Source organism: Streptomyces sp. AM6-12, assembly GCF_044327085.1.
Taxonomy (GTDB): Bacteria; Actinomycetota; Actinomycetes; order Streptomycetales; family Streptomycetaceae; genus Streptomyces.
Genome location: NZ_JBIQWN010000001.1, coordinates 3276531 through 3332472 on the forward strand (window position 1 = coordinate 3276531; position 55942 = coordinate 3332472).

The 55942-nt window shown below is 71.3% G+C and carries 53 protein-coding genes and 1 pseudogene (2 of these 54 only partly in view); 27 read left to right on the plus strand and 27 right to left on the minus strand.

What is annotated here, in order from left to right; genetic code table 11:
- Together radA and disA are read left to right on the plus strand one after the other, a co-directional pair.
- A protein-coding gene (radA, locus tag ACE4Q9_RS14790; protein WP_397984698.1) for a DNA repair protein RadA crosses the window boundary here: on the plus strand, positions 1–637 show its final stretch. Its footprint begins 773 nt before the window's first position; only the last 637 of its 1410 coding nucleotides appear in the window; its start codon lies off the left edge, out of view; the stop codon is at positions 635–637.
- Between the two features lie 77 nt (positions 638–714).
- Complete coding sequence (gene disA / locus ACE4Q9_RS14795) at positions 715–1839, plus strand: DNA integrity scanning diadenylate cyclase DisA (protein ID WP_397984699.1); 1125 nt, start codon at positions 715–717, stop codon at positions 1837–1839.
- Between the two features lie 36 nt (positions 1840–1875).
- Here disA and ACE4Q9_RS14800 read toward each other — a convergent pair whose 3' ends face one another.
- Entirely contained in the window at positions 1876–2709 is an 834-nt protein-coding gene (locus ACE4Q9_RS14800; protein WP_397984700.1) for a hypothetical protein, read from the minus strand.
- Between the two features lie 179 nt (positions 2710–2888).
- Here ACE4Q9_RS14800 and ACE4Q9_RS14805 point away from each other — a divergent pair, with 179 nt between their 5' ends.
- From ACE4Q9_RS14805 to cseC, 5 genes are all read left to right on the plus strand, one after another.
- The gene (locus ACE4Q9_RS14805) at positions 2889–3764 is read left to right on the plus strand and encodes an A/G-specific adenine glycosylase (protein WP_397984701.1); all 876 of its coding nucleotides are present in this window, start codon (positions 2889–2891) and stop codon (positions 3762–3764) included.
- A gap of 281 nt (positions 3765–4045) precedes the next feature.
- Positions 4046–4585, plus strand: a complete 540-nt coding sequence (locus tag ACE4Q9_RS14810; protein WP_397984702.1) for a SigE family RNA polymerase sigma factor — start codon at positions 4046–4048, stop codon at positions 4583–4585.
- Complete coding sequence (locus ACE4Q9_RS14815; protein WP_397984703.1) at positions 4573–5232, plus strand: hypothetical protein; 660 nt, start codon at positions 4573–4575, stop codon at positions 5230–5232. Before ACE4Q9_RS14810 ends, ACE4Q9_RS14815 begins: the two co-directional genes overlap by 13 nt.
- 51 nt (positions 5233–5283) lie before the next feature.
- The gene (cseB, locus tag ACE4Q9_RS14820; RefSeq protein WP_397984704.1) at positions 5284–5988 is read left to right on the plus strand and encodes a two-component system response regulator CseB; all 705 of its coding nucleotides are present in this window, start codon (positions 5284–5286) and stop codon (positions 5986–5988) included.
- A 10-nt stretch (positions 5989–5998) separates the two neighbouring features.
- Positions 5999–7357, plus strand: a complete 1359-nt coding sequence (gene cseC / locus ACE4Q9_RS14825; protein ID WP_397984705.1) for a two-component system sensor histidine kinase CseC — start codon at positions 5999–6001, stop codon at positions 7355–7357.
- Positions 7358–7543: 186 nt separating this feature from the next.
- Here cseC and ACE4Q9_RS14830 read toward each other — a convergent pair whose 3' ends face one another.
- Positions 7544–9106, minus strand: coding sequence for an MDR family MFS transporter (locus ACE4Q9_RS14830; RefSeq protein WP_397984706.1), 1563 nt, complete (start codon positions 9104–9106; stop codon positions 7544–7546).
- 125 nt (positions 9107–9231) lie between these two features.
- On the opposite strand from ACE4Q9_RS14830, the gene ACE4Q9_RS14835 reads away from it, so the two are divergent.
- Positions 9232–9831, plus strand: a complete 600-nt coding sequence (locus tag ACE4Q9_RS14835; protein ID WP_397984707.1) for a TetR/AcrR family transcriptional regulator — start codon at positions 9232–9234, stop codon at positions 9829–9831.
- 64 nt (positions 9832–9895) lie between these two features.
- Here the strand turns inward: ACE4Q9_RS14835 and ACE4Q9_RS14840 are convergent, their stop codons facing one another.
- Positions 9896–10444, minus strand: coding sequence for a M23 family metallopeptidase (locus tag ACE4Q9_RS14840; protein WP_397984708.1), 549 nt, complete (start codon positions 10442–10444; stop codon positions 9896–9898).
- Between the two features lie 456 nt (positions 10445–10900).
- Here ACE4Q9_RS14840 and ACE4Q9_RS14845 point away from each other — a divergent pair, with 456 nt between their 5' ends.
- The 7 genes from ACE4Q9_RS14845 to ACE4Q9_RS14875 all read left to right on the plus strand — a co-directional run bounded on the left by ACE4Q9_RS14845 (position 10901) and on the right by ACE4Q9_RS14875 (position 16732).
- Positions 10901–11533, plus strand: a complete 633-nt coding sequence (locus ACE4Q9_RS14845; protein WP_397984709.1) for an HAD family acid phosphatase — start codon at positions 10901–10903, stop codon at positions 11531–11533.
- A 506-nt stretch (positions 11534–12039) separates the two neighbouring features.
- The gene (locus ACE4Q9_RS14850) at positions 12040–12585 is read left to right on the plus strand and encodes a hypothetical protein (protein WP_397984710.1); all 546 of its coding nucleotides are present in this window, start codon (positions 12040–12042) and stop codon (positions 12583–12585) included.
- Positions 12582–13520 carry a hypothetical protein gene (locus ACE4Q9_RS14855; protein WP_397984711.1) on the plus strand — a complete coding sequence of 313 codons (939 nt, stop codon included), beginning with the start codon at positions 12582–12584 and terminating at the stop codon, positions 13518–13520. The genes ACE4Q9_RS14850 and ACE4Q9_RS14855 overlap by 4 nt, the downstream gene beginning before the upstream one ends.
- Positions 13517–13777, plus strand: coding sequence for a hypothetical protein (locus tag ACE4Q9_RS14860; protein ID WP_397984712.1), 261 nt, complete (start codon positions 13517–13519; stop codon positions 13775–13777). The genes ACE4Q9_RS14855 and ACE4Q9_RS14860 overlap by 4 nt, the downstream gene beginning before the upstream one ends.
- Positions 13778–13886: 109 nt before the next feature.
- Positions 13887–15008 (plus strand): MFS transporter, encoded by a 1122-nt coding sequence (locus ACE4Q9_RS14865; protein WP_397984713.1) that lies wholly within the window; start codon positions 13887–13889, stop codon positions 15006–15008.
- A gap of 15 nt (positions 15009–15023) precedes the next feature.
- Positions 15024–16259 carry a hypothetical protein gene (locus tag ACE4Q9_RS14870; RefSeq protein ID WP_397984714.1) on the plus strand — a complete coding sequence of 412 codons (1236 nt, stop codon included), beginning with the start codon at positions 15024–15026 and terminating at the stop codon, positions 16257–16259.
- 53 nt (positions 16260–16312) lie between these two features.
- Positions 16313–16732, plus strand: coding sequence for a DUF2087 domain-containing protein (locus tag ACE4Q9_RS14875; RefSeq protein WP_397984715.1), 420 nt, complete (start codon positions 16313–16315; stop codon positions 16730–16732).
- A gap of 237 nt (positions 16733–16969) precedes the next feature.
- Here ACE4Q9_RS14875 and ACE4Q9_RS14880 read toward each other — a convergent pair whose 3' ends face one another.
- Positions 16970–19492 (minus strand): ATP-dependent Clp protease ATP-binding subunit, encoded by a 2523-nt coding sequence (locus ACE4Q9_RS14880; RefSeq protein ID WP_397984716.1) that lies wholly within the window; start codon positions 19490–19492, stop codon positions 16970–16972.
- Positions 19493–19922: 430 nt separating this feature from the next.
- On the opposite strand from ACE4Q9_RS14880, the gene ACE4Q9_RS14885 reads away from it, so the two are divergent.
- On the plus strand, positions 19923–20552 hold the full coding sequence (locus ACE4Q9_RS14885; RefSeq protein WP_397984717.1) for an SCO3374 family protein: 630 nt from the start codon (positions 19923–19925) through the stop codon (positions 20550–20552).
- A gap of 60 nt (positions 20553–20612) precedes the next feature.
- Here ACE4Q9_RS14885 and ACE4Q9_RS14890 read toward each other — a convergent pair whose 3' ends face one another.
- From ACE4Q9_RS14890 to ACE4Q9_RS14935, 10 genes are all read right to left on the minus strand, one after another.
- Positions 20613–20948 carry an Lsr2 family protein gene (locus tag ACE4Q9_RS14890; protein ID WP_146465087.1) on the minus strand — a complete coding sequence of 112 codons (336 nt, stop codon included), beginning with the start codon at positions 20946–20948 and terminating at the stop codon, positions 20613–20615.
- A 214-nt stretch (positions 20949–21162) separates the two neighbouring features.
- Positions 21163–21696 carry an amino-acid N-acetyltransferase gene (locus tag ACE4Q9_RS14895; protein WP_397984718.1) on the minus strand — a complete coding sequence of 178 codons (534 nt, stop codon included), beginning with the start codon at positions 21694–21696 and terminating at the stop codon, positions 21163–21165.
- A gap of 9 nt (positions 21697–21705) precedes the next feature.
- Positions 21706–22125: a BlaI/MecI/CopY family transcriptional regulator gene (locus tag ACE4Q9_RS14900; RefSeq protein ID WP_397987219.1), complete on the minus strand. Its 420-nt coding sequence runs from the start codon at positions 22123–22125 to the stop codon at positions 21706–21708.
- Between the two features lie 169 nt (positions 22126–22294).
- Entirely contained in the window at positions 22295–22474 is a 180-nt protein-coding gene (locus tag ACE4Q9_RS14905) for a hypothetical protein (RefSeq protein ID WP_397984719.1), read from the minus strand.
- 139 nt (positions 22475–22613) lie between these two features.
- Entirely contained in the window at positions 22614–23219 is a 606-nt protein-coding gene (locus ACE4Q9_RS14910; protein WP_397987220.1) for a hypothetical protein, read from the minus strand.
- 96 nt (positions 23220–23315) lie between these two features.
- Positions 23316–24113 (minus strand): type III pantothenate kinase, encoded by a 798-nt coding sequence (locus tag ACE4Q9_RS14915; protein ID WP_397984720.1) that lies wholly within the window; start codon positions 24111–24113, stop codon positions 23316–23318.
- Between the two features lie 5 nt (positions 24114–24118).
- Positions 24119–25096, minus strand: a complete 978-nt coding sequence (gene nadC / locus ACE4Q9_RS14920; RefSeq protein ID WP_397984721.1) for a carboxylating nicotinate-nucleotide diphosphorylase — start codon at positions 25094–25096, stop codon at positions 24119–24121.
- A 29-nt stretch (positions 25097–25125) separates the two neighbouring features.
- A complete protein-coding gene (locus tag ACE4Q9_RS14925; RefSeq protein WP_397984722.1) occupies positions 25126–26823 on the minus strand; it encodes an L-aspartate oxidase in 1698 nt (565 codons plus the stop codon).
- Positions 26820–27821, minus strand: coding sequence for a pantoate--beta-alanine ligase (panC, locus tag ACE4Q9_RS14930; protein WP_397984723.1), 1002 nt, complete (start codon positions 27819–27821; stop codon positions 26820–26822). Before panC ends, ACE4Q9_RS14925 begins: the two co-directional genes overlap by 4 nt.
- On the minus strand, positions 27818–28846 hold the full coding sequence (locus ACE4Q9_RS14935; protein ID WP_397984724.1) for a Rossmann-like and DUF2520 domain-containing protein: 1029 nt from the start codon (positions 28844–28846) through the stop codon (positions 27818–27820). The genes panC and ACE4Q9_RS14935 overlap by 4 nt, the downstream gene beginning before the upstream one ends.
- 173 nt (positions 28847–29019) lie before the next feature.
- Here ACE4Q9_RS14935 and ACE4Q9_RS14940 point away from each other — a divergent pair.
- Positions 29020–30298, plus strand: a pseudogene (locus ACE4Q9_RS14940) (threonine aldolase family protein).
- Positions 30299–30335: 37 nt separating this feature from the next.
- On the opposite strand, the gene ACE4Q9_RS14945 reads toward ACE4Q9_RS14940, so the two are convergent.
- Together ACE4Q9_RS14945 and ACE4Q9_RS14950 are read right to left on the minus strand one after the other, a co-directional pair.
- On the minus strand, positions 30336–31007 hold the full coding sequence (locus ACE4Q9_RS14945) for a response regulator (protein WP_397984725.1): 672 nt from the start codon (positions 31005–31007) through the stop codon (positions 30336–30338).
- A gap of 31 nt (positions 31008–31038) precedes the next feature.
- On the minus strand, positions 31039–32244 hold the full coding sequence (locus tag ACE4Q9_RS14950; RefSeq protein WP_397984726.1) for a sensor histidine kinase: 1206 nt from the start codon (positions 32242–32244) through the stop codon (positions 31039–31041).
- 118 nt (positions 32245–32362) lie between these two features.
- On the opposite strand from ACE4Q9_RS14950, the gene ACE4Q9_RS14955 reads away from it, so the two are divergent.
- Positions 32363–33385 carry an SAM-dependent methyltransferase gene (locus ACE4Q9_RS14955; RefSeq protein WP_397984727.1) on the plus strand — a complete coding sequence of 341 codons (1023 nt, stop codon included), beginning with the start codon at positions 32363–32365 and terminating at the stop codon, positions 33383–33385.
- Positions 33386–33433: 48 nt separating this feature from the next.
- Here ACE4Q9_RS14955 and ACE4Q9_RS14960 read toward each other — a convergent pair whose 3' ends face one another.
- The 3 genes from ACE4Q9_RS14960 to ACE4Q9_RS14970 form a co-directional block, all read right to left on the minus strand.
- The gene (locus ACE4Q9_RS14960) at positions 33434–34585 is read right to left on the minus strand and encodes an NADH-quinone oxidoreductase subunit D (protein WP_397984728.1); all 1152 of its coding nucleotides are present in this window, start codon (positions 34583–34585) and stop codon (positions 33434–33436) included.
- Positions 34586–34671: 86 nt separating this feature from the next.
- Positions 34672–36066 carry a hypothetical protein gene (locus ACE4Q9_RS14965; protein ID WP_397984729.1) on the minus strand — a complete coding sequence of 465 codons (1395 nt, stop codon included), beginning with the start codon at positions 36064–36066 and terminating at the stop codon, positions 34672–34674.
- A gap of 96 nt (positions 36067–36162) precedes the next feature.
- Positions 36163–37287: an alpha/beta hydrolase gene (locus tag ACE4Q9_RS14970; RefSeq protein ID WP_397984730.1), complete on the minus strand. Its 1125-nt coding sequence runs from the start codon at positions 37285–37287 to the stop codon at positions 36163–36165.
- A 228-nt stretch (positions 37288–37515) separates the two neighbouring features.
- Between ACE4Q9_RS14970 and ACE4Q9_RS14975 the strand changes: the two genes are divergently transcribed.
- The 6 genes from ACE4Q9_RS14975 to ACE4Q9_RS15000 all read left to right on the plus strand — a co-directional run bounded on the left by ACE4Q9_RS14975 (position 37516) and on the right by ACE4Q9_RS15000 (position 42647).
- On the plus strand, positions 37516–39330 hold the full coding sequence (locus ACE4Q9_RS14975; RefSeq protein WP_397984731.1) for a phosphatidylglycerol lysyltransferase domain-containing protein: 1815 nt from the start codon (positions 37516–37518) through the stop codon (positions 39328–39330).
- 68 nt (positions 39331–39398) lie between these two features.
- Complete coding sequence (folP, locus tag ACE4Q9_RS14980) at positions 39399–40301, plus strand: dihydropteroate synthase (protein WP_397984732.1); 903 nt, start codon at positions 39399–39401, stop codon at positions 40299–40301.
- The gene (locus ACE4Q9_RS14985) at positions 40298–40837 is read left to right on the plus strand and encodes a nuclear transport factor 2 family protein (protein WP_397984733.1); all 540 of its coding nucleotides are present in this window, start codon (positions 40298–40300) and stop codon (positions 40835–40837) included. Before folP ends, ACE4Q9_RS14985 begins: the two co-directional genes overlap by 4 nt.
- Before the next feature lie 270 nt (positions 40838–41107).
- On the plus strand, positions 41108–41467 hold the full coding sequence (gene folB, locus ACE4Q9_RS14990) for a dihydroneopterin aldolase (protein WP_397984734.1): 360 nt from the start codon (positions 41108–41110) through the stop codon (positions 41465–41467).
- Entirely contained in the window at positions 41464–42075 is a 612-nt protein-coding gene (gene folK, locus ACE4Q9_RS14995) for a 2-amino-4-hydroxy-6-hydroxymethyldihydropteridine diphosphokinase (protein ID WP_397984735.1), read from the plus strand. Before folB ends, folK begins: the two co-directional genes overlap by 4 nt.
- Before the next feature lie 80 nt (positions 42076–42155).
- Positions 42156–42647 carry a DUF3180 domain-containing protein gene (locus ACE4Q9_RS15000; protein WP_397984736.1) on the plus strand — a complete coding sequence of 164 codons (492 nt, stop codon included), beginning with the start codon at positions 42156–42158 and terminating at the stop codon, positions 42645–42647.
- Between the two features lie 37 nt (positions 42648–42684).
- On the opposite strand, the gene folE is transcribed toward ACE4Q9_RS15000, so the two are convergent.
- The 6 genes from folE to dacB form a co-directional block, all read right to left on the minus strand.
- Positions 42685–43290 (minus strand): GTP cyclohydrolase I FolE, encoded by a 606-nt coding sequence (gene folE, locus ACE4Q9_RS15005; protein ID WP_397984737.1) that lies wholly within the window; start codon positions 43288–43290, stop codon positions 42685–42687.
- 122 nt (positions 43291–43412) lie between these two features.
- Positions 43413–45452 (minus strand): ATP-dependent zinc metalloprotease FtsH, encoded by a 2040-nt coding sequence (gene ftsH, locus ACE4Q9_RS15010; protein ID WP_397987221.1) that lies wholly within the window; start codon positions 45450–45452, stop codon positions 43413–43415.
- A 220-nt stretch (positions 45453–45672) separates the two neighbouring features.
- Entirely contained in the window at positions 45673–46233 is a 561-nt protein-coding gene (gene hpt / locus ACE4Q9_RS15015; protein ID WP_397987222.1) for a hypoxanthine phosphoribosyltransferase, read from the minus strand.
- A gap of 90 nt (positions 46234–46323) precedes the next feature.
- Complete coding sequence (gene tilS, locus ACE4Q9_RS15020) at positions 46324–47391, minus strand: tRNA lysidine(34) synthetase TilS (RefSeq protein ID WP_397984738.1); 1068 nt, start codon at positions 47389–47391, stop codon at positions 46324–46326.
- Between the two features lie 192 nt (positions 47392–47583).
- Positions 47584–48717, minus strand: coding sequence for a zinc-dependent metalloprotease (locus ACE4Q9_RS15025; RefSeq protein ID WP_397984739.1), 1134 nt, complete (start codon positions 48715–48717; stop codon positions 47584–47586).
- Positions 48718–49107: 390 nt separating this feature from the next.
- Positions 49108–50664 (minus strand): D-alanyl-D-alanine carboxypeptidase/D-alanyl-D-alanine-endopeptidase, encoded by a 1557-nt coding sequence (gene dacB / locus ACE4Q9_RS15030; protein WP_397984740.1) that lies wholly within the window; start codon positions 50662–50664, stop codon positions 49108–49110.
- 124 nt (positions 50665–50788) lie between these two features.
- Here dacB and ACE4Q9_RS15035 point away from each other — a divergent pair, with 124 nt between their 5' ends.
- Together ACE4Q9_RS15035 and ACE4Q9_RS15040 are read left to right on the plus strand one after the other, a co-directional pair.
- The gene (locus tag ACE4Q9_RS15035) at positions 50789–51280 is read left to right on the plus strand and encodes an inorganic diphosphatase (RefSeq protein WP_397984741.1); all 492 of its coding nucleotides are present in this window, start codon (positions 50789–50791) and stop codon (positions 51278–51280) included.
- A gap of 114 nt (positions 51281–51394) precedes the next feature.
- Complete coding sequence (locus ACE4Q9_RS15040) at positions 51395–53050, plus strand: threonine/serine exporter ThrE family protein (RefSeq protein ID WP_397984742.1); 1656 nt, start codon at positions 51395–51397, stop codon at positions 53048–53050.
- Positions 53051–53064: 14 nt separating this feature from the next.
- On the opposite strand, the gene ACE4Q9_RS15045 is transcribed toward ACE4Q9_RS15040, so the two are convergent.
- Positions 53065–54075, minus strand: a complete 1011-nt coding sequence (locus tag ACE4Q9_RS15045; protein WP_397984743.1) for a VTT domain-containing protein — start codon at positions 54073–54075, stop codon at positions 53065–53067.
- 107 nt (positions 54076–54182) lie between these two features.
- Positions 54183–54944 (minus strand): MerR family transcriptional regulator, encoded by a 762-nt coding sequence (locus ACE4Q9_RS15050; RefSeq protein WP_397984744.1) that lies wholly within the window; start codon positions 54942–54944, stop codon positions 54183–54185.
- A 178-nt stretch (positions 54945–55122) separates the two neighbouring features.
- On the opposite strand from ACE4Q9_RS15050, the gene ACE4Q9_RS15055 reads away from it, so the two are divergent.
- Positions 55123–55942 carry the 5' portion of a glutamate decarboxylase gene (locus tag ACE4Q9_RS15055; protein WP_397984745.1) on the plus strand. 587 nt of this gene lie beyond the right edge of the window, so 820 of the gene's 1407 nt are visible here — the first part of the coding sequence; the start codon lies at positions 55123–55125; its stop codon lies beyond the right edge, outside the window.

Genomic DNA, 55942 nt, shown 5'->3' on the forward strand with positions numbered 1-55942 from the left:
CGGCGCGACGGACGAGGTCGGCTGCTTCGAGCTGCACGACGAGGGGATCACCGGTCTCGCCGACCCCAGCGGCCTCTTCCTGACCCGGCGCGACGAACCGGTGCCGGGCACCTGCCTGACCGTGACCCTGGAGGGCCGCCGCCCGCTGGTCGCGGAGGTGCAGGCGCTGACCGTGGACTCCCAGATCCCCTCCCCCAGGCGTACGACCTCGGGCCTGGAGACCTCCCGCGTGTCGATGATGCTGGCCGTGCTCGAACAGCGCGGGCGGATCAGCGCGCTCGGCAAGCGGGACATCTACTCGGCGACGGTCGGCGGCGTGAAGCTGTCCGAGCCCGCCGCCGACCTGGCCATCGCCCTCGCGCTGGCCTCCGCCGCGAGCGACACCCCGCTGCCGAAGAACCTGGTGGCCATCGGCGAGGTGGGTCTCGCGGGCGAGGTGCGGCGGGTCACCGGCGTGCAGCGCAGGCTCGCCGAGGCGCACCGGCTCGGCTTCACGCACGCGCTGGTGCCGGGCGATCCGGGGAAGGTCCCGGCGGGGATGAAGGTGCTGGAAGTCGCGGACATGGGGGACGCGCTGCGGGTGCTGCCCCGCTCCCGTCGCCGGGAGGCCCCGCGGGAGGCGGAGCAGCGCCGGTAGACTTTGCCCAGGTCTCGCCCGTCCGTACGAACCGAGTGCGGGCCGTGCGCGTGAGAACCCCCGACCGGAGGAGTGCAGTGGCAGCCAACGACCGGGCAGCAGCTCCCGGAAAGTCCGGTGGGAGTGCCGGTTCCGATGGCCTGATGCGCGCGGCGCTGAGCGCCGTGGCTCCCGGTACGGCCATGCGTGACGGCCTGGAGCGCGTGCTGCGCGGCAACACCGGCGGCCTGATCGTGCTCGGCTCCGACAAGACCGTCGAGGCGATGTGCACGGGCGGGTTCGTGCTGGACGTGGAGTTCGCCGCGACCCGGCTGCGGGAGCTGTGCAAGCTGGACGGCGGCATCGTGCTCTCCTCGGACCTGTCGAAGATCCTGCGCGCGGGCGTCCAACTGGTCCCGGACCCGACCATCCCGACGGAGGAGACCGGCACCCGGCACCGGACGGCGGACCGGGTGAGCAAGCAGGTCGGCTTCCCCGTCGTCTCCGTCTCCCAGTCCATGCGGCTGATCGCGTTGTACGTGGACGGTCAGCGCCGGGTCCTGGAGGACTCGGCGGCGATCCTGTCCCGCGCGAACCAGGCGCTGGCCACGCTGGAGCGGTACAAGCTCCGCCTGGACGAGGTGGCGGGCACGCTGTCGGCGCTGGAGATCGAGGACCTGGTGACGGTGCGGGACGTGTCCGCCGTCGCGCAGCGTCTGGAGATGGTGCGCCGGATCGCCACCGAGATCGCCGAGTACGTGGTGGAGCTGGGCACCGACGGCCGTCTTCTCTCGCTCCAGCTGGAGGAGTTGATCGCGGGGGTCGAGCCGGACCGCGAGCTGGTGGTGCGGGACTACGTGCCCGAGCCGACGGCGAAGCGCTCCCGCACCGTGGAGGAGGCCCTGGCGGAGCTGGACGCGCTGACCCAGGCGGAGCTGATCGAGGTCGGCACGGTGGCGCGGGCGCTGGGCTACACCGGGTCGCCCGAGACCCTGGACTCCGCGGTGTCCCCGCGGGGCTTCCGGCTGCTGGCCAAGGTGCCGCGGCTGCCGGGGGCGATCATCGACCGGCTGGTGGAGCACTTCGGCGGGTTGCAGAAGCTGCTCGCGGCGAGTGTGGACGACCTCCAGACGGTGGACGGTGTGGGCGAGGCGCGGGCGAGGAGCGTGCGGGAGGGGCTCTCGCGGCTCGCGGAGTCCTCGATCCTGGAGCGGTACGTCTGAATTCCCGTCAGCGGAGCCCCGGGGGTGTGGGGCGCTTCAGTCCGCCGACAGCACGAAGGACGCCTGAAGCTTTCCGTAGCCCGGTGTCTTCGCCTCCAGCAGGTACGTGCCCGGATTCGCCGTGCCGCTCGGCGGGGTCGCGCAGTGGGCGGCGCTCGGGTGGCGGTCCCACTTCACCGTGTACGTGATGGACTTGCCGGCCGGTACCCGGAACAGCAGGTGGCCCGCGCCCTTGGGGCAGTCGGCGGAGGACCAGAAGGGGTGGTCGCCGTCGGCCGGGGTGATGGTCAACACCGCGTTCCGGGGCCCGAGATCGACCTTGCAGTCGGCGGACGACGTGTTCCTCGCGGTCAGTTCGAACGCCGGCGTCTGGTCCGGCGAGTAGGAGTTGTGCAGGCTGCGCAGGCCCAACGACACCGCTGTGGAAGCGCAGTTGGCCAGTGCGGAGGAGCCGGGCAGCGCGTCGCCCGCGGCCACCGCCCCGCCGCCCGCTGCGGACGAGCCGCCCGAACCGGCGGATCCTGCCGAGCCCGAGCCGGAGTCCCCGGCACCGGAGGACCCGGCACCCTGATCCGGACCGGACCCGGAACCGGCGGACCCGGAACCCGAGTCCGCTCCCCCCGACTGGTCCCGCCCGCCCGGATGTTGGCTGTACGCGGGACCCGAGCCCGACGGCCCCGGCGTGATCGTGTTCGTGGGGTTCTTGCCGCCGGACGCGCTGCTGCCCTTCTTCCCGCCTCCGCCGCCCCCGGCGGTGACGATCCACGCGATCAGCAGCGCCGAGACGACGACCACCGACAGCAGTACGACCCTCCTGCGCCAGTAGATGGAGGAGGGAAGCGGCCCGACCGGATTGCGCAGAGATCCCACGCCCAAACTCTACGAGAGTTCGGCGCGCGGCCTTGCCCCACCCGCCGACCACGCGGCAACTTTTCCGGATCATCATTCCGGTAACTGCCCGTGCAGGCACGGTTCTTCAGCGTTCGGCACGCTGAGTGACGGCCTGGTCACCCGCGCCACCCCGCGTGGCGTGGCAGGATCGGAAGGCCATGACCGAGAAACTCCACGCCCCCGTGATCGCCTGGTTCGACGCCCATGCCCGCGACCTCCCCTGGCGCCGCCCTCAGGCGGGCGCGTGGGGCGTGATGGTCAGCGAGTTCATGCTTCAGCAGACCCCGGTGAACCGGGTGCTGCCCGTCTACGAGCAGTGGCTCGCCCGCTGGCCGCGCCCCGCCGACCTGGCGAAGGAGGCGCCCGGCGAGGCGGTGCGCGCCTGGGGCCGACTCGGCTATCCGCGCCGCGCGCTGCGGCTGCACGGCGCCGCGGTCGCCATAACGGAACGGCACGGCGGCGACGTACCGACGGAACACGCGCAGCTGCTCGCGCTGCCCGGCATCGGCGAGTACACGGCCGCCGCGGTGGCCTCGTTCGCCTACGGGCAGCGGCACCCGGTGCTGGACACGAATGTGCGAAGGGTGCTGGCGCGGGCGGTGACGGGCGTGCAGTACCCGCCGAACGCGACGACCGCGGCCGAGCGGCGGCTGGCCCGCGAGCTGCTGCCTGAGGACGAGCGGACGGCCGCGCGCTGGGCCGCCGCCTCCATGGAGCTGGGCGCGCTGGTGTGCACCGCGAAGAACGAGGGGTGCGCGCGCTGCCCGATCGCCGCGCAGTGCGCCTGGCGGCAGGCGGGCAAGCCCGAGCACCAGGGGCCACCGCGGCGCGGGCAGACGTACGCCGGTACGGACCGGCAGGTGCGCGGCAAGCTGCTCGCCGTGCTGCGGGAGGCGCACGCGCCGGTGCCGCAGGCACTGCTCGACCGGGTGTGGCACGAGCCGGTGCAGCGGGCCCGCGCGCTGGACGGACTGGTGGCCGACGGCTTGGTGGAACCGCTGCCGGGCGGTCTGTACCGGCTGCCGCTGACCTGACCCACAGCCAGATCACAGCGGCGCCCCCACTGTTACGGCGCCCTCCGCCCAACCTGACTACCGCAAAAGCCTTATAACTGGACACAAGGGCCGCACTCTTTACCCCGTTCCTACGGCCGTTACACAACCGACGGATAGCCGATTGCCAGCCGAAGGCTGGTTCGCACAGCCCCGTGACAACGACTGCCTACCTTCGTTTCCGTGCCCGCCAGACCACGGGCCGGCAGGACAGCGGGACTTCGGCGGGGGCCGGAGCACACGGGGAACGGAGGCGGTTGAACATGGCGCAGGGCGAGGTGCTCGCATTCGAGGAGTACGTCCGCACGCGACAGGACGCGCTGCTGCGCAGTGCGCGCCGGCTGGTGCCGGACCCCGTGGACGCGCAGGACCTGCTCCAGACCGCGCTGGTGCGGACGTACGGCCGCTGGGACGGCATCGCCGACAAGCGCCTCGCCGACGCCTATCTGCGCCGGGTCATGATCAACACGCGCACCGAGTGGTGGCGGGCCCGCAAGCTGGAGGAGGTCCCCACCGAGCAGCTGCCGGACGCCAGCGTGGACGACTCCACCGAGCAGCACGCCGACCGGGCCCTGCTGATGGACATCCTGAAAGTCCTCGCCCCCAAGCAGCGCAGCGTCGTGGTGCTGCGACACTGGGAGCAGATGTCCACCGAGGAGACGGCCGCGGCCCTGGGCATGTCGGCCGGTACGGTCAAGAGCACGCTGCACCGGGCGCTCGCCCGGCTCCGCGAGGAGCTGGAGGCCCGCGACCTGGACGCACGGGCGCTGGAGCGTGAGGAGCGGGAGCGTTGCGCGGCCTGACAGGGCCCGGGCCCGACCGGGCCCGTGGGAGTTGGCTGGCGGTGATCGCGGCGGTGGCCTCGGTCACCGCCCTCGCCCTTTTCGTCGCGGCGTGCGGCACGGGCGGCCTGGGCGCACGGGACGAGGGCCCGGCGCACGCCTCGGCGGCGGCCGGGGTCGTGGTCTCGCCGGCACCCTCGCCGAGCGATCCGGACAAGTACCGGAAGGTGGACGCCGTCCAGCTGATCAAGAACGATCCGGCGGTGTCCGCCACCGTCAAGCGGGAGCTCAAGCCGTGCAGCGGCAACGAGTACCCGGTGGACGTCAGTTACGGCGATCTGACCGACTCCCCGGTGGACGACGTCGTGATCAACGTGCTGACCTGTGCGGACGCGGTCGGGATCGGTTCGTACGTCTACCGGGACGACGCCGGGACCTTCACGAACGTCTTCCGCACCGAGGAATCGCCGGTCTACGCCGAGATCGATCAGGGCCGGCTCTCGGTGACCAGGCAGTATTACGAGAAGGGCGATCCCATCTCCAGCCCGTCCGGTGAGATCGTGACACCGTACAGCTGGAAGGCGGGACGGTTCACGCCGGGCAAGAGTGTGCGCAACGAGTACAGCAAGTCCGCCGGCCAGGCCCCGACGCCCGTGCCGGACAGCTGAACCGCGCTCCGACCGGACCACCAGCACTTCACGAGGACAGAGAGCACCGGGATGGCAGACCAGACCCACGTTCTGTTCGTCGAGGACGACGACGTCATCCGCGAGGCCACGCAGCTCGCCCTGGAGCGGGACGGCTTCGCGGTCACCGCCATGCCCGACGGCCTGTCGGGCCTGGAGGCGTTCCGCGCGAACCGCCCGGACATCGCCCTGCTCGACGTGATGGTGCCGGGCCTCGACGGGGTCAGCCTGTGCCGCCGGATCCGGGACGAGTCGACGGTCCCGGTGATCATGCTGTCGGCGCGCGCCGACTCCATCGACGTCGTCCTCGGCCTGGAGGCGGGCGCGGACGACTACGTGACCAAGCCGTTCGACGGTGCCGTACTGGTCGCCCGGATCCGTGCGGTGCTGCGCCGCTTCGGGCACGCCGGCGGCTCCGCGCACCCGGAGGATCCCGCCTCCGCGGTGCAGGGCGGCACGCTGACCTTCGGCGAGCTGCGGATCGACACCGACGGCATGGAGGTGAGCCGGGCCGGTCAGCCGGTGGCGCTCACCCCGACGGAGATGCGGCTGCTGCTGGAGTTCTCCTCCGCGCCCGGCACCGTGCTCTCCCGCGACAAGCTGCTGGAGCGGGTGTGGGACTACGGCTGGGGCGGGGACACCCGCGTGGTCGACGTCCATGTGCAGCGGCTGCGGCAGAAGATCGGCCAGGACCGCATCGAGACGGTCCGCGGCTTCGGCTACAAGCTGAAGGCCTGAACGGAGCGGCATGCGGGGGTTTCTGCGCCACCCGGTCCGGCGCATGGAGCGCGTGGGCCTGCACACCGGCATCCGGTGGAAGCTCAGTGCGGCGATCGCGCTGGTCGCCGGGCTCGTGGCGATCGCGCTGAGCCTGGTCGTGCACAACGCGGCCCGCGTCTCGATGCTGGACAACGCACGCGACCTGGCCAATGACCGGGTCCAACTGGCCCAGCGCAACTACGAGTTGTACGGGCGGACGAACTTCCCGAACATCAAGATCGACGATCCGGGGATACCGCCGGCGGTGCGCGAGAAGGTGATGGCCGGGCGCCGGGCGAGCGATGTCTCCGACCGCGGCTCGGGGCCGCCGGACATCTGGGCGGCGGTGCCGGCCAAGGACGGGCATGTGCTGTCGCTGCACAGCCACTTCCCGGACCGCTCCATGGACGTGATGAAGGACCTGGATCAGGCCCTGGTCATCGGGTCCATCGCGGTCGTCCTCGGCGGCAGCGCGCTCGGCGTGCTGATCGGCGGGCAGCTCTCCGGCCGGCTGCGCAAGGCCGCGACCGCCGCGAACCGGGTCGCGCGGGGCGAGACCGAGGTACGGGTGCGGGAGGCCATCGGCGGGGTCGTACGGGACGAGACCGACGACCTCGCACGGGCGGTGGACGCGATGGCGGACGCGCTGCGCCAGCGTCTGGAGGCCGAGCGGCGGGTCACCGCGGACATCGCGCACGAGCTGCGCACGCCGGTGACGGGGCTGCTGACGGCCGCCGAACTGCTGCCGCCGGGCCGGCCCACGGAGCTGGTCCTGGACCGGGCGAAGGCGATGCGCACGCTGGTCGAGGACGTGCTGGAGGTGGCCCGCCTGGACAGCGCCTCGGAACGGGCCGAGCTCCAGGACATCATGCTGGGCGAGTTCGTCACGCGGCGGGTGGCGGCGAAGGATCCGGACGTCGTCGTACGGGTGGTGCACGAGTCGGAGGTGACGACGGACCCGCGCCGCCTCGAACGCGTGCTGTTCAACCTGCTGGCCAACGCCGCGCGGCACGGACGGCCGCCGATCGAGGTGAGCGTCGAGGGCCGGGTGATCCGGGTCCGCGACCACGGCCCCGGCTTCCCAGAAGAACTCCTGGCGGAGGGCCCGAGCCGCTTCCGCACCGGCAGCATGGACCGCGCCGGTCAGGGCCACGGCCTGGGCCTGACCATCGCCGCGGGCCAGGCCCGCGTCCTCGGCGCGCGCCTCACCTTCCGCAACATCCGCCCCACGGGCGTCCCGGCGGACCTCCCGGCGGAGGGGGCGGTGGCGGTGCTGTGGCTGCCGGAGCATGCGCCGACGAATACGGGGAGCTATCCGATGCTGCCGTTGTCGGGGGGTGCCGGTTGAGTGAGGGCGCCGGTTGCATGGGGGGGGCGCCGGTTGAACGTGGGCGGTTCGGTTCGTCGTCGGCCGCGGGCCGGGGGGGCCGTGGCCGACGACGGACCCGCACCCCCTCGGACAGACGACCCCCGCACATGACGAAGGCCCCCGGGGCGGACACCGCCGGGGGCCTTCGTCGTACCGCGTCCCGCGTCAGACCGCCTCGACCAGCGGAACGACCTTCTCCTCCGGCTTCGCCGTCTGCGGGCCACCCCGCAGCGGGACCTCCTTGACGAAGAGGGCGCCGATGAGGACCAGGACGGCGATCGCGGCGCCCAGCAGGAACGCGGAGTGCGTGCCCGCGGAGACCGCGTGCTGGTAGGCCTCACGGGCCAGCGGCGGCAGCTTCGCCAGGCTCTTGGCGTCCAGCTGCGCGGACTGCTCGGTGACGCCCTTGCCCAGCGAGCCCGCCCGCTCGGCCATGACGTCCTTGACCTTGTTGTTGAACAGCGCGCCCATGATGGCGACGCCGAACGAGGAGCCGAGCGTACGGAACAGCGTCGTCGAGGAGGACGCCACGCCCATGTCCTTCATCTCCACGCTGTTCTGCGCCACCAGCATGGTGATCTGCATCAGGCAGCCCATGCCGAGGCCGAGGACCGCCATGTAGACGCCGGAGGTGAAGCGGCTCGTACCGGTGTCCATCAGCGACAGCAGGTACAGGCCCACGATCATCAGCACACCGCCGGCGACCGGGAACACCTTGTAGCGCCCGGTGTTGGTGGTGACCCGCCCCGCGACCATCGACGTCACCAGCATCGCGCCGAGCATCGGCAGCAGCAGCAGACCGGAGTTGGTCGCCGACGCGCCCTGCACCGCCTGCTGGTACAGCGGCAGGAACAGCGTCGCGCCGAACATCACGAAGCCGGTGATGAAGCCGATCACGGACATCAGGGTGAAGTTGCGGCTGCGGAAGATGTGCAGCGGCAGCACCGGGTCGGCGGCCTTCGTCTGCCAGAACACGAACCCGGCCAGCGCCACCACGCCGATGGCTATCAGTTCCATGATCCGCGCGGAGGTCCAGGCGTACTCGCTGCCGCCCCAGGTGGTGACCAGCACGATCGAGGTGATGCCGACGGTCAGCAGGACGACACCGAGGTAGTCGATGCCCGCCTCGGCGCGCTTCTTCGGCAGGTGCAGCACCACGCTGACCAGCACCAGCGCGACCGCGCCGAGCGGCAGGTTGATGTAGAAGGACCAGCGCCAGCCCCAGTTGTCGGTGATGGTGCCGCCGACCAGCGGACCGCCGATCATCGCCAGCGCCATCACGGCGGCCATCATGCCCTGGTACTTGCCCCGCTCCCGCGGCGGCACGAGGTCACCGATGATCGCCATGACGCCGACCATCAGACCGCCGGCGCCGAGGCCCTGCACGGCACGGAAGCCGATCAGCTCGCCCATGTTCTGGGCCATGCCGCTGAGCGCGGAGCCGATCAGGAAGATCACGATCGAGCCGAGGAAGGCGCCCTTGCGCCCGTACATGTCGCCGAGCTTGCCCCAGATCGGGGTGGAGGCCGCGGTGGCCAGGGTGTAGCCGGTGACCACCCAGGACAGGTGTTCCAGGCCGCCCAGCTCGCCGACGATGGTGGGCATCGCCGTGCCCACGATCATGTTGTCGAGCATCGCGAGCATCATCGCGATCATGAGCGCGAGCAGTACGACGCGCACGCTCCGCTGCTTCTTGCCCTCCGGGGGGCTCTCCACCGTGTCCGCCATCTCTTCCCTGCTTCCCCCTGGTCGGCTACTTACTTGCCGCCCGGCTAGTTAGTACACTGCCAAAAGTAGACGGCTAACTAGCCGGGCGTCAAGTAAGTTTCCGCGGAAGCGCGAGGAGTACGAGGATGGGCGTCACCATGGACGGCACCAAGCAGCAGCGCCGCGGCAACACCCGCCAGCGCATCCAGGACGTCGCGATCGAACTCTTCGCCGAGCAGGGGTACGAGAAGACCTCGCTGCGCGAGATCGCCGAACGCCTCGACGTCACCAAGGCGGCCCTGTACTACCACTTCAAGACCAAGGAAGAGATCATCGTCAGCCTCTTCGAGGACCTGACGCAGCCGATCACCGACCTGATCGAGTGGGGTCGCGGCCAGCCGCACAACCTGGAGACGAAGCAGGAGATCGTACGGCGCTACAGCGAGGCGCTCTCGCACGCGGAGCCGCTTTTCCGCTTCATGCAGGAGAACCAGGCGACGGTGCGGGAGCTGCGCATCGGCGAGACCTTCAAGGACCGCATGCACGGGCTGCGGGACATACTGATGGACCCGGACGCCGAACTGGTCGACCAGGTGCGCTCGCTCAGCGCGCTGTTCACTCTGCACGCCGGGATGTTCGTGATGCAGGACCTGGTGGACGACGTGGAGAAGCGCCGCCGGGCCGTGCTGGAGGTCGCCCTCGACCTGGTCACCCAGGCACACGAGCACGCCCACGCCGACGACTGAGCCGCCCGGTCGACTCACTCGACACGGACGGCTCGGAGGGCTCGGCCCAGGGGGCCCGCTCGGCTCAGACGCGGACGCCCTTGCCCTTCAGGAACGGCACCGGGTTGAGGGCGGAGCCGTAGTTCGGGGTCTTACGGATCTCGAAGTGCAGGTGGGGACCCGTGGAGTTGCCGGTGGAGCCGGACAGGGCGATGTGCTGGCCGGTCTTCACCTTCTGGCCGATCCTGACGTCGACGCGGGACAGGTGCGCGTACTGGGAGTAGACGCCGTTCTCGTGCTTGATCACGATGGCGTTGCCGTACGCGGGACCGTCACCGGCGCCGTTGGGACCGGCCTTGACCACGGTGCCGCCGTGCACGGCGACGACCTCGGTGCCGGTGGCCACGGCGAAGTCCTGGCCGCTGTGCTTGGCGACCCAGTGGGCGCCGGACTGGTTGAAGCCCGCGGAGAGCGAGTACTTCTTCACCGGGTCCACCCAGGAGGCCGCCGACGGAGCGGCGCTCGCGACTCCGGCGCCCAGCACGACCGGGACAGCGACACCGGCGGCCAGGAAGGCGGCGCGGGTACGGAGCGAGGACGTACGGGGGGCACGGGACGTGAAGCGCTGGAACATCGAGACCTCGTGAACTCGGGGACAGGTCGGCCGCCCGGCGGACAGGTGTTCGCCGCTGCGGCCATCCCTTGGTAACCGATCGCCCCATACGGGCGGAAGTGGGGCATCTACGGCACCCAGTAGTAGACGACCCCAAAACCACTCACCGCCTTGACGGCCCCGCGCCGACCCGGAAGCCCCCCGCACGACGTGCCCCTTTCCACCCGTAACCAGGGATCTACGAGTGCTTTGCCCGCCCTTTACCCGCCCGGCGGATCCCACTATCGGGGCTAGTAAGGGATGAATCGCCTGTGCGGCATGTCACCGGCTGCGCACTCCGGCGGGGCTGTGAATGTGATGCAGACCCCTATCCACCTACCGATCGGTAACCCTACGGTTCCCCTCACGCCATCCGCACCACAGATCATGCACCTGCCATCCGGCACCGCGTACGTGACGTGAGAGGAACCCCCACCGATGACCAGCCCCCTGGCGCGCCGCCTCACCGTGACCGCCGTCTCCGTGGCCGCCCTGGCCGCCGTGGCCGCCCCGGCCCGCGCAGCGGACGCCACCACGGCCCCGGCCCCCACCGCGGCGGCGAGCACCACGACCGGCAAGGTCGACTTCGCCACCTGGCAGAACGACTGCCAGACGGTCATGGACCAGGCCCTGCCCTACCTCAAGCAGCGCATCGCCGCCGCAAGGCCGGGCGACAAGCAGGCCATCGTCTTCGACATCGACAACACCACGCTGGACACCGATCTGGGCTTCACGGTCCCCCAGACGGCCAACAAGCCGGTCTTCGACGTCGCCCAGTACGCCCAGGAGCACGGCGTCGCCCTCTTCTTCGTGACCGCCCGACCGGGCATCATCGAGGCACCCACCAAGTGGAACCTCGAGTACGACGGCTACAAGGTCTCCGGCATCTACGTGCGCGGCCTGTTCGACCTCTTCAAGAACGTCGCGGACTACAAGACGGCCCAGCGTGTCGCCATCGAGAACAAGGGCTACGACATCATCGCCAACATCGGCAACAGCACGACCGACCTCTCCGGCGGCCACGCCGACCAGACCTTCAAACTGCCCGACTACAACGGCCAGCTCTCCTGAAGCAGTCGGCCGAGGTGCGCGCCTCCCGCACAAAGCCCGGCCGCCCACCCCACCGTTCGGACGGACGGGCAGGGACGTCCGCCGCGTCGCCTCGAAGTGGTTCTCCAAGGTTCTTCAAGGGCTCTCCGACTCGTGCTCGAGGGGCCGTTGGTTAGCTCTCCTTCAACAGCCGGCCCCGTGGGGGCATCGAGTGGCACACGGAAGGAGCAAGACCATGAACAACATCGAGTTCGACGAGCTGGCGGAACTGGCGGATGGGGACGACACCACCGAGGCTGCGGAGGTGTCCGAGCTCACGGACCGCAAGGTCGCTCAGTACCCGCTGTACGGCTGATGCGGCGCAGGTCCCGGGGATTCCCCGGGACCTGCCGACGTCTATCCGATCCGCCGAGAGGGGGCTGAGAATGACTCGTATTACCGATCCGGAGTTGACCGAGTGGTCTCTCCAGTTGAACACGTTGACACCGTCAGGTCGACTGCCACGGCGGGGTACTCCACGCGCAGCGATGGCAGACTTCGTCGCGGGTCAGCTCAAGGACCGGGTCAGGATCCGGCCGTCTGTCTATTCACAGTTCACCCTCTTCAGCGAGCAGCAGACAAACAACCTCCTCCAGATCGCCATGGATTCTCACGGGGACTCGCGGGACTACATGGGCCGTCATGTGCTGCCGGCCCCCGGCGCCGTGAAGTCCATCGTGGAAGAGAGTGACGTCATCAACCGCCTCGCCGCCGCGCACGGGCTTGTTTTCCGCCCCGACAATGAGGCTCTCCTGCTGTACTACCAGAAGTCCGACTGGGTACCGCTGCACATAGACGACCAGCTGGAGTACGAGTTCAATCTGCTCACGATGCTGCGGCGGGTCAAGACCTCCGAAAAATCCCGGACGGCCACCTACTTTTGGGGGGCGGACGGCGAATTCATGGCGACGGACCTCAACGTCGGTGAATCCGTGTTCTTCCACGCCAACTACACCCCGCACGGGCGTCCACCGTTGCCCGAAGGGGAAGAGGTGGTCCTGCTGGCCGTCGGCATGGGAAGGCCGCGGGAATGACGACCTCCAAGATCACTGTCCCTCAGGAGATACTCGGGCAGACACCCCCGTACTTCGACGGTGTGGCTCTGCTCAGGGATCGCGCGGCTCTGCTCGACGGCTGGTCGGACATCTATGAGCTGCCAGCAGCCCCGGTGGCACATGAGTCCCGGGCCACACGGGTGGCCCGCGCGGCGTGGTACGGCCGGCTGATAGCAGACCTTCCGGACAGGACAACGCTCGATGGGCTGCCCCGATCGACGTTCGAGACCGGTCCGGTGCACGGCGGACGCGATGGTGCCCGGTGGACCGATCTCGCACGTCTGGTGGGATTCGCGTTCGAGGACATGGGCCTCGGTCGGCCGCGCCCGCATCCACTGGACCGGACCGCGCGGCAGGCCCTGACGGCAGCCCTCGACTTGTTGGGCGAGGTGTTCCCCCGGGTCGCCGCCCAGGTTCTGCCGTTCGTCAGCGTCGGCATCGTCGTCGAGAACCCTGTGCCGAGCATGTATCTGTCACAGACCCCCGAAGTCATCTACGTGGGCCACCACATGCTGGAGCGCGACACCTGGGAACTCGCCGACGCCGTCCTGCACGAGTCTCTGCACGACGTGACGGAACTCGCCCGCCAAGTCCGGCAGGTGCTCGTCCCCTCCTACACGGAGGACACGTCGGCGACCACGCTGCTGCCGTGGTCGGTCAAGCAGCCGACCAAGCGGTACTTCAGCACCTGGCGGCTCCTTTCGGCATGCCATGTCTATGTGCATCTCGCCGGTTTCCGGCGCAGCGTCATCGGCCCGTCGGCAGAGCAGATCGAAGTCCCCACCGAGCGAGCGCAGTTCATGCTCGACCATCTCCTGGCCTCTCCGCACCGGGACAACCTGGGTGAGGACGGACGCGTCCTGGTGGAGTGGCTGGACCACAGTCTCAAGGCAATGCTGGAGGTGCGCGCATGAGGACGCGCTGTGTCCGCCTCGCCACCCTGTCCACGCGGCGACATGTCCTCGCCTTCCTGAAGGACCCCGCCGCCACCGTACTTCTTACCCCGACATCCGCATTCGCTCTGGGATGTGTTCAGCGCTCGGAGTCGGTCGACGAGGCCCGGGACCTCTTCGTGAGCAGGACGGGCGACAAGCTCACCGATGCCGCGGGTACGTTCGACAAGCACGTTCAGACCCTGGACTCCCTGGGTTTCGTCGGCCCACGGGCCTGACGCCCAGCGCTCCCTGTTCCCGGCTCGTCATCTCCGAAGTGTGAGGCATCCCGTGCTGTCAGGCCGTTCAGACAGTTACCCAGCAGGGCTGGTCAAGCTCCTCCTCGCCATGGCGGCTTCAGAGTTCGGCGACAAGCTGGTCCAAGTGGCGTACGCCCTCATCGCGGTGAAGGAAGGGTCCACGACCTTCCTCGCCGCGGTGCTGGCTGCTCAGACCATTCCGATCCTGGTGCTGACACCCGTGGTCAGCTCCCGGAACTGGATCCGCTCGCGGACGGCGTGGCGAGCCGGCTTGATCGGTCAGGTGGCGGCCTTCGTCGTTGCCGCCGTGCTGGCCCACAACCCGGTCGTCGTGCTGGCGTGCGTTCTGATCGCGGCCTCCTGCGAGGCCCTGACCATGCCGTTCTCCCGTTCGCTGCTGCACGCCCTGAGCGATGGGCGACAGGCCGAACTCGCCAAGGCGTGGGGTGTGACCAAGGCCGGCGCCGGCGCCGCGGGTATGGTGCTGGCCGGCGTGCTGGTGAGCCTGTCCGGTGCCGGACCGACCTTCGTGCTGAACGCCCTGACCTTCCTGCTCGTCCTGGCCGTGGCCTGGTCACCGCGGATTCCGGAGGCGGACCCCCAGAGCAACCCCAAGGCCATGGCGGGCTTCGGCTACTTGCTGGCCCCGGGCGCGTTCGGAGTCGCCGGTCTCCTCTGCCTGGTCGCCATGCTGCTCACAACCAGCCTGGAGGGAGTGTCGGGTCCCTTCATGCTGGCCCGTACCCCCGGCTACGACATCAGGGGCCTCGGCATCGTGATGGCCTGTTGGGCGGTCGCATCGATGATCACGGCGGCGGTGACCCCCAAGCGGAGCACTGCGGTGCGGGCCTTTCTACCGCTGTCCAATGTCCTGGTGGCCCTGGCACTCGGTCTGCCCAGCCTCGGGCTCCCTTTCTGGCTCGCCACTGCCACGTTCGTTCTCGGCGGTATCGGAAACGGTATCTTCAACCTTCTTCTCTCCCGCATCATTTGGTCGAGCGTGCCAGCCGATGGACAAGCCCACGCATGGGCCGCTTTCAACTGGATCCTGAACGCGTCACTTTTCCTGAGTTTCGCGGTGGGCTTCGTCCTGCGCCCAGGCCACGCTCCCACGCTGCTGGCGGCTGTCTCAGGAATCTGCCTTGTCGCCGGGGGGCTGTACCTCTCGACGCTGGCGCGGGCATCCAAGTCGATGAGAGTCATCGCCTGATGTGTTGCAACGGTCATGGCCGCGAGCGTGCCCAGGAAGGAAACAATCGTGCTGAACGTTACAAGCCCGGAATTCGTCACCAAGGTCTGGCGGCGTGAGGTGGCGGAGCTGGCCGCATGCTCTGTCACACCGCCTGTGGCCGCGCTGCCAGACTGCCTGAATGAGTTCTTGAAGGCTGCTCGTGCGGGGTCGAAGACGCCGGGCCAAGGTGAGGCTGTCACCGTGATCGACGGCCAGCGTGCGGACGCACTCGACACCTCGCAGATGTTCGACCCAGAACTCGACGCGGACATGGATGCCTACATCCAGCGGATCGACACCAAGATGGCCGGTAGATTCTGGAATACCGCCTATTTCGGTCTGCCGGCGGTGAGCGCGGAATTCTGGGACTTCGCCAAGGCCTTCGCCGATCTCATGGCGCAGGTCCTCGGACACCGGCCGGGCGGCAGGGTCGACGTCGACTGCTTCGTCGGACGCTACGAGTGGACCCATACGGGCGCCCACGTCGACTACGCCGACAACTTCGCCTTCACCGTCCGCCCTGGAAAGGTGATGCTCACCTGGCCCTCGTCGGTATCGGGTGTCGCCGGAGCCAAGTGGCCGGAATACAACGCCTTCCGCGGCCAGTCGACGCCGCTCAAGAACCTCCCGGATCGCATCGCCTACTTCCCCTACGACACGTACCACGTGGCGGAGTCGCCGGACGAGGTCAGCCTCAACTTGAACCTGGCTTTCTGGGACGACTGCCGGGACACTGGGAAAGTGGTCGACCGAGTGCGCCGCGCACTGAACTCGAAGGGGCCGAAGCGGGCGCCCATCGGTATCAACGGTGCGACGACGCTCGCCGTGGAGGACACCGACAACCTGAACACCCTGCGGCGGCTGGTCAGCCAGGGGGATGTCGAGCGGTGGATGGCCGGGTCGGCACTGCGACGCGAGACGAGCAGCCGGCTGGGCGTGCCGCGGCCCGTCAGCGGTCCGGTCCGTCTTGCCGCCGAGGTCTCTCTGCTCTCCACCGCCGGACTCCAGTGGTATGTGTCGGAGTCGCGGGAATGGCTGATGCTCGGAGGCAACGGGCATGTGGCCGAGTTGCCCTACGACCGTCAGCTCCTCGACGATCTCGCGTCCCTCGTGGACGGCGGCAGCGTCGAAGTCAACGGTCTGGCCCCGAACGCCCCGCTGGGCCGAGTCCTCCAGTCGCTGGCGAAGTGGGGAGTGGTGGGAGCCCATTCTCAGCCTGCCGGCCAGTGACTCGGAGCGGCGCCGGAACGAACGTACCGAACAAGGAAAGGCGGCAGGAAACAGTGACGGGAAGATACGAGGAGAGCCTTCACCTTCCGGATCCGGCGGTCCGCCGGGACGCGCCCGTCCCTTCCGGACCGCTGGAGCGTCAGGTCATCGCCGACCGGTTCTTCCGGGACGGACGGCTCCGCCAGTTTCCCACCAAGCGCAAGACGCGGGTGGCCGTGCTCCTGAAACTCGCGAGTCTCTTCGAGCCGGGTCGTGTCTACCAGGAGCCGGAGGTGAACGCACTCCTCCAGGCAGCGCACGACGACTTCGCGGCCCTGCGGCGGGCGCTGATCGATCACGGCTATGTCGTCCGTCATGACGGGCAGTACCGGCTGGCCACTGAACTCCCCGCACGGCTGCCCGGGGAACTCCCGGTGATTTTGGAGTGGGAGGCGGAATGGTTCGCCGCCCACGCCCGGCAAAGCACCGTCTGACAGCGTCCAGGCCTCGGCCGGCACGGCGTAGGCGAGTTCGACGGGCCGACTGGCGACGGGCGGCTCCGCCGTTCGGTCAGCTGCTGAAGCAGTCCGTCCCTCACCGGTCGGCCACACGCTCTCTGCCTGATCCCGGCTCTTTCACGGACCTCTTCCCGGACGCGGAAGTGACCGTGGAAGAGCGCCGAAGGGGCCGGTGCCAAAAGCACCGGCCCCTTCGGCTGAAGCGCCGCGGGTTTACGCGTCCTTGCTCAGGTTCGGGCCGCCGCCCGCCGCCTGCTCGATCGGCGGGGCGTCCGGCAGGGCCGACTTCTCCTCGCCGCGGAAGGTGAAGGTCGCGGAGTCACCCTCGCCCTCCGTGTCCACGACCACGATGTGGCCGGGGCGCAGCTCGCCGAAGAGGATCTTCTCGGAGAGGCTGTCCTCGATCTCGCGCTGGATCGTACGGCGCAGCGGCCGGGCGCCCAGCACGGGGTCGTAGCCCCGCTTGGACAGCAGTTCCTTGGCGGACTGGGAGAGCTCGATGCCCATGTCCCGGTCCTTCAGGCGCTCGTCCACCTTGCTGATCATCAGGTCGACGATCCGCAGGATGTCCTCCTGCGTGAGCTGCGGGAAGACGACCACGTCGTCCACGCGGTTGAGGAACTCGGGCCGGAAGTGCTGCTTGAGCTCGTCCTGGACCTTGTTCTTCATGCGCTCGTAGTTGGTCTTCGTGTCACCCGAGGCCGCGAAGCCCAGGTTGAAGCCCTTGGAGATGTCCCGCGTGCCGAGGTTGGTCGTCATGATGATGACCGTGTTCTTGAAGTCCACGACCCGGCCCTGGGAGTCGGTCAGGCGACCGTCCTCCAGGATCTGGAGCAGCGAGTTGAAGATGTCCGGGTGGGCCTTCTCGACCTCGTCGAACAGGACGACGGAGAACGGCTTGCGGCGCACCTTCTCGGTCAGCTGGCCGCCCTCTTCGTAGCCCACGTAGCCGGGGGGCGAGCCGAAGAGACGCGAGACCGTGTGCTTCTCGCTGAACTCCGACATGTCGAGGGAGATCAGCGCGTCCTCGTCGCCGAAGAGGAACTCGGCGAGCGCCTTGGACAGCTCGGTCTTACCGACACCGGAGGGGCCGGCGAAGATGAACGAGCCACCGGGGCGCTTCGGGTCCTTCAGACCGGCACGCGTACGGCGGATCGCCTTGGACAGCGCCTTGACGGCGTCGACCTGGCCGATGACCCGCTTGTGCAGCTCGTCCTCCATGCGCAGCAGGCGGGAGGACTCCTCCTCGGTCAGCTTGAAGACCGGGATGCCGGTGGCCGTGGCGAGGACCTCGGCGATCAGCTCGCCGTCGACCTCGGCGACGACGTCCATGTCGCCGGCCTTCCACTCCTTCTCGCGCTTGGCCTTGGCGGCCAGGAGCTGCTTCTCCTTGTCGCGCAGCGAGGCGGCCTTCTCGAAGTCCTGCGAGTCGATCGCGGACTCCTTGTCCCGGCGGACGCCGGCGATCTTCTCGTCGAACTCGCGGAGGTCCGGCGGCGCGGTCATCCGGCGGATGCGCATCCGGGAGCCGGCCTCGTCGATCAGGTCGATGGCCTTGTCCGGCAGGAAGCGGTCCGAGATGTAGCGGTCGGCCAGGGTGGCGGCCTGGACCAGCGCCTCGTCGGTGATGGAGACGCGGTGGTGCGCCTCGTACCGGTCGCGCAGACCCTTGAGGATCTCGATGGTGTGCGGCAGGGACGGCTCGGCGACCTGGATGGGCTGGAAGCGGCGCTCCAGGGCCGCGTCCTTCTCCAGGTGCTTGCGGTACTCGTCCAGCGTGGTCGCACCGATGGTCTGGAGTTCACCGCGGGCCAGCATCGGCTTGAGGATGGAGGCCGCGTCGATGGCGCCCTCGGCGGCACCCGCACCGACCAGCGTGTGCAGCTCGTCGATGAACAGGATGATGTCGCCGCGGGTGCGGATCTCCTTGAGGACCTTCTTCAGGCGCTCCTCGAAGTCACCGCGGTAGCGGGAGCCGGCGACCAGGGCGCCGAGGTCCAGCGTGTACAGGTGCTTGTCCTTCAGCGTCTCGGGCACCTCGCCCTTGACGATGGCCTGGGCGAGGCCCTCCACGACGGCGGTCTTGCCGACGCCGGGCTCACCGATCAGCACCGGGTTGTTCTTGGTACGGCGGGACAGCACCTGCATGACCCGCTCGATCTCCTTCTCGCGCCCGATGACCGGGTCGAGCTTGGATTCGCGGGCGGCCTGGGTGAGGTTCCGGCCGAACTGGTCCAGGACCAGGGAGGTCGAGGGGGTGCCCTCGGCCGGGCCGCCGGCGGTGGCGGTCTCCTTGCCCTGGTAACCGGAGAGCAGCTGGATGACCTGCTGCCGCACCCGGTTGAGGTCGGCACCCAGCTTGACCAGGACCTGGGCGGCGACGCCCTCGCCCTCACGGATCAGGCCGAGCAGGATGTGCTCCGTGCCGATGTAGTTGTGGCCCAGCTGAAGGGCCTCGCGGAGCGACAGCTCCAGGACCTTCTTGGCACGGGGGGTGAAGGGGATGTGGCCGGACGGGGCCTGCTGGCCCTGACCGATGATCTCCTCCACCTGCTGACGGACCGCCTCGAGCGAAATGCCGAGGCTCTCCAGGGCCTTAGCGGCGACACCTTCGCCCTCGTGGATGAGACCCAGGAGGATGTGCTCGGTGCCGATGTAGTTGTGGTTGAGCATCCGGGCTTCTTCCTGAGCCAGGACGACAACCCGCCGCGCGCGGTCGGTGAACCTCTCGAACATCGTTAATCGCTCCTCAGAGCGGTCAGGCAGTGGGGGGAACTTCCCCTCCCTGTCCTTCCGCAGCTTAGTCCCGCAAGCGGGGACCGCTCATTCCAACTGCCGACACCGTCCTTGGCCTCCTGACCGCGAACGCCGACATCTGCTCCAACCCGATGGTGCGAGACGATGTTCCCGCAGGCCAGGCAGTTACCCCACTCGCCACTACGCCGATGGCGAACGGGAGACCGCCGCGCCCACGCGTCGCCCCCTCCCACTAGGCATGTCTTACCCGCGGGGACTGACACTCCATGCCGAGCGCACCGGTTCCCTCCGCTATGGGCGAACAACCTTGCGGCTCCTCGTCCCACCGGCCGCCCACGTTTTCGGCACGCTATGCGATCAGTGGGGAACTCAGCGTAACTCGCCGCCTGTCCCGCCTGTTGCACCCGGCATGACTGGCACGGTCTCCACGACCTCCACGGTCCCCCTTCCCCGCCGCCCCGTCGAACCGGGAGCGCCCGGTGCGCCCGGTGCGCCCGGACGCGGGCCGGGGTGGCGCGAGGTCCGGCGCTGGTACGAGCACGAGCTGGGCTGGCCGACCGTGCCCGGAGCGCCGCCGGGGCTGCCGGCCGGGGTGCTCTTCGACGTCCTGGACGTGCCGGCCGAGGCGGGCGCGCGGGCGCTGCGGCATCTCGCGCCGGGCTCGCCGGTGGCCCTGCGGGGTGACCGGATGCGGCTGCTGGTGGCCGCGGGCTGCGCGGAGGAGCTGCCGGGGCTGCTGGACTGGCTGGAGTGGGGCGCCGTGGCGCTCGATCTGCGGGCCCTGGGGGCGGGAGACGTCCTGGAGCCACCCCTGCCGCCCGGCCGGCCGCTGCCACCGCCCGGCAGCCCGAAGGGGGCCGCCGTGTGGCTGCGGCCCCCTGTGCCGGGACGCGAGGCGGAAGCCTCGCTGCCCGCGATGCCGGGCGTGGGGCGCGAGGGGAGCGCCCCGGATCTCGTACGGCTGGTGGACACGGTGGCAGCGTGGTGTCACCGCGTCCGGCTGCGGCGGGGATGCGGCGGGGTGCCGGTCTCGCCGTAGCGCCGTACTGACGGTCGTGCCGTTCTGATGGTCGTACCGATATCCGGCCGATTCGGCCGGTCAGCCGTTGGCCTTCTCGTACGCCTCGCGGATGGAGGCGGGGACGCGGCCGCGGTCGTTGACCTCCAGGCCGTTCTCCTTGGCCCAGGCGCGGATCGCCGCGGTGTCCTGGTTGCCGCCGGCGGCGGCACGCGCCTTTCCGCGGCCGCCGGAGGCACGGCCACCGGTGCGACGGCCACCCTTGACATAAGGGTCGAGAAGGCCGCGCAGCTTGTCCGCATTGGCCGTCGTGAGATCGATCTCGTACGTCTTGCCGTCCAGCGCGAACGTCACCGTCTCGTCCGCCTCGCCGCCGTCGAGGTCGTCGACAAGAAGGACCTGAACCTTCTGTGCCACCGGATTTCCTTTCATCGATAACGTTGAGGGTCAGGGTGCGCGCGTCCGCCCGTTTCGCCGCCCCTGTTATATGCAGTACTGCGATACGTCGGAAAGCAAACCGCTTTTGCGGGAAAAACACAAACCCCTGGGAGAGCGGTGGGGAGGGGGCAGCGGCCGGAAAGATACGCGTTTCGGACATAGGGCACCGCGCATAGTCGCCGGGCAAAGACGATCACAGATGCAGAAGCATCCGGCTGTTGCCCAGGGTGTTCGGTTTCACTCGTTCGAGTCCGAGGAACTCCGCGACGCCCTCGTCATAGGAACGCAGCAGCTCCGCGTAGACATCGGTGTCGACCGGTGTCTCACCGATCTCGACGAAGCCGTGCTTCCCGAAGAAGTCGACTTCGAAGGTCAGGCAGAAAACCCGGCGAACACCGAGCCAGCGCGCGGTCTGGAGCAACTTCTCCAGCAACTGATGGCCGACGCCCGCGCCCTTGAGGCCGGGCTTGACCGCGAGAGTGCGGACTTCCGCGAGGTCCTCCCACATGACGTGCAGCGCGCCGCAGCCGACGACCTCGGCGTTGTCGTCCCGTTCCGCGACCCAGAACTCCTGGATGTCCTCGTAAAGCGTGACCGTGGCTTTGTCGAGCAGGATGCGGCCCTGGACGTAGGCGTCGAGGAGGCGGCGCACGGCCGGCACATCGCCGGTCCTGGCCCGGCGGACCGTGATGGCTTTTGCGGAGACTTCGGGGTGCTTCGCGGACATGGGCGGACGCTATCGCCCGGCGGCGTCCTGAGCCGAGCCGGGGTTCTCCTGTTGCTCCGCTTGTGCGGCTCGCGGTTCGGCGGCTTCGGGGGCTTGCCGGGTTTCCGGTCCCTGGACGATGCGTACGGCGTCCTGAAGGGCCTGGCGCTGTTCCTCGCTCATCATCCCGAAGAACGCGACGAGTGCGGCGGCGGGGTTGTCGCTCTGCGACCAGGCGTCGTTCATGAGGGCCGCGGCGTAGGCGGCGCGGGTGGAGACGGCCTCATATCGATAGGCCCGTCCTTCCGCCTCGCGGCGGACCCAGCCCTTCTGATGGAGATTGTCCAAAACCGTCATCACGGTGGTGTACGCGATGGTGCGTTCCTGCTGGAGGTCTTCCAGGACTTCCCGAACGGTCACCGGGCGGTTCCACTTCCACACCCGCGTCATGACGGCGTCTTCGAGTTCTCCCAAGGGGCGAGGCACAACTCAGAACAATAGTGGGAGATCGCGGCGATGGCGTGCCAGACGTGGCGAAACCTTACGAACCAGGACAAAAAGGGCGTGTTTGAGGAAAACGGCGCTTCCCCCCCGGCCCTCGGCGATCCCTCGGGGCGGCTCAGGCGTCGGCCGCGGCGGACGTGCCGCCGGCCGCCTCCGCCCGCGCGATGGCGGCGTCGACGGCCGCGTCCTCCTTGGCCTTGGCCGCCCCGCCCTGGGTCTTCACGATCACCCGGACCACACCGATGAAGAACGCGGCCATCACGACCGGGGGCACAAGCGCGGAGACATAGTCCATGCGACCAGAGTAGCCATGCCCTACCGGGCGAATCGGGCGGGGTGGGGGTACGCGGAGGCGGCTGTACGGACATACCGCCGACCCCGGAGAACGGCCGTCACCGACCGGGCGCCCGCCACCGGTGGGTACCCGGCCGGGGTCAGCAGACCAGTTGCTGCGGCGGGGCCGGGGGCTTGCGGCGGGGGAAGACCTCGCCGGGGGTGGGGATGGGGCGCTTGGGGGCGGCCGGGTCGGGGCGCTCGGCGGGGGCCGGCTTCGGGGCGGGCTTGGGGGGCTGCTTGCCGGCGTCCTCCGACGGGCGCCCCGCACCGCCCGACAGGGCCAGCAGACGCGTGCGCGCGGGCGGCACCGCCGGCGCCGGGACCCTGCGCGCGCCCTGGGCGAAGCGGGCCCGTACGTCGTGTTCCGCCAGCGCCCGGCAGCGTTCCAGCAGCGCCGCCGCCCTCGGGTTCCCGCGCAGTGCCCGCAGCGCCGCGAGGTCGTCCGGCACCGGCCGGTACGCGGCGCCCAGCGCCTCCTCCAGGAGGGTGAAGTAACCGGCCGCGGTGCCCGGCAGCGCGGCCCGGTAGCGGTCCAGATCGGCCAGCAGGAAGGCGCGCAGTCTCACCCCCTCGTGGATCGCCTCGTCGAGCGACTCGGCGAGCCGGAGGCAGTCCTGTACGTCCTGGGCGGACGTGCGGCCGGGGTGAAGGGCGAGGGCGAGGGCGCGGCGGAGCACACGCAGCTCCTCCGCGCCGAACGCCATGCCGCCGCGGGATCCGTATGGCGTGGGCATGCGGCGACGCTACCGCTAATCGGACAAAAGCGTCACAACGGGATGATGTGTCGCGAGGGTTTCCCTCTAAAGCCGCGACACGTTCCGCTCGTACACCAGCCGCAGGCCGATCAGCGTCAGCCACGGCTGGTGCTCGTCGATCACCGATGCCTCGCCGAGCACCATCGGCGCCAGCCCGCCCGTCGCGATCACCGTCACGTCGTCCGGGTCGTCCGCCAGCTCGCGCGCCATCCGGCCCACCACCCCGTCGACCTGGCCGGCGAACCCGTACACGATGCCCGCCTGCATGGCCTCGACCGTGTTCTTGCCGATCACGCTGCGCGGCCGGGCCACCTCGATCTTGCGGAGCTGGGCGCCCTTGACGCCGAGCGCGTCGACGGAGATCTCGATGCCGGGGGCGATGACACCGCCCACGTACTCGCCGCGCGCGGAGATCGCGTCGAAGGTGGTCGCCGTACCGAAGTCGACGACGATCGCCGGACCGCCGTACAGGTCCACCGCCGCGGCCGAGTTGACGATGCGGTCGGCGCCGACCTCCTTGGGGTTGTCGGTGAGGATGGGCACGCCGGTCTTGACGCCCGGCTCGACCAGGACCGCCGGGACGTCGCCGTAGTAGCGCCGGGTGACCTCGCGCAACTCGTGCAGGACCGAGGGGACGGTGGCGCAGATCGCTATCCCGTCGATGCCGTCGCCCAGTTCGTCGCCGAGCAGCGGGTGCATGCCCATCAGGCCCTGGAGCAGCACCGCCAGCTCGTCCGCCGTGCGGCGGGCGTCGGTGGAGATGCGCCAGTGCTCCACGATGTCCTCGCCGTCGAACAGGCCGAGGACGGTTTGCGTGTTGCCGACGTCGATCGTGAGCAGCATGGCCGTTACTCCGCCTCCCGCAGGTCCAGGCCGATGTCCAGGATCGGCGAGGAGTGGGTGAGCGCGCCGACGGCGAGGAAGTCGACGCCCGTGTCGGCGTAGGCGCGCGCGGTGGCGAGCGTCAGGCGGCCGGAGGCCTCCAGGAGCGCCCGCCCGTCCACGATGCCCACGGCCTCCGCGCACTCGCCGGGCGTGAAGTTGTCCAGCAGGATCAGGTCGGCGCCCGCCTCCACGACCTCGCGCAGCTGGTGCAGCGTGTCGACCTCGACCTCGATCGGCACGTCCGGGAAGGACTCCCGTACGGCCTTGAACGCCTCGGCGACGCCGCCGGCCGCGACCACGTGGTTGTCCTTGACGAGGGCCGCGTCCGACAGGGACATGCGGTGGTTGACGCCGCCGCCCGCGCGGACCGCGAACTTCTCCAGGGCGCGCAGGCCCGGCGTCGTCTTGCGGGTGTCGCGGACCTTGGTCTTCGTGCCCTCCAGGACGTCCGCCCACGCCCGCGTCGCGGTCGCGATGCCGGACAGCCGGCACAGCAGGTTCAGCGCGCTGCGCTCGGCGGTGAGCAGGTCGCGGGTGCGGGTGGTGACGGACAGCAGCTTCTGCCCGGCCTCGACCCGGTCGCCGTCCTCCACGTGCCGCTCGACCTCGAACTCGTCCGTGCAGACCACGGAGAGCACGGCCTCGGCGACCCGCAGCCCGGCCACGGTGCCCGCCTCGCGCGCGGTGAAGTCACCGGTGGCGACGGCCTCCTCGGAGATGGTCGCGACCGTGGTCACGTCCACCCCGCCGGCCAGGTCCTCCTGGATGGCCACGGTGGCGATGTCCTCGACCTCGACCGGGTCGAGCCCGGCGTCGGCCAGCAGCTCGGCGAGCACGGGGTCGAGCCCGCACTCCAGGTACTCCTCGTCGTGCTCCGCGCCGCAGCCGCAGCCGTCGCCGCAGCCGCCGGTCGTCACGAGGGGAAGGTCGTCGGTGCTCACGTCTGTCACTGCTCCTGAAGCGCTGGGTGTTACCGGGTAGGGGGGAAGTCTGCGGTGTCGGTGGGGCGCACCGCCAGCGAACGGTCGCGATCGAGCCTGACGACGATGTGACGGCGCCAGTTGGCGTCGTCGCGCCCGGCGAAGTCCTCGCGCCAGTGGCAGCCGCGGGTCTCCTCGCGCAGCCGCGCGGCGGCGACCAGGACGCGGGCCACGCACAGGAGGTTGGTGGCCTCCCAGGTGTCCACGCCGGGCTCGGCGGTCTTGCCGTGCACATCCAGCGCGTCGCGGGCGTCCGTGTCCAGCCGCTGGAGCTGCTCGGCGGCCCCCGCGAGGGACTCGGCGCTGCGCAGCACGCCCGCGCCCTCGCTCATGATCCGCTGGATGGCGAACCGGGACTCGGGGGCGAGCAGCGGGTGCGCGGGCCTGCCGGGGTGCGGGACCGGCTCGGGCACCCGCGCGCGCAGGCCGTCGGCGGCGCGCTCGGCGGCGATGTCCGCGGCGATCCGCTCGGCGTAGACCAGGCCCTCCAGGAGGGAGTTGGAGGCGAGCCGGTTGGCGCCGTGCACGCCGGTGCAGGCGCACTCCCCGCTCGCGTACAGGCCCGGCACGGTGGTGCGGCCGTGGTCGTCGGTGCGCACGCCTCCGGAGGCGTAGTGGGCGGCCGGGGCGATCGGGATGGGCTCGGTGACCGGGTCGATGCCGTTGGCCCGGCAGGCGGCCAGGATGGTCGGGAAGCGGTGTGCCCACATCTCGGCGCCGAAGTGGCGGGCGTCCAGGAACATGTGCTCGGCGTCCTGCTCCTGCATCCGCCGCATGATGGCCTTGGCCACGATGTCCCGGGGCGCCAGCTCGGCCAGTTCGTGCTGCCCGAGCATGAAGCGGGTGCCGTCGGCGTCGACCAGGTGGGCGCCCTCGCCGCGCACCGCCTCGGAGACCAGTGGCTGCTGGCCCTCGGCGTCGGTGCCGAGGAACAGCACGGTCGGGTGGAACTGCACGAACTCCAGGTCGCTGACCTCGGCGCCGGCGCGCAGCGCGAGCGCCACGCCGTCGCCGGTGGACACCGACGGGTTGGTGGTGGCGGCGAACACCTGGCCCATGCCGCCGGTGGCGAGCACCACCGCGGGGGCGTGCACGGCGCCCACGCCGTCGTGCTGGCCCTCGCCCATGACGTGCAGGGTGACGCCGGCCGTGCGGCCCCCGGCGTCCGTGAGCAGGTCCAGGACGAGCGCGTTCTCGATGGTGCGCAGGCCGCGCGCGCGGACCGCCTCGACCAGCGCGCGGGAGATCTCGGCGCCGGTGGCGTCGCCGCCCGCGTGCGCGATCCGGCGCCGGTGGTGGCCGCCCTCGCGGGTGAGGGCGAGGCCGCCCCCGTCGGACTCGTCGAAGTGCGCGCCGGTCTCGATGAGCCGTCGTACCGCGTCCGGGCCCTCGGTGACCAGGAGGCGTACGGCCGCCTCGTCGCACAGGCCGGCGCCCGCCACCAGGGTGTCGTCCAGGTGCTGTTCGGGGGTGTCGCCCTCGCCGAGGGCGGCCGCGATGCCGCCCTGGGCCCAGCGGGTGGAGCCGTCGTCCAGGCGGGCCTTGGTGACGACCACCGTGCTCAGCCCGGCGGCCTCGCAGCGCAGGGCGGCGGTCAGCCCGGCCACGCCGGAGCCGACGACGACCACGTCCGCGGCGATGGCCCAGCCGGGGGCGGGCGCGTGCAGTCGTATGCCGGTGCTGGTCACGAGGCGGCTCCGAGGGTGCCGAAGGTGAGCGGGAGGTTGTCGATCAGCCGGGTGGCGCCGACCCGCGCCGCGACGGCGAGTACGGCCTCGCCGGCGAAGTCGTCGCCGATCTCGGTGAAGTCGGACGGGTCGACCAGGGCGAGGTAGTCCAGTTCGAGCGGCGGGTCGTAGTGCGCGGCCTCGTCCAGGACCTGGCGGGCGGCGGCGCGGACGGCGGCCGGTCCGCCCGGCGCGGCGGTGGCCACCGCGCGCGCGTCGGCGGCCGCGCGGGACTCCCCTATCGCGCTCAGCGCCTCCGCGCGCGCCTGGGTGGCGGGCACCTCGCGGGCCCGCGCGCGCAGCGCCTCCTGGGCGGCGTGCCGGTCGCGGCCGGCGAACAGCGCGCGGGACAGGGCGAGGGCGGTGCGGCGCTCGTCGGGCGACAGGAAGCGGTTGCGGCTGGACAGCGCGAGCCCGTCCTCCTCGCGCACGGTCGGCACGCCGACGATCTCGATGCCGAAGTTCAGGTCCCGCACCATGCGCCGGATCAGGGCGAGCTGCTGGGCGTCCTTCTGGCCGTAGAGGGCGACGTCGGGGCGGGTGAGGTGGAGCAGCTTGGCGACGACGGTCAGCATGCCGTCGAAGTGGCCGGGCCGGGAGGCACCCTCCAGGCGTTCGCCCATCGGGCCCGCGGTGACGCGGACCTGGGGGTCGCCGCCGGGGTAGACCTCATCCACGGAGGGCGCGAACACGGCGTCCGCACCGGCCTGTTCGGCGACCTTCAGGTCGGCGTCCAGGGTGCGCGGGTAGCGGTCCAGGTCCTCGCCCGCGCCGAACTGGAGCGGGTTGACGAAGACGGTGACGACGACCTCGCCGTCCGGGCCGGCGATCTCGCGCGCGGAGCGGATGAGGGTGGCGTGGCCTTCGTGCAGCGCGCCCATGGTCATCACGACGGCGCGGCGGCCCGTGCGGGGGCGGGCGTGCAGTTCCCGCGCGGTGCTGAGCAGGGCGGTGGTCATCGGTCGTTCCCCTCGGTGCCGGTCGGGCCGTCGGTGCCGTCGGTGCCGTCGTTGTCGTCGCTCTCGGTGCCGGGTGCGCCGGGCGTGCCGGGTGTCCCTGGTACGCCGGGTGCGCCCGTGGCCGCGCCGTCGGCCAGGGCGCCGAGCAGGTCCGCGGCGAGTTCGGGCTTGAGCAGGCCGTGTGCGAGGGCGCGGTCGGCGGTGGCGCGGGCCATCGCGACGTAGCCCGCGACGGCCGCCGGGGCGTGCTCGCGCAGCTCCACGAGGTGGGCGGCGACGGTCCCGGCGTCCCCGCGCGCGACCGGCCCGGTCAGGGCCGCGTCCCCGGAGCGCAGGGCGTTGTCCAGGGCGGCGCCGAGCAGCGGGCCGAGCATCCGGTCGGGGGCCTCGACACCGGCCGTGCGCAGCAGCTCCATGGCCTGCGCGACCAGGGTGACCAGGTGGTTGGCGCCGAGCGCGAGGGCCGCGTGGTAGAGCGGGCGGTTCTCCTCGCTGATCCACTCCGGCTCGCCGCCCATCTCGATCACCAGGGCCTGGGCGGCCAGCCGCAGCTCCTCGGGCGCGGTGACGCCGAAGGAGCAGCCCGCGAGGCGCTGGACGTCCACGGGGGTGCCGGTGAAGGTCATCGCGGGGTGCAGCGCGAGCGGCAGGGCACCGGCCCGCAGGGCGGGGCCGAGCACCTTGGCGCCGTACCGCCCGGAGGTGTGCACGAGCAGTTGTCCCGGCCGTACGGCACCGGTCTCGGCGAGCCCCGTGACCAGGGCGGGCAGCACGTCGTCGGGGACGGTGAGCAGCACCAGGTCGGCGCGCTCCAGGACCTCGGCGGGCGGCACCAGGGGCACGCCCGGAAGCAGGGCCTCGGCGCGCCTGCGGGAGGCGTCGGAGACACCGGAGACGGCCACCGGCCGATGCCCGGCGAGCTGGAGGGACGCGGCCAGCGCGGGGCCCACCCGGCCGGCGCCCACGACGCCGACGGTGAGCCGCGCGGGGCGGTCCCGGTGGTCTTGCTGGTGGACTGTACTCACGCGACGACGGCCTTCCCGTTCCAGTCCGCTTCGGGTACCGGACGATGTACCGGACGATTTCTCGTCATGTTAACGCTATCTCGGTCCGCCGCCGACCGGTTGTCCACAGGCTGTGGGTTTCACCACGCGGCTCGCGCTCGTATATGCGGTGCCACGCGCGGCCCCGGCGCGGCATGATCCCAGGCATGACCGAGACATCCACGCAGGACACGGAACCGACGACCGGGATACGGGCGGAGCCCGCGACCGGGGAACAGGCGGAGCCCACGACCGGGGAGCGGTGGGCGGCCGTACGGCGGCGGGGTGCGCGCCGGCTGAGCCACGCGCACGCGGGCGACTCGGTCCGCGACCGCCTCGCGGACCTGGCGGAGGCGGGCGCGGAGGTGTACGACCTGGACGAACCGGCCGACGTCTACGGCAACCGGATCGTCGCCGCCCTGGAGGAGCGGGTCGCCGCGCTGCTGGGCACCGAGGACGCCGCGTTCTTCCCCACGGGCACCATGGCCCAGCAGGTGGCGCTGCGCTGCTGGGCGGGCCGTACCGGCAACCCCGCGGTGGCCCTGCACCCGCTGTCCCACCCCGCGATGCACGAGCGTGACGCCCTCAGCCAGGTCAGCGGGCTGCGCCCGGTGCACGTGGGCAGCGGGACCAGCTGGCCGACGGCCGCGGAGATACGCGACCTGGCGGAGCCCTTCGGGACGCTGATGCTCGAACTGCCGCTCCGGGACACCGGTTTCGTGCTGCCCACCTGGGAGGAGCTGACCGAGCTGGTGGAGGCGGCGCGGGAGCGCGACGCGGTGGTGCACTTCGACGGCGCGCGCCTGTGGGAGTGCACCGAGCACTTCGAGCGCCCCCTGGCGGAGATCGCGGGCCTGGCCGACAGCGTCTACGTGTCGTTCTACAAGTCCCTCGACGGCCTCGGCGCCCGCGCTCGCCGGGCCCCTACCCCCCCCCCCAGCCGAGACCCCGCCCCCGCCCACGCTGGTCGAGGAGGCGCGGGCCTGGCGGCACCGGTACGGCGGGCAGATCTTCCAGCAGTTCCCGACCGCGCTGTCCGCGCTGATCGGCCTGGAGCGCTCGCTGCCCCGGCTGCCCGAGTACGTCCGCCACGCGCGCGTGGTCGCCGCCGCGCTGCGCGAGGGGTTCGCCGAAGCGGGGCTCGCCTGGGCGCGGGTGCACCCCGAGGTACCGCACACCCACGAGTTCCAGGTCTGGCTGCCGTACGAGCCCGAGGTGCTCGCCGAGGCGGCGCTGCGGCAGGCCGAGGAGACCTCGGTGGCCCTCTTCCCCGGCCACTGGTCCGGCGCCGCGGGCCCCGGCATGGCCTGCACGGAGGTCTCCGTGCAGGCGTCCGGCCTGGAGTGGACGGCGGAGGAGGTGCGGGCCGCCGTACGGGAGTTCGCGCGGCGGCTGCCGGGGCGGGAAGGGAGCTCGCCGGGGGTCGCCGGGTGATCCGGCGGCGGGGAGGCGCGGGCGGCGGAGGCGGCCGTCAGCCGTGGCCGCCGGCCCGCACCAGGCCGGTCTCGTAGGCCAGCACCACCACCTGCACCCGGTCCCGCAGCCCCAGCTTGGTGAGGATGCGGCCCACATGGGTCTTCACGGTCGCCTCGGACAGCACCAGCCGCGCCGCGATCTCCCCGTTGGACAGGCCCTGCGCGACCAGCACCATCACCTCGCGCTCCCGCTCGGTGAGGCGCTCCAGCTCCTTGTGCTTGGGGTCCCGGCCGGCGGAGGGCAGCATCGGCGCGAACCGGTCCAGCAGGCGCCGCGTGGTCGAGGGCGCCACCACGGCGTCACCGCTGTGCACGGCGCGGATGGCGGCCAGCAGCTCACCGGGCGGCACGTCCTTGAGCATGAAGCCGGACGCGCCCGCCTTCAGCCCGGAGAAGGCGTACTCGTCCAGGTCGAACGTGGTCAGGATCAGCACCTTGGGCGCGTCCGGCTGCGCGCAGATGCGCCGGGTGGCCTCCACGCCGTCGAGCTTGGGCATGCGGACGTCCATCAGGACGACGTCGACCGCGGTGGAGCGCAGCGCCTCCAGGGCCTCGACGCCGTCCCCCGCCTCGGCGACGACCTCCATGTCCGGCTGGGCGGCGAGCACCATCCCGAACCCGGTGCGCAGCAGCACCTGGTCGTCGACGAGCATCACGCGGATCGTCATCGGGGTCCTTCTTCCATCCGTCTTCGGTGACTCAGTGCGCCGGTTTGAGCGGCAGAAGTGCGCTGATGCGGAAGCCCCCGCCGGGACGCGGCCCGGCGTCCAGGGTGCCGCCGACCATGCCGACGCGTTCGCGCATCCCGATCAGTCCGTGCCCCCGGCCGTCGGCGCCGCCCTCCTCGTACAGCTCCTGTGGGGCGCCCTTGCCGTCGTCCTCCACCAGCAGGCCCAGACCGTCGTCGAAGTACACCAGACGAACGCTCGCACCCGCGTTCGGCCCGCCGTGCTTACGGGTGTTGGTGAGCGCCTCCTGCACGATCCGGTACGCGGTCAGCTCCACCCCGCTGGGCAGCGGGCGCGGGGTGCCCTCCACCCTGAAGTCGACGGGCAGGCCCGAGCTGCGGCACTGCTCGATCAGCTCGTCGATCTGCTCGACGTCGGGCTGCGGGACGTACTCGCCGCTCTCCTGGTGCTCCCCGGTGCGCAGCACGCCCAGCAGGCGGCGCATCTCGGCGAGGGCCTGCCTGCCGGTCGAGGAGATCGTCTCCAGGGCCTTCCTGGCCTGGTCGGGGGCGGCGTCCAGGACGTAGGCGGCGCCGTCGGCCTGGACCACCATCACGGACACGTTGTGCGCGACGACGTCGTGCAGTTCGCGGGCGATCCGGGCGCGCTCGGCGGCGACCGCGACCTTCGACTGCGCCTCGCGCTCCTTCTCCAGGCGGGCCGCGCGCTCCTCCAGCTGGGCGAAGTAGGCGCGCCGGGTGCGCATGGAGTCGCCGAGCACCCAGGCGAGCGCGAACGGCACGGTCTGGAAGGCCACGATGGCGAGCTGCCCGGCGAAACTGGAGTGCTGAGCCGGCCAGCGCAGCTGCGCCATGGCCGCGGCGCAGAAACTGGCCGCCAGGGCGAGCCGGGAGGCCCAGCGCGCGCCCATGGTGGCGACCGTGTAGGCGATCACCAGCAGCGCGAAGTCGGCGACGCCCGTCTCCACGTCCAGCACGAGCTGGGCGAGGCCGGTGGCGAGCGCCAGCAGCAGCATCGGCTCCGGGAACCGGCGGCGCAGCGCGACGACGACGCACAGCACGGCGGAGACGGCGATCCCAGCGCCGAGCGATGCCCGGTGGCCGGGCGTGCCGCGCAGATTGACCTCGCTGAGCGCCGACAGCCCGAACAGGACGACGGCCCAGAAGGAGTCGACCCAGGTCGGGTGGCGGCGGAAGAAGTCGTAGAGGCGCTGCACGTAACCCAGAGTAGGGAAACGGAATGCCCGCACGGGTCAACCGGAGGGCCGATCCGGGCCCGGCGGACGTACTCCCCAAGGTGGAGGAGGTGATCATCTGGGCGCCTAGTCTGGTGCCGTGACGCAGCAGAGGCCGGGGCAGGAGCGGGAGGCGTCCGGTGGCGCGGGTCCACGGGGCTGGCGGACGGCGGCCGAGGCGGCCCTGTACGGCCCGGCCGGCTTCTACCGGCGACCGGAGGGGCCCGCCGGGCACTTCCGTACGTCCGTGCACGCCTCGCCGCTGTTCGCGCGGGCCGTGGCGGAACTGCTCCGCCGGGTCGACACGGCGCTGGGACGGCCTGCGGCGCTGGACTTCGTGGACATGGCCGCCGGACGGGGCGAGCTGGTCGCCGGGGTGCTCGCCGCCCTGCCGGCCGAGGTGGCGGCGCGCGTGCGACCGTACGCCGTCGAGATCGCCGGCCGGCCCGCGGGCCTGGACGAACGCGTCGCCTGGCGCGCGGAGCCGCCGCGGGAGATCACCGGGCTGCTGTTCGCCAACGAGTGGCTGGACAACGTGCCCGTGGACGTGGCGGAGACGGACCCGGCGGGCGTGCCCCGGTACGTGCTGGTCGGCGCCGACGGCTCCGAGCGCCTCGGCGCCCCGGTGACCGGCGCGGACGCGGACTGGCTGGCGCGCTGGTGGCCGCCGGGCGGGGAGGGGGCGCGGGCGGAGATCGGGCTGCCCCGCGACCGGGCGTGGGCGGCGGTCGCGGGCCGGGTGACGCGGGGGCTCGCGGTGGCCGTGGACTACGCACACACCATCGGCGCACGCCCCCCGTTCGGCACCCTCACCGGCTTCCGCGCGGGCCGCGAGACGACCCCGGTACCGGACGGGACCTGCGACATCACGGCCCATGTCGCCCTGGACGCGTGCGCGGCGGCATCCCCGGCCCCGGCGCGTCTGCTGACCCAGCGCGCCGCCCTGCACGCCCTCGGCATCACCGGCGCGCGCCCCCCGCTCGCGCTCGCCTCCTCCGACCCCGCCGGGTATGTGCGCGCCCTGGCGGGCGCCGGGGAGGCCGCCGAACTCACCGCCACGGGCGGACTCGGCGACTTCGGCTGGCTGGTCCAGCCGGTGGGCATCGCGGACCCGCTGGCCTGAGCCGGCCTGCCTGGCTCGGCGATGCCGCCTACTTGTCGATGCCGTCGGCTACTTGTCGATGTCGCCGACCACGAAGAACATCGAGCCCAGGATCGCCACCATGTCCGCCACCAGCGTGCCGGGCAGCAGCTCGGTGAGCACCTGGATGTTGTTGTACGACGCCGAGCGCAGCTTGAGCCGGTACGGGGTCTTCTCACCCTTGCTGACCAGGTAGTAGCCGTTGATGCCGAGCGGATTCTCGGTCCAGGCGTACGTATGGCCCTCGGGCGCCTTCAGCACCTTCGGCAGGCGCTGGTTGATCGGTCCGGGCGCCAGCCCGGCGATCCGGTCCAGGCAGGCGTCCGCGAGGTCCAGCGCGTTGTGCGTCTGCGCGAGCAGCACCTCGAAGCGGGCGAGACAGTCGCCCTCGCTCCGGGTGACGACCTCCAGCGTGTCCTGGAGCTCGCCGTACGCCAGGTACGGCTCGTCGCGGCGCAGGTCGAAGTCGACGCCCGAACCGCGCGCGATGGGCCCGCTCACGCCGTAGGCGTGCACCGCCTCGGGAGCGAGCACGCCGACCCCGCGCGTGCGCCCCCGGAAGATCTCGTTGCCGAGCACCAGGTCGTCGAAGACGTCCATGCGCGAGCGCACCGCGGCGACGGCGGCCCGGGCGCGCGCCGTCCATCCGGCGGGCAGGTCCTCCTTGAGGCCGCCGACGCGGTTGAACATGTAGTGCATGCGCCCGCCGGAGACCTCCTCCATGACGTTCTGGAGCACCTCGCGCTCGCGGAACGCGTAGAACACCGGCGTGATGCCGCCCAGTTCCAGCGGGTAGGAGCCGAGGAACATCAGGTGGTTGAGCACCCGGTTCAACTCGGCGAGCAGGGTGCGCGTCCACACCGCGCGCTCGGGGACCTCCATGCCGAGCATCCGCTCCACGGCGAGGACCACGCCCAGCTCGTTCGAGAACGCCGACAGCCAGTCGTGGCGGTTGGCCAGCATGATGATCTGCCGGTAGTCCCGCGCCTCGAAGAGTTTCTCGGCACCGCGGTGCATATAGCCGATCACCGGCTCGGCGCGCACGATGCGCTCGCCGTCCAGCACCAGCCTGAGCCGCAGTACGCCGTGCGTGGACGGGTGCTGGGGCCCGATGTTGAGCACCATGTCGGTGCTCTCCGCGGCACCGCCGATCCCGACCGTGGTCTGCGTCGTAGGACTCATGCCCCCAGTCTCCCCCATGCCGGGACACGCGAAGGCCCGGCTCCCTGTGTGTGCGGGGCCGGGCCTTCGCCGTGGAGGTGCCGTCGTCAGGAGACCGCGCTGCGCAGCCCCTGGAGGTCGATCACCTCGGTCTCGTCGTGCGCCGTCAGGTCGATGACCTGGCCGACACCGCGCGCGCTGTCGTCGGCGGGCTTGAACTCCGCCTCCGCCTCGGCCTTGTGCACGGCCAGCGCCTCCTGGCCGACGACATCGGCCAGGTCCTCGTTCTGCACGGCGTCCAGCGCGGCCTTCGGCGCCGCCTTCTGCGTGCCGAAGAAGTCGAAACCACCCTCGGCCAGCGAGCGCCGCGCGGGCGATGCCGGTACGACGGCCACGGCGGTCGGCACGGTGAAGTGCCCGGCGGCGGAGGAACCGGCGGCGGAGGCCGCGGGGGCTGCGGAAGCCTCGGGAGCCGTAGGGGCCGCGGCAGACGCAGGGGCCTCGGGGACCGAGGACGCCTCGGGAGTCGCGGGCACCTTGGGGGCCCCGGCGGTCTCGGGGGCGTCCGGGGCCTCTGTCGCCTGCGACACCGCGGGCTCGCCGGCCTTCGCGTGCCCCCCGGCCGTCAGCGGCCGGTCCTGCGCCGCCTCGCCGCCCGGTACGTTCTGAACGCCCTCGGCGTCCTCAGGGCTCCCAGCGCCCGCCGCACCCCCGGCTTCCGGCGTGTCCTCCGTCTCGGCCTCCGGCGCGACCCCGGCCCCCGCCTCGCCCAGCCCGGCTATGTCCCCCTCGGCACCTTCCCCTTCGGCACCGGCCCCCTCGGCGGTGGCGGACCCGGCGTTCCCGGCGGAGTCCCGCTCGAACGCGGCGAGCGCCCGCAGCGCCTGCCCGTACAGCTTGGCGCCCCCGGCCGAGAAGACGTCGTACGCCTTCCCGGTCTCGGCGACGGCCTCCGGCTCCCCGCCACGGGCCGGCGGCAGGGCCGGGGAGGCCGTCCGGGACGCCGGCGAGGGCGCCGTACGCCCGGCCGGCTCCAGCGCGGGCGGGCCCGACTCCAGCTCCAGCAGGCGGCGCCCCTCCAGCGCGCTGGCGCGCTCGGTCTCCGCGGTGGCGTAGCGGCGCAGCAGGGCGGCGTGCTCGTTGCGCAGGCCCGCCAGTTCGGCGCGCTTGGCGCGCAGCCGCTGCTCCAGCTTGGCGCGCAGTTCGCGCGACTCCTCCAGGTCGGACTCCAGCTCGGCGACCCGTTCCTCGAAGCGCCATTCGTCGCCGGCCCGCGCGCGGGTGAGGTCGGCGACCTGTTTGCCCGCGTGGATGTCCCAGCGGCGCATCACGAACGCGCCGGCGATCGCGGTCGCCGCGGCGGCCCCGGCCAGCGCGCGCAATACCGCGGCCTCGGAGAAAACCCAGGGGCCCAGCGCGCACGCGACGGATACGCCGGCGATCGCGGAAGGGGGCAACAGCCGGTGCAGAGGCGGGGAATGGCGGTGGCGTCCACGTGGCATGGCCAGAAACTTACCGCGCGTAGGCGAATGATGGACCCCCGCCCCGCAAAAACACGGCCATCGCGCGCGCTTCACAGGGCGTCAGGAGCCAAACGTTCAGTGCGACACAAGCCGGGCGCCGAGCCACTGGAGCGCCGCCGGGATCTCCCGCCGCCAGGTGTTGAAGTTGTGGCCACCGCTCGGGAGGATGATCGAAGAAATCCTGGTCACGTTCGTGTCCTGGACGTTCTTGATAAACCGGAGCGTGTCCTTGTAGTTGTGCTCGCCGATTTTGCTGCTGGTGACCAGCAGTGACGTTTCGGGGGCCGACTGGTGCTTGAGCACCCAGAAGAGGTTGGCACGATCGCGCAGGTTCTTGTCACCGTGGAACAGGTCACCGGTGGTCGGGTCGATCGGCGCCTTGTAGTACGGCGACAGGCCCACGGCGGCGCCGTACGACTTCGGGTGGTGCATGGCGATCTTCAGCGCGCAGTACCCGCCGGTCGAGTCGCCGATGATGCCCCAGCTCGCGGGCGTGGGGTCCACCCGGTAGCGGCTCATCACCGAGTCGCGCAGGTCCTTGGCGAAGAACGTCTCCACCTTCGGGCCGCCGGGCACGTCCACGCACTCGGTGTCCCGCGGCGGCGCCACCGACGGGCGCAGCATCACCAGGATCATCGGCTGCATCTTGCCGCCCCTGGCGAGCCGCTGCGCCGTGGTCGGGTAGTGCAGCTTGTCCACCAGCGCCTGCGCGGTGCCGGGGTAGCCGGTCAGCACGACGGAGACCGGGAACTTGCGGTGGCTCCCGCCCGGCTGGAAGTACTCCGGCGGCAGGTACACGAACGCCGGCGCCGAGATCTTCGTCGTCCGGCCCAGGATGTCCACCTGCTGCACCTGCCCGGACACCTGCGGCGCCCCGCTGCCCATCCCGAGGACCCGTGCGGTGGAGACCACCCGGACCGGGCTGCCGGCGCCGTCCGCTATGTGGTCGACGACCACGCCCTGGCCGTTCTCCTGCCCGAGCAGGTCCGCCCAGCTGGCGTAGAAACCGAAGGCCTGGTTGGCGGCGAGGCCCACCGAGGCGAACACGGCGACCTGGGTGGCGAGCAGCAGTCCGACGCGCCCGCCGATCGCGCGCCAGTTCTGCCGGGCGAGGCGCGGCCACAGCCACACCGTGCCCGCGAACAGCACCACGGCGAACACGATCGCCAGCATCAGGACCTTGTTGCTCGTGAGACCCATGAAAACTGTTCCTGCCTGCGCTCTCGGCCCGTTGCGCCGCCACGCCCGCTCGCGTGGGTTTGCCCGGGGCTTTCCTCGGCCTTTGGCCCGACTTTCCGGTGGGGAGTGAACCTCTCTCCCCCAGACACCGTCCTAGAGGGCGCAATGTCACCGGATGCCCGATCGGGCCCGGGTCCAAGGTCTCTCGCAGAACTACGGGATGCGATGTCTGTCAGGATAGATGGGGAAATGTCGGGCGGGGTTCCGGGCCGATCAAGCCGGGCGCGGCGCATACTGCGCGGCCCGCGCCCCGAGGCCGTCCCCGGCCTGGTCGGCAGGGCGGTCGCCCTCGTCGGCCTCCTGGACATCGCCGCCGGGGTCTTCCCGCGCTTCCGGCACAGCCGTATGCACGCCATCGCCGAGGTGCTGCCGGGGTCCTTCGGACCCTTCGCGGCGGCGCTCTCGCTGAGCGCCGGTGTGCTGTTGCTGCTGCTCGCGCACGGACTCAGGCGGCGCAAGCGCCGGGCGTGGCGTGCGGCGGTCGCGCTGCTGCCGGCCGGTGCGGTGGCCCAACTGGCCTACCGGCACTCGCTGGTGGGCCTGCTGATCGCGATCGTGCTGCTGGTGCCGCTGGTGTGGCACCGCCGGGAGTTCGCGGCCCTGCCGGACCCGCGCAGCCGCTGGCGGGCGCTCGCCAACTTCGTACTGATGAGCGCCGGTTCGGTGGCTCTCGGACTGGTCATCGTCAGCGTCCACCCGCACCGCACGGTGGGCGACCCGAGCCTGGCCGACCGGCTCACCCATGTCGTCTACGGACTGGTCGGCTTCGAGGGCCCGGTCGACTACCAGGGCGCGACCTCCTGGACCGTCGCCTTCTCGCTCGGCGCGCTCGGCTGGCTCACCGCCGTCACCACGATCTACCTGGCCTTCCGCCCCGAGCACCCGGCCGCCCAGCTCACCGAGGACGACGAGGCGCGGCTGCGGGAGCTGCTGGTCAAGCACGGCCGCCGCGACTCCCTCGGGCACTTCGCGCTGCGCCGCGACAAGGCGGTCGTCTTCTCGCCCAGCGGCAAGGCGGCGGTCACCTACCGTGTCATCTCCGGCGTGATGCTCGCCAGCGGCGACCCCATCGGCGACGTCGAGGCCTGGCCGGGCGCCATCGAGCGCTTCATGGACGAGGCCAAGGCACACTCCTGGACCCCCGCGGTCGTGGGCTGCTCGGAGACCGGGGGCGAGGTGTGGACCCGCGAGACCGGCCTGGACGCCCTGGAACTGGGCGACGAGGCGGTGGTGGACGTGGCGGATTTCTCGCTCGCCGGACGCGCCATGCGCAACGTCCGGCAGATGGTCAAGCGCATCGAGCGGGCCGGCTACGAAACGCGGGTACGGCGTGTCCGTGACCTCGGCGACGCGGAGCTGGAGCGCGTCCGGCGGGCCGCGGAGGACTGGCGCGGCACCGACACCGAGCGCGGCTTCTCCATGGCGCTGGGCCGCATCGGCGACCCGTCCGACGGCGACTGCCTCATAGCCACCGCCCACAAGGCGGACGAGGAGGCCGGCGAGTACGGCGACCTGAAGGCGATCCTGCACTTCGTGCCCTGGGGCCAGGACGGCGCCTCGCTCGACCTGATGCGCCGCGACCGCAGCGCCGACCCCGGCATGAACGAACTGCTGATCGTGGCCGCCCTCCAGGCCGCCCCCAAGTTCGGCATCGCCCGTGTCTCGCTGAACTTCGCCATGTTCCGCTCCGCCCTCGCGCGCGGCGAGAAGATCGGCGCGGGCCCGGTGCTGCGCGCCTGGCGCGGGCTGCTGGTGTTCCTCTCGCGCTGGTTCCAGATCGAGTCGCTGTACAAGTTCAACGCCAAGTTCCAGCCGCGCTGGGAGCCGCGCTTCATCGTCTACCGCGCCACCACCGACCTGCCCCGCATCGGCTTCGCCACCATGCAGGCCGAGGGCTTCGTCAACCTGGCCCTGCCGCTGCCCCGCTTCCTGCGCCGCCGCCGCCCGGCCGCCGAACGCCCGTGCGCCCACGCGGTGACCGAACGGGACGCCCGAGCGGCGTGATCACCCTTCCCGGCGCCGCCCGAGCACTCCGGGCCGTGGCGGCGCCGTCCGGGGCCTACGCTGAACGTATGAACAACCACAGCGGGCGCGGCCGAGTGGCGGGCCTTCCGGCCTGGGACCGGTGCGCGGTCATGGGGGTCGTGAACGTCACCCCCGATTCCTTCTCCGACGGCGGCCGCTGGTTCGACACCACCGCGGCCGTCAAGCACGGCCTCGACCTGGTGGCCGAGGGCGCCGACCTGGTGGACGTGGGCGGCGAGTCCACCCGTCCGGGCGCCACCCGGGTGGACGAGGAAGAGGAGCTGCGGCGGGTCGTCCCGGTCGTGCGCGGACTCGCCTCCGAGGGCGTCGTGGTCTCCGTGGACACCATGCGCGCCTCGGTCGCGGCCCGGTCCCTGGAGGCCGGCGCGGCCCTGGTCAACGACGTCAGCGGCGGGCTCGCCGACCCCGAGATGATCCCGGTCGTCGCCGACGCCGGTGCCCCCTTCGTCGTGATGCACTGGCGCGGTCTCCTCAAGGGCGCCGCCGTCCACGGGGTTTACGACGACGTCGTCCACGAAGTCGTCGACGAACTGCGCGACCGGGTGGACGCCGTGCTGGCCGGCGGCATCGCGCCCGACCGGATCGTGGTCGACCCCGGCCTCGGCTTCTCCAAGGAGGCCGAGCACGACCTGGCCCTCCTCGCCCATCTCGACCGGCTGCACTGCCTCGGGCACCCGCTGCTGGTGGCCGCCTCCCGCAAGCGGTTCCTCGGCCACGTCCTCGCCGGACCCGGGGGCGCGCCCCCGCCCGCCCGCGAGCGCGACGCCGCCACCGCCGCCGTCTCCGCGCTCGCCGCGCGGGCCGGCGCCTGGGCCGTACGCGTGCACGAGGTGCGCGCCACCGCGGACGCCGTACGGGTGGCCCGCGCGGTCGAAGCGGCCAGGACGGCGGACGGTACGACGGGCCGGACGACGGATGGAGCCCGGTGAGCGCCCCGCACACCGACGTCGAACAGGTCGAGGCCGCCAACACCGCGTTCTACGAGGCCCTGGAGCGCGGCGACTTCGAGGAGGTCTCCGCCCTCTGGCTCACCCCCGCCGACCTGGGCGTGGACGAGGAGTACCACGACCCCGCGGACAGCGGCGTGGTCTCCTGCGTGCATCCGGGCTGGCCGGTGCTCACCGGGCGCGGCGAGGTCCTCAGGTCGTACGCCCTGATCATGGCGAACACCGACTACATCCAGTTCTTCCTCACCGACGTCCATGTCTCCGTCACCGGCGACACCGCGCTGGTGACCTGCACCGAGAACATCCTCAGCGGCGGTCCCGCCCCGGCGGAGGGCGATGAACTCGGCCCGCTGGTCGGCCAGCTCGTCGTCGCCACCAATGTGTTCCGGCGCACGCCCGAGGGCTGGAAGCTGTGGTCGCACCACGCCTCGCCGGTGCTCGCCGAGACCGACGACGACTCCGAGGCCGACGACGACGGCGCCGGCGGCCTGGATCCGGACGACGGCCCGCTCGCCTGAGCGAGCGGGAACCGGTCCGGGAAGAGGGCGGGCGGCCGGTCGGTTCCCGGAAGTGGCTGGAATCACCTACCCCTGGGTACGACCGGCCACCAGCCCTTGACGCGACCGGGTTCACCAGGGAAAACGGTCGGTGAATCCGGCTGCTCGCGGCCGGACCCGCGCCCCTGGAGCCCGGCGTTGTCGGTGCCCGCAGGTAGATTCGTGTGCGACCGGTGTCTCGCCCGCACGCGGTACGGCCGGTCCTTCCCGACGATTGCAGGAGTGATTCGCGTGGATCGTGTCGCGCTGCGCGGCCTGAAGGCCCGCGGGCACCATGGTGTGTTCCCCAGAGAGCGCGAGGAGGGCCAGACCTTCCTCGTGGACCTCGTCCTGGGCCTGGACACCCAGCCGGCCGCGGCCGACGACGACCTGACGAAGACCGTGCACTACGGCGTCGTGGCCGAGGAGGTCGTGGCCGTGGTCGAGGGCGAGCCGGTGAACCTCATCGAGACCCTCGCCGAGCGGATCGCCCAGACCTGCCTGAAGCACGAGGGGGTCCAGGAGGTCGAGGTCTGCGTCCACAAGCCGGACGCCCCGATCACCGTCCCCTTCGACGACGTGACCGTCACCATCACCCGGAGCCGAGTATGACCCGACCTTTCGTCCAGGGTCACAGTGACCCGACCGTCCAGCCGGTGCCCCAGTCGGTCGTCGAGCGGGTGGACGCGGCGGACACCACCCTCCAGAACCCCAAGTGGGCCGTGATCTCCATCGGTTCCAACCTCGGCAACCGCCTGGAGACCCTCCAGGGCGCCGTGGACGCGCTGGAGGACACGCCCGGCGTCCGCGTGAAGGCCGTGTCGCCGGTCTACGAGACCGAGCCCTGGGGCGTCGAGCCCGGCAGCCAGCCGTCGTACTTCAACGCGGTCGTGGCCCTGAAGACCACCCTGCCGCCGTCCTCCCTGCTGGAGCGGGGGCACGCCATCGAGGAGGCGTTCAACCGCGTCCGCGACGAGCGCTGGGGCCCGCGCACCCTGGACGTGGACATCGTCGCCTACGCCGATGTCACCTCCGACGACCCGCAGCTGACCCTGCCCCACCCGCGCGCCCACGAGCGCGCCTTCGTGCTCGCGCCCTGGCACGACGTGGACCCCGCCGCCCAGCTCCCCGGCCGCGGCCCCGTGGCCGACCTGCTCGCCGCCGTCACCCGCGAAGGTGTCGAGCCACGCGCGGACCTGGAACTCCGACTGCCCGAGTAGTCGTTAAGGTCAACGACGACCCGGCAGACGCACATCCGGGCATCATCCGGGACCCGGTCCGGGGGAACTGAAGGGACACCGTGAGAGAGCTGCGCATCAGGGTGCTGGTCGGCGTGTTCGTCGTGGCGGGCATCCTGTCCTGGGCGGGCGCCCGCCTCTGGAACTCGATCGGGACCCTGCCCAGCGTCCCCCTGGCCGCACCGGTCGTGCTCGCCCTGATCGCCGTGGTCCTGCTGGCCACGGCGCTCTCGCTGCGGGCCCGCTTCAAGGCCCAGCGCGAGCGGCGCCCCGGCGCCAAGGGCGTCGACCCGCTGATGGCGGCCCGCGCGGTCGTCTTCGCCCAGGCCAGTGCCTTGGTCGCCGCCCTCGTCGCCGGGATGTACGGCGGCACGGGTGTGTTCCTGCTGGAGCTGCTCGATCTCCCGGCCCGCCGCGACCAGGCCTTCTATGCCGGGTTCTCCGTCCTCGCCGGACTCGCCGTCATAGCGGCCGCCCTCTTCCTGGAGCGGATCTGCAAGCTCCCCGAGGACGACGACCAGGACCACCCCCAGGGCGCGGAACCGGCGGCGTGACCGCCGGTCCCCCGGACCCTGCCGCGAAAACCCCGGTTCAGCGCGCCATGATCAGGCTCATGGCCTCGTTGCGGGTCGCCGCGTCCCGCAGCTGACCGCGCACCGCGGACGTTATGGTCTTGGCGCCCGGCTTGCGGATGCCGCGCATCGACATGCACATGTGCTCGCACTCGACGACCACGATCACGCCGCGCGGTTCCAGAATCTCCATCAGGGAGTCCGCGATCTGCGTGGTGAGCCGCTCCTGCACCTGCGGACGGCGGGCGTAGACGTCCACCAGGCGGGCCAGCTTCGACAGGCCGGTGATCTTCCCGGAGACCGACGGGATGTAGCCGACGTGCGCGACGCCCCGGAACGGCACCAGGTGGTGCTCACAGGTCGAGTACACCTCGATGTCCTTGACCAGGACCATCTCGTCGTGGCCCAGGTCGAAGGTCGTGGTGAGGACGTCCCCGGGCTGCTGCCACAGGCCGGCGAAGATCTCCCGGTAGGCACGCGCCACCCGCGCCGGCGTCTCCCGCAGCCCCTCGCGGTCGGGGTCCTCACCGATGGCGATCAGCAGCTCGCGCACGGCGTTCTCGGCGCGCTTCTCGTCGAACTCGCCGACGGGGCGCTCGCTGTCCAGCGTCACCGGGTCGGTCATTGGGTGCCTCGTTCCTGTCGTCCCACGTGCGTGCATACGAAAAATGCCGCGCCCCCCAGGCTAGAACCTGGGGGGCGCGGCGTTCATTCCGGGCCCGAGTGGCCGGGAAGCGACCGGTGCGGTCAGCTCTCCGGGCGCTCCTCCGGGGTCTGGTCCGTCACGGGGGCGGACTCGGTGGCGGTGGTCTTGACCGTGCTGATCGCGGCCGTCGTGCCGTTCGCACCGTTGGTCAGTGCCAGCTCCTTGGGGGAGAGCACCGGCGGGCGGGTGGACGGGGTGCGACGCGAGGAGCCGGTCCAGGCGGGCCGGGCCGGGCGCTTGACGATCGAGGAGAAGATCTCGGCGATCTCTTCCTTGCCCAGCGTCTCCTTCTCCAGCAGCTGGAGGACGAGGTGGTCGAGCACGTCGCGGTTCTCGACCAGGATCTCCCAGGCCTCGTTGTGCGCCGTCTCGATGAGCTTCTTGACCTCTTCGTCCACCAGCGCGGCGACCTCTTCCGAGTAGTCGCGCTGGTGCGCCATCTCACGGCCGAGGAAGGGCTCGCTGTTGTCGCCGCCGAACTTGATGGCGCCGAGCCGCTCGGTCATGCCGTACTGGGTGACCATCGCGCGGGCCAGGTTGGTGGCCTTCTCGATGTCGTTGGCGGCACCGGTGGTCGGGTCGTGGAAGACCAGTTCCTCGGCCGCCCGGCCGCCCAGCATGTAGGCGAGCTGGTCGAGCATCTCGTTGCGCGTGGTCGAGTACTTGTCCTCGTCCGGCAGGACCATGGTGTAGCCGAGGGCACGGCCGCGGGACAGGATGGTGATCTTGTGCACCGGGTCGGAGTTCGGCGAGGCCGCCGCGACCAGGGCGTGACCGCCCTCGTGGTACGCGGTGATCTTCTTCTCCTTGTCCGACATGATCCGGGTCCGCTTCTGCGGGCCCGCGACCACGCGGTCGATCGCCTCGTCCAGCGCCTTGTTGTCGATCAGCTTCTGGTCGCTGCGGGCGGTGAGCAGCGCCGCCTCGTTCAGCACGTTGGCCAGGTCGGCGCCGGTCATGCCGGGGGTACGGCGGGCGACGGCGGACAGGTCGACGTCGGGTGCGACCGGCTTGCCCTTCTGGTGGACCTTGAGGATCTCCAGACGGCCCTGGAGGTCCGGCGGGTCCACGGCGATCTGGCGGTCGAACCGGCCGGGACGCAGCAGCGCCGGGTCCAGGATGTCGGGCCGGTTGGTCGCCGCGATCAGGATCACGCCGCCCTTGACGTCGAAGCCGTCCATCTCGACCAGCAGCTGGTTGAGGGTCTGCTCGCGCTCGTCGTGACCACCGCCGAGGCCGGCGCCGCGGTGGCGGCCGACCGCGTCGATCTCGTCCACGAAGACGATCGCCGGTGCGTTCGCCTTGGCCTGCTCGAACAGGTCGCGGACGCGGGAGGCGCCGACACCGACGAACATCTCCACGAAGTCCGAGCCGGAGATCGAGTAGAAGGGCACCCCGGCCTCGCCCGCGACGGCACGCGCCAGCAGGGTCTTGCCGGTACCCGGACGGCCGTAGAGCAGCACGCCCTTGGGGATCTTGGCGCCGACGGCCTGGAACTTGGCCGGCTCCTGGAGGAACTCCTTGATCTCGTGGAGCTCCTCGACGGCCTCGTCACAGCCGGCGACGTCGGAGAAGGTCGTCTTCGGGGTGTCCTTGGTGATCAGCTTGGCCTTGGACTTCCCGAAGTTCATGACCCGGGAGCCGCCGCCCTGCATCTGGTTCATCAGGAACAGGAAGACGACGACGATCAGAACGAACGGCAGCAGGGAGAGCAGGACGCCGACGAACGGGTTCTGCTTCGACGGCGAGATGGTGTAGCCGTCGGGGATCTGCTTGTTCTGGTACCTGGTCTGGAGATTGTCGGCGAGCTGAGCGCCCTGGTCGCCGATGTAGCTCGCCTGGATCTTGGAGCTGCCCTCGACCTTCTGACCGTTCTTGAGCGTGACCTTGATGGTCTGCTCGTCGCCGGTGGTCAGCTTGGCCGACTGGACCCTGTTGGCATTGATCGCCGCGACGACCTGGCCGGTGTCCACCGACTTGTAGCCGCCGGACGAGCCGACGACCTGCATCAACACGACCACGGCAAGGACGGCCAGCACGATCCACATGACCGGCCCACGGAAGTATCGCTTCACGTCCATCCATACGGAGCGGTGCCGCCCCGTCCCTCCTGCCATAGTGAGTTTGATAAGACAGTTCTTCCGACGGTACCCCAGCCTTGGCGCCCGAAGCCGCGCGAAGCCGTTTCGAGAGCCGGGAAACCCGTCTCTGCAAGCTTCAACGGCACGGGACCCGCCGGGGTTCCCGATCACCCCACCGGGCTTGAGCCGAGTGGCTCAGCCCAGGTGCCCGGTGACGGGGTCAGCCGCCGTAGACGTGCGGCGCGAGCGTACCGACGAACGGCAGGTTCCGGTACTTCTCGGCGTAGTCCAGGCCGTAACCGACGACGAACTCGTTCGGGATGTCGAAGCCGACCCACTCCACGTCGATGGCGACCTTGGCGGCGTCCGGCTTGCGCAGCAGCGTGCACACCTTGAGGGAGGCGGGCTCACGCGAACCGAGGTTGTTGATCAGCCACGACAGGGTCAGCCCGGAGTCGATGATGTCCTCGACGATCAGGACGTCGCGGCCCTTGATGTCGGTGTCGAGGTCCTTGAGGATGCGCACGACGCCGGAGGACTGGGTGCCCGCGCCGTACGAGGACACGGCCATCCAGTCCATGGTGACCGGGGTGGACAGCGCCCGCGCGAGGTCCGCCATGACCATCACCGCGCCCTTGAGGACGCCGACGATCAGCAGGTCCTTGCCCGCGTACTCCGCGTCGATCTTCGCGGCCAGCTCGGCCAGCTTGGCGTCGATCTCTTCCTTGCTGATGAGCACCTTCTCGAGGTCGGCACCCATGTCTTTCGCGTCCACCCGCATCACTTTCGGTCGTCCCGCACTTACGGCCGTCATCACGGCCTCCGGCTGCCCCGTGCCGGCTGCCGGAGGGTCGCTCCGAACGGTCGGGATTCAGCCTTGCCGAATCACCAGTCTGCCACCCTGCCGCTGGGCGACGACCCGGCCCGGCAGATTGATGGCTCCCTGGCCGCGCCAGCCGGTGATCAGACGGTCGATTTCCTCGATGTGACGGGCGAACAGGGAACCGGCCGGGGCGCCCGCCTCGATGGCGGCGCGGCGCAGGATCCGGCGGCGCACGGCGGGCGGCAGGGCGTAGAGCTTGGCGCACTCCAGCTCTCCCGTGGCGTCGCGTACGGACGCCTCGGCCTGGCTGGCCCAGGAGTCGAGGGCGTCGGCGTCGTCGCGGGAGAGCTGGGCGGTGCGGGCGAGCGCCTCGACGACGCCCTTGCCGAGGGCCTTCTCCAGGGCGGGCAGGCCCTCGTGGCGCAGCCGGGAGCGGGTGTAGGAGGGGTCGGCGTTGTGGGGGTCGTCCCAGACGGGCAGGGACTGGACCATGCAGGCCTTGCGGGCGGTCTGCCGGTCCAGGTGCAGGAAGGGGCGCCGGTAACGGCCGCCGGCCCCCGAGACCGCGGCCATTCCGGACAGGGAGCGGATGCCGGAGCCGCGGGCGAGACCGAGCAGCACGGTCTCGGCCTGGTCGTCGCGGGTGTGGCCGAGCAGGATGGCGGCGGCGCCGTGGCGGTCGAGCGCGGCGTCCAGGGCGGCGTACCGGGCGTCGCGGGCGGCGGCCTCGGGGCCGCCGGCGCGGCCGACGTCGACGGAGACGGACTCGACGGGGTCGAGGCCGAGTCCGCGCATCCGCAGGGCGACCTCTTCGGCGCGCAGATCGGAACCGGGCTGGAGTCCGTGGTCGACGGTGATGCCGCCGGCCCGCAGGCCGAGCCGGGGGGCCTCGAAGGCGAGGGCGGAGGCGAGGGCCATCGAGTCGGCGCCGCCGGAGCAGGCGACGAGCACGAGCGGGCTCGCGGGCGGGGACACGAGGGTGGAGCCGAGCGGGGAGGGGAGCCGCTCGGCCGCCCGGTCCCGGCGCTCGCCGGAGGTCGGGACGGTGTTCAGGATGTCGTGGAGGACGCGGCGGACCGCCAGGCGTATCGCCGCGACCGCAGGATGGGGACCCATTGTCCGGTTCCCTTCATGAAGTATCCGGGGGGTGAGCCCGATTCGGTCACTCAGAGTGTGTAGATGGTGACAGAAGCGGGCCGTTCCCCGAGCATCGCACGCCTACGCATGACTCACGGTCCCTCGGACGGGTGATTGGAGGGGCGTTCGACTGCCGTCGGCCGGATTCGATTCACGACCCCGGCGTGCGTTTCACGACTCGGCCTTGCGGTGCACCCGCGCGACCCAGTCCGCCGGTTTGGCGATCTCCGCCCTGGTGGGCAGGGTGTTGGGCGAGGTCCACACGCGGTTGAAGCCGTCGACGCCGACCTGGTCCGTGACGGCCCGTACGAAGCGTTCGCCGTCCCGGTACTGCTTGAGTTTGGCATCCAGACCCAGCAGTTTGCGCAGGGCCTGGTCGAGCCGGGAGGCACCCTTGGCACGCCGCTGCTGGAACTTCTCGCGGATCTCGGCCACGGACGGTACGACGCTGGGGCCGACCCCGTCCATCACGTAGTCGGCGTGGCCCTCCAGCAAGGACATCACCGCGGTGAGGCGGCCGAGGATCTCGCGCTGGGCGGGTGTCTGCACCAGCTCCACGAAGGAGCGGCCGCCGTCGTCCTCCTCGGCCTCGGGGCGGCCCCCGGCGAGCGACTGGGCGGCCTCGCGGATGCGCTCCAGGAAGGTCATGGGGTCGACGTCCGTCTCCGCCAGGAAAGACTGGATTTCGCCCTCCAGGTGGTCACGCAGCCAGGGCACGGCCGTGAACTGCGTGCGGTGGGTCTCCTCGTGCAGGCACACCCACAGGCGGAAGTCGTGCGGTTCGACGTCGAGTTCGCGCTCCACGTGGACGATGTTGGGGGCGACGAGGAGGAGGCGCCCGCCGCCGTTCGCGCCGGCCGGCAGATCGCGGGTGGAGGGCGCGAAGGTCTCGTACTGGCCGAGGACGCGGGAGGAGAGGAACGACAGCAGCATGCCCAGCTCCACGCCGGTGACCTTGCCGCCGACGGCGCCGAGGACGGCGCTGCCGGGGGTGCCGCCGCGGCGTTCCTGCATCTTCTCCAGGAGCGGTTTGAGGATCTCCCGGAAGCCGGCGACGTTGGCCCGGACCCAGCCGGGGCGGTCGACGACGAGGACGGGGGTGTCGTGGCTCTGCTCGGTCTCCAGCCGGGTGAAGCCCCTCACGTGCTCCTCCGAGGCCTTCGCGTGCCGCCGCAGTTCCGCGACGACGGACCGGGCCTCGTCACGGGTGACGTCGGGGCCGGGCCGAACGAGCCGGGTCGCGGTCGCCACCGCGAGGTTCCAGTCGACCATGCCGGGGGATGCGGTGCCGCCGAAGCCTGTCATGCGTCAACGGTACGTGAGCGCTACCACTTGGGGCAGGCCGTGGACACCGGGACCGGCGCGAGGGCCGTTCGACACGGGGCACCGGGGGCGACCGGGACGGGCGGCACAGAGCGGGCACCGGCTGCGGTGGCCGGTCCGCCGGGGAGACAACGGCGGACCGGCCACCGGGGGGCGACGACAGCAGCCGGTCCACGGCGGGCGACCACGACAGCCGACCCGCCGAGGGAACAACGACGACCGGCCGCCCAGGGGGGACGGCAGCCAGTCCACAGCGGGCGACCACGGCAGCCGTTCCGGGAGCGCCGGTGGCGGGGGACGGCGGCAGGCGGTCCGCCGCGGGGGCGACAGCGGCCGCCGGTCCGCCGGGGGCGACGGCGGCAGTCGGCCCGGTCAGCCGCAGCCGCACGCCGCCAGGGCCGTCGCCGTCTTGTCCAGGGCCGACTGGGCGGCCATCGGATCCGTCGTGCCGGAGGCCAGGAAGGCGAAGGCCAGCAGGCGGCCGTCCTGGTCGACGACCGTGCCGGCCAGCGTGTTGACGCCGGTCAGGGTGCCCGTCTTGGCGTGCACCAGGCCGGCCGCGCCGTCGGCGTAGCGGCCGGCCAGCGTGCCGGTGAAGTGTGCGATGGGCAGGCCGGTGAGCAGCGGGCGCAGGCCGGGATGGTCGGGGGCGCCGGCCTTGACCAGGATCGCGGTGAGCAGGTCGGCCGTGAGTCGGTCGGCGCGGTCGAGGCCGCTGCCGTCGTGGAAGGACGTGCCCGTCAGCGGCAGGCCCAGCTTCCGCAGCTGCCCGGCGATCGCCCTGGCACCCCCGGCGAAGCTGCCGGGCTGCCCGCTCGCGAGGGCGGTCTGCCGGGCGAGGGCCTCGGCGATGTCGTTGTCGCTGTTGGTCAGCATGCGCTCGACCAGGGCGGACAGCGGCGGCGAGGAGACGCTCGCGACGGTCCGGGCGCCGCCGGTGCCCTTGGCCGGACCGGGCCCGGCCGCCTCGACGCCGGCCGTCTTGAGGAAGCCCGCGAACTTCTGTGCCGCGTCCTTCGCCGGGTCGGCGACGCGGAGTGCGGGCCCGCTGGTGGAGTCGTTCCTGCGGCCCTCGTCGGCGGTGAGGGCGCTGACCGGCGCCAGGTTCTCGTTGACCCCTATGGGATGCAGGGCGGAACCGGAGTAGAGCGTCGTGTCGTACGACAATGTGATCTTGTGAATGCCGCGGTCCCGCAGTGCCTGTGCCGTCCTCGTCGCCAGGGTCCGCAGGCTCGCCCATCCGTCGGCCTTCGCGTGCGCCGTGAGCGTGGGGTCGCCGCCGCCGACGAGGACGAGCGTGTGCGTGTCGCCCAGCAGCTCGGCGCGGGTGGTGAAGCGGTGGTCCGGGCCGAGCGCGTTCAGCGCGGCGACCGCGGTGGCCAGCTTGGTCGTGGAGGCGGGCGTGAGCCCCTTGTCGGGTGCGACGCCGTACAGCCGCCGGCCCGTGGCCACGTCGACCACCACCGCCGCGTGGCCGTTCCCGAGCGCGGCGGAGCCCAGGAGCGGCCCCAGGACGTCCGCCAGGGCCTTGCCACCGCCCGCCGGGGCCTTCCGGGTGCCCAGGGGGCCGGTCGCGGCGCCCAGGCCCGCCAGGACGGCCGGGGCGCTCGGCGCGGGCCGCGGTGCGCCCGCCGCCGGGCCGGGCCCGTGATCTGCGCCACGTGCGTGTTCGAGGGCGGCCGCCCGGTCCCGCTCGGCCGTACGCTGACCGGTGGCGTCCCACGGGCCCGACAGGGTCACCACGCCGGCGGTGAGCACCAGGCCGGCGGTGGCGGCGCCCGCGGTGTACTGCAACGTGCTGAGGGAACGCGGACGGGGGAGGTCGGCGAGCAGCGGTCGTACCGTGGACACCAGCCGTGTGACCTGCGGCTTCGCCGTCCTCACGGCATGCGCGAGGCGCGGTCGTACGGCGCTCGCGAGCCGCCTCACCCGCGGTCCCGCGGTCCGCCAAGGCCCGAGCTCCGGCACGACCACCAGCCCCTTTCGCGATCACACACCTGCGTGAGGGACACTTAACCACCAGAACTATGTGCTGATCATGAAGGAGCCACCGGTGGAGTTCGACGTCACGATCGAGATCCCGAAGGGTTCGCGCAACAAGTACGAGGTGGACCACGAGACCGGTCGGATCCGTCTGGACCGTCGCCTCTTCACCTCGACCGCCTACCCGACCGACTACGGCTTCGTCGAGAACACCCTCGGCGAGGACGGCGACCCGCTGGACGCGCTGGTCATCCTGGACGAGCCGACCTTCCCGGGCTGCCTGATCCGCTGCCGCGCGATCGGCATGTTCCGCATGACGGACGAGGCCGGCGGCGACGACAAGCTGCTGTGCGTGCCGTCCACGGACCCGCGGGTGGAGCACCTGCGCGACATCCACCACGTGTCGGAGTTCGACCGCCTGGAGATCCAGCACTTCTTCGAGGTCTACAAGGACCTGGAGCCCGGCAAGTCGGTCGAGGGCGCCAACTGGGTCGGCCGTACCGAGGCCGAGCAGGAGATCGAGCGGTCCTACAAGCGCTTCAAGGAGCAGGGCGGTCACTGACCCCCGGTTCACCGAACGGGCCGCACGCCGTGGTGTGCGGCCCGTTTGCATGTCCGCGCGCGGTGCATGCGCATACTGAGGCCAGCGGAACGTGTCGTTCAGGAAAGGGGCGAGGTGACGGAGGCGGACGACCGCAAGCCCCGGTCGGACGAGGCGCGGTACGACCCGGAGATCACATCGGAGTTCGCCATCCCCAAGGGACTCGACGTCCCGAAGACGGGGAGCGAGCCTGAGACGACCTCCGAGTTCCAGGTGCCGCAGGGGTTGCTCACGCCGCAGCCGCCGGCCGGAGAGCCGGAGGGCTCGGCGTTCAGCACCCCGAGCACGTACGGCCCGCAGGGCGGCGTGTCCGCGTTCACGCCGGCCACCGGGGTGCCCCTGGTCAGCCTGATCAAGGACGCGCCCTGGCAGGACCGGATGCGCACCATGCTGCGCATGTCGGTGGCGGACCGGCCCGCGCCCGAGCCGGTGCAGCACGAGGAGGAGAGCGGCCCGGCCGTCCCGCGCGTGCTGGACCTGACCCTGCGTATCGGCGAGCTGCTGCTGGCGGGCGGCGAGGGCGCGGAGGACGTGGAGGCCGCGATGTTCGCGGTGTGCCGCTCCTACGGCCTGGACCGCTGCGAGCCCAACGTCACCTTCACCCTGCTGTCGATCTCGCATCAGCCGTCCCTGGTCGAGGACCCGGTGACGGCGTCGCGGACGGTACGGCGCCGGGGCACCGACTACACCCGCCTGGCGGCCGTTTTCCGCCTGGTGGACGATCTGACCGACCCGGAGACCCATGTCTCCCTGGAGGAGGCGTACCGGCGGCTCGCGGAGATACGCCGCAACCGGCACCCCTATCCCGGCTGGGCGCTGTCCCTGGCCAGCGGGCTGCTGGCGGGGGCCGCCTCGATCCTCGTCGGCGGCGATCTCATCGTGTTCTTCGCGGCGGCGGTCGGCGCGATGCTCGGCGACCGCCTCGCCTGGCTGTGCGCGGGGCGCGGGCTGCCGGAGTTCTACCAGTTCACGGTGGCCGCGATGCCGCCCGCGGCGATCGGGGTGGCGTTCTCGCTGGCCCATGTGGACGTGAAGGCGTCCGCGGTGATCACCGGTGGGCTGTTCGCGCTGCTGCCCGGACGGGCGCTGGTGGCGGGCGTCCAGGACGGCCTGACGGGCTTCTACATCACCGCCTCCGCCCGCCTCCTGGAAGTCCTGTACTTCTTCGTGGGCATCGTCACCGGTGTGCTGATCGTCCTGTACTTCGGCGTGAAGGTGGGCGGCAAGCTCAACCCGGAGGCGGCGCTGCACATCTCCCAGCGGCCCCTGATCCAGATCGCGGCCTCCATGCTGCTGTCGCTGACCTTCGCGGTCCTGCTCCAGCAGGAACGGTCCACCGTGCTCTGGGTGACCCTCAACGGAGGCGTCGCCTGGAGCGTGTACGGCGCGATGCACTATGTCGCCGGCATCTCGCCGGTGGCCTCCACGGCCGTCGCCGCGGGCCTGGTCGGGCTGTTCGGGCAGCTGCTGTCCCGCTACCGGTTCGCCTCCGCGCTGCCGTACACCACGGCGGCGATCGGGCCGCTGCTGCCCGGTTCCGCGACCTACTTCGGGCTGCTGAACATGGCCCAGAACAACGTGGACAAGGGGCTGGTGTCGCTGGCCAACGCGGCGTCGCTGGCCATGGCGATCGCGATCGGGGTCAACCTGGGCTCGGAGATCTTCCGGCTGTTCCTGCGCGTGGGCTCGCCCGGGAAGCGGCGGGCCGCCAAGCGGACCAGGGGGTTCTGAGCGGCTCGGGCCGCCTACTGCTCGCGGTAGTCGTACGGGTACTGGTCCTGGCCCTGGTGCTGATCACGGCCCTGCTGCGGGTACTGCCGCGGGTCGTAGTACGGCTGCTGGTGCTGGTGCTGGTTCCAGTCCTGCTGCTGGGGCTGCTGGTGCTGGGGCTGCTGGTACTGCGGCTGGGGCCGGCTGCCGTAGCCCTGGTGACCGTGCTCCTGGCCTCCGTAGCCCTGGTTGTGCCCTTGCTCATGCCCCTGGTCGCCGTACTGCTGCGGTCCGCCGTACGGCTGCTGCCCGTAGCGCTCGTCCGGCTCGATGCGGCGCAGCCGGGTCGTGGCGTCGTCCATGACCGGCGGCTGCGGGAACCGCGGTGCCCCGGCGGCGGGGCGGGGCTGCTCCTCGGGGGCCTTCTTGCTCTTGCCACGGGCCCTGAGGTACTCGATCGCGATCGGGACCACCGAGACGAGGACGATCAGGATCAGGATCGCCTCGATGTTGTCCTTGACGAAGCCGATGTTGCCGAGCCAGGAGCCGAGCAGGGTGACACCCGCGCCCCACAGGGTGCCGCCGATGATGTTGAAGGTCAGGAAGGAGCGGTAGCGCATGCCGCTCACGCCCGCGATGATCGGCGTGAAGGTGCGCACCACCGGCACGAAGCGGGCCAGGATCAGCGACTTGGGGCCGTACTTCTCGAAGAATTCATGCGCCTTGGCGACGTTCTCCTGTTTGAACAGGCGCGAGTCGGGCCGGTTGAACAGGGACGGCCCGACCTTCTTGCCGAACATGTAGCCCGCCTGGTCGCCGAGGATCGCGGCGACGCAGATCAGGGCGATCGCACCCCACAGCGGAAAGTCCAGCTGGTGCGAGGTGATCAGCAGACCGCAGGTGAACAGCAGCGAGTCGCCGGGCAGGAAGAAGCCGATGAGCAGGCCGGACTCGGCGAAGACTATGAGCAGCAGACCCCAGACGCTGTACGTGTCGAGCAGATAGTTGGGATCGAGCCAGCTCGGGCCTAGGGCGAGTGTCATCACGGGTCCGGGCTCCTGAAGGGGGGAGAAGGGGCGGCTACGGTGACCGGGTGGGGCCGCACAAAGCTATCAACGTGACGTGACCGCTCCGGGTTCCCCGCCCCCGCCGCTCAGGAGGCCCGCCGGTCGGCGTTCGCCTGGATCGCGTCGTGCAGGTGCTGGGCGAGTCCGGGGTGCATCGCGTCGTAGAACGCCCTGAAGCGCTCGTCGGCGACATACATCCCGGCGAGACAGCGGTGCATCGCGTACGGGCACGCGTAGAACCACCGGCCGATGTGCTGCCGGTGCTCCTCGGCCAGGGCCCCGGCGGCCTCCCCCGTCGCGGGCTCGCCGGCGGCCACCAGGCGGACGTAGCGCGCGCTCCAGTCGTCCGCCTCGGCCCGCATCCGCTTCCAGTCCTCCTTACCGTAGGCCGCGGCGCGGCGCTGGGACTCGGCCCACTGCGCGGTGCCGCCCCAGCGGGCCTCCGCCTCCTCGGCGTACTGCTCGGGGTCCTGGTCCCCGAACACCTCGAACCGCTCCTCCGGTGTCAGCTCGATGCCCATCCTGCGTGCCTCCATGGCGTGTTCCACGGCCTCGGCCATCCGGCGCAGCTTCTCGATCCGGGCGGTCAGCAGAGCGTGCTGCCGGCGCAGGTGTGCGCGCGGGTCCACGTCCGGGTCGTCGAGCAGCACCGCGACCTCGTCGAGCGGAAAGCCGAGCTCCCGGTAGAACAGGATCCGCTGGAGCCGGTCCAGGTCGGCGTCGGTGTAGCGGCGGTGCCCCGCGGAGGTGCGCCCGCCGGGCACCAGGAGGCCGATCTCGTCGTAGTGGTGCAGGGTGCGCACCGTGACGCCGGCGAACCCCGCGACCTGTCCCACGGAGTAGCTCAACTGTCCGCCTCCTTCCGTTCGTCGGTCGGTACGACGATCAGCCTGAAGCCTCACGCGGCGTGAGGTGCAAGTCCGCGGCGCCCCTGATGCCGGGGCCCGCGGATCAGGGTAGGCGTCCGGGTCATTCCGGATGTCGGGGCCGTGCGGGCTTGCATAGGGTGGCGGCGAGGAGGCAGACATGGCCCTGCACAAAGGTCCGCAGAAGCATCAGGAGCGGGTGCTGTCCGTCAACCCGTTCTTCGGAGAGGCGAACCCGGTCGGCGGCATGACCGAGGCCCCGCCCACCCACCGGCTTCCGGACGCCCCGATGACCCCCACGACCGCCTACCAGCTGGTGCACGACGAGCTGATGCTCGACGGCAACTCCCGGCTGAACCTGGCCACGTTCGTCAGCACCTGGATGGAGCCCCAGGCCGGGGTGCTGATGGCGGAGTGCCGGGACAAGAACATGATCGACAAGGACGAGTACCCGCGCACCGCCGAGCTGGAGCGGCGCTGCGTGGCGATGCTCGCGGATCTGTGGAACGCGCCGGATCCGGCCGCCGCGGTGGGCTGTTCGACCACGGGGTCCAGCGAGGCGTGCATGCTGGCCGGGATGGCGCTGAAGCGGCGCTGGACGCAGCGCAACGCCGACCGTTATCCGGGCGCGCGGCCCAACCTGGTGATGGGGATCAACGTCCAGGTGTGCTGGGAGAAGTTCTGCAACTTCTGGGAGGTGGAGGCGCGCCAGGTCCCCATGGACGGCGACCGCTACCACCTGGACCCGCAGGCGGCGGCCGAGCTGTGCGACGAGAACACCATCGGCGTCGTCGGCATCCTCGGCTCGACCTTCGACGGTTCCTACGAGCCGATCGCCGACCTGTGCGCGGCCCTGGACGCCCTCCAGGAGCGCACCGGCCTGGACATCCCGGTGCATGTGGACGGGGCGTCCGGCGCGATGGTGGCGCCCTTCCTGGACGAGGACCTGGTGTGGGACTTCCGGCTGCCGCGGGTGGCCT

What these genes read in the sequence shown, in the direction of transcription:
- ACE4Q9_RS14805 (WP_397984701.1), top strand. Translation starts at nt 2,889, where the DNA reads ATGACCGAGAAACTCCACGCCCCCGTGATCGCCTGGTTCGACGCCCAT.
- ACE4Q9_RS14810 (WP_397984702.1), top strand. Translation starts at nt 4,046, where the DNA reads ATGGCGCAGGGCGAGGTGCTCGCATTCGAGGAGTACGTCCGCACGCGA.
- cseB (WP_397984704.1), top strand. Translation starts at nt 5,284, where the DNA reads ATGGCAGACCAGACCCACGTTCTGTTCGTCGAGGACGACGACGTCATC.
- cseC (WP_397984705.1), top strand. Translation starts at nt 5,999, where the DNA reads ATGCGGGGGTTTCTGCGCCACCCGGTCCGGCGCATGGAGCGCGTGGGC.
- ACE4Q9_RS14830 (WP_397984706.1), bottom strand. Translation starts at nt 9,106, where the DNA reads ATGGCGGACACGGTGGAGAGCCCCCCGGAGGGCAAGAAGCAGCGGAGC.
- ACE4Q9_RS14835 (WP_397984707.1), top strand. Translation starts at nt 9,232, where the DNA reads ATGGGCGTCACCATGGACGGCACCAAGCAGCAGCGCCGCGGCAACACC.
- ACE4Q9_RS14840 (WP_397984708.1), bottom strand. Translation starts at nt 10,444, where the DNA reads ATGTTCCAGCGCTTCACGTCCCGTGCCCCCCGTACGTCCTCGCTCCGT.
- ACE4Q9_RS14845 (WP_397984709.1), top strand. Translation starts at nt 10,901, where the DNA reads ATGACCAGCCCCCTGGCGCGCCGCCTCACCGTGACCGCCGTCTCCGTG.
- ACE4Q9_RS14850 (WP_397984710.1), top strand. Translation starts at nt 12,040, where the DNA reads ATGGCAGACTTCGTCGCGGGTCAGCTCAAGGACCGGGTCAGGATCCGG.
- ACE4Q9_RS14855 (WP_397984711.1), top strand. Translation starts at nt 12,582, where the DNA reads ATGACGACCTCCAAGATCACTGTCCCTCAGGAGATACTCGGGCAGACA.
- ACE4Q9_RS14860 (WP_397984712.1), top strand. Translation starts at nt 13,517, where the DNA reads ATGAGGACGCGCTGTGTCCGCCTCGCCACCCTGTCCACGCGGCGACAT.
- ACE4Q9_RS14865 (WP_397984713.1), top strand. Translation starts at nt 13,887, where the DNA reads ATGGCGGCTTCAGAGTTCGGCGACAAGCTGGTCCAAGTGGCGTACGCC.
- ACE4Q9_RS14870 (WP_397984714.1), top strand. Translation starts at nt 15,024, where the DNA reads ATGGCCGCGAGCGTGCCCAGGAAGGAAACAATCGTGCTGAACGTTACA.
- ACE4Q9_RS14880 (WP_397984716.1), bottom strand. Translation starts at nt 19,492, where the DNA reads ATGTTCGAGAGGTTCACCGACCGCGCGCGGCGGGTTGTCGTCCTGGCT.
- ACE4Q9_RS14885 (WP_397984717.1), top strand. Translation starts at nt 19,923, where the DNA reads ATGACTGGCACGGTCTCCACGACCTCCACGGTCCCCCTTCCCCGCCGC.
- ACE4Q9_RS14895 (WP_397984718.1), bottom strand. Translation starts at nt 21,696, where the DNA reads ATGTCCGCGAAGCACCCCGAAGTCTCCGCAAAAGCCATCACGGTCCGC.
- ACE4Q9_RS14900 (WP_397987219.1), bottom strand. Translation starts at nt 22,125, where the DNA reads ATGACGCGGGTGTGGAAGTGGAACCGCCCGGTGACCGTTCGGGAAGTC.
- ACE4Q9_RS14905 (WP_397984719.1), bottom strand. Translation starts at nt 22,474, where the DNA reads ATGGACTATGTCTCCGCGCTTGTGCCCCCGGTCGTGATGGCCGCGTTC.
- ACE4Q9_RS14910 (WP_397987220.1), bottom strand. Translation starts at nt 23,219, where the DNA reads ATGGCGTTCGGCGCGGAGGAGCTGCGTGTGCTCCGCCGCGCCCTCGCC.
- ACE4Q9_RS14915 (WP_397984720.1), bottom strand. Translation starts at nt 24,113, where the DNA reads ATGCTGCTCACGATCGACGTCGGCAACACGCAAACCGTCCTCGGCCTG.
- panC (WP_397984723.1), bottom strand. Translation starts at nt 27,821, where the DNA reads ATGACCACCGCCCTGCTCAGCACCGCGCGGGAACTGCACGCCCGCCCC.
- ACE4Q9_RS14945 (WP_397984725.1), bottom strand. Translation starts at nt 31,007, where the DNA reads ATGACGATCCGCGTGATGCTCGTCGACGACCAGGTGCTGCTGCGCACC.
- ACE4Q9_RS14960 (WP_397984728.1), bottom strand. Translation starts at nt 34,585, where the DNA reads ATGAGTCCTACGACGCAGACCACGGTCGGGATCGGCGGTGCCGCGGAG.
- ACE4Q9_RS14965 (WP_397984729.1), bottom strand. Translation starts at nt 36,066, where the DNA reads ATGCCACGTGGACGCCACCGCCATTCCCCGCCTCTGCACCGGCTGTTG.
- ACE4Q9_RS14970 (WP_397984730.1), bottom strand. Translation starts at nt 37,287, where the DNA reads ATGGGTCTCACGAGCAACAAGGTCCTGATGCTGGCGATCGTGTTCGCC.
- ACE4Q9_RS14975 (WP_397984731.1), top strand. Translation starts at nt 37,516, where the DNA reads ATGTCGGGCGGGGTTCCGGGCCGATCAAGCCGGGCGCGGCGCATACTG.
- folP (WP_397984732.1), top strand. Translation starts at nt 39,399, where the DNA reads ATGAACAACCACAGCGGGCGCGGCCGAGTGGCGGGCCTTCCGGCCTGG.
- folK (WP_397984735.1), top strand. Translation starts at nt 41,464, where the DNA reads ATGACCCGACCTTTCGTCCAGGGTCACAGTGACCCGACCGTCCAGCCG.
- folE (WP_397984737.1), bottom strand. Translation starts at nt 43,290, where the DNA reads ATGACCGACCCGGTGACGCTGGACAGCGAGCGCCCCGTCGGCGAGTTC.
- ftsH (WP_397987221.1), bottom strand. Translation starts at nt 45,452, where the DNA reads ATGGACGTGAAGCGATACTTCCGTGGGCCGGTCATGTGGATCGTGCTG.
- hpt (WP_397987222.1), bottom strand. Translation starts at nt 46,233, where the DNA reads ATGCGGGTGGACGCGAAAGACATGGGTGCCGACCTCGAGAAGGTGCTC.
- tilS (WP_397984738.1), bottom strand. Translation starts at nt 47,391, where the DNA reads ATGGGTCCCCATCCTGCGGTCGCGGCGATACGCCTGGCGGTCCGCCGC.
- ACE4Q9_RS15025 (WP_397984739.1), bottom strand. Translation starts at nt 48,717, where the DNA reads ATGACAGGCTTCGGCGGCACCGCATCCCCCGGCATGGTCGACTGGAAC.